Below are 53,651 nucleotides of genomic sequence, written 5' to 3' on the forward strand. Positions count from 1 at the left end.
GCAGCAGGCGTGCTGCGTGATGGACCGTAATGACGTGAACCTCTTCCTGCCGCAGACGATAGACGATGCGATAGGGTGGGCGAATGATCTCGCGCAGGGTCGGCTCCTGATATTCGGGCACGATGCGGCCCGACTCAGGAAAGGCCGGGAGTTGTTCGACGGCTGCGACGATGCGCTTGACGACCAGATCGGCGGCGTATGGCGAGTCTCGCTCGATGAAGGTTTTGATGGCTTGCGTGTCTTCGATGGCCCGGCGCGTCCAGATGATCCGTCTCATGCGGTCAAGCGCCGTGTTGCCTCCTCATGCGAGACGGTCTCGCCTCGGTCCGACTGTCGAAGGCCTTCTTCGACTTTGGCGAGAAAACACAGGCGTTCGATGGCCTCTTCAACAGTGGTCTCGTCGGGCAGTGGCCGGAGGGCTTGAAGGATTTTTTCTTTGGTGATGGCCGTGCTCATAGGAGACCTCACATGCCTCATCGGATGGTCGCACCGGCTCTCCTCAGAACGGCTCGACTCGCTCTAAGGGGAGAATCACCGGGTGGCTACGTGTGCCACATTGTAGGGGGGAACAGTTGAAAGAGCAAGCCGGTGCTGACTGGGGCGCCGGTCAAGTCTGACATTTCGAGTTCGTGACCGCGACAGGGCTCCCGGGACCGGAGTGACGGTTCGTGTGCTGCGTCTGCGCCACGGGCCTGGCGCTCAGGGCTCTCTGGTCAGGTCAATCGGGTCCACGCTGAACTCGTGCTCGTGCGCGAGGGCATAGGCGAGGGCCGGCGGGTAGAGATCGGTGATCCAGCCTCTCTGTCGCAACCAGAGCCGCACCGGATGTCGGTCGAAATAGGCCTGATAGGCGCGATACTGCCGAAAGGCGGAGTCCAGCTTGGCCTGGAGGCTGGCCCGATCGTCGGGCGTCAATTCCCGGAAGACGAGGCCGAGGGCATCGTCACCGAGCCTGCTTATCTGGAGCTTCACCGTCTGCTCCGCAGAATTCCATCCGGGTTCGTTGTACCGATTATGGCACCGAGCGGCTCAAATTTTGCCAGTACCTGGCCGGGACGACCTCGTCAGATGCTACAGCGCAAAGACTCTGCCGTCGCGCACAGGCCGATCGGTCTGAGTCTCCAACGCTAACCCACTTTCTCGACAAACATGCGCGCCGCCTTCAGCGCATCCTTCACGATGTTTGCGTTGTACAGCAGTCCGCGGTAGTAGCCGGCAGTGTGGAGGGTGTCGTAAAGGTTGTTGAACTCCCGGAGCAGCCTGCCGTTATGGATCGCCAGGTACTTTTGCAGGGCACGGCGGTAGCCATCCACGGATTGAGGGAGCGCCCGTTCGGGAACTCCTCGCTTCAAGAGTCCCTGATTAATGGCCTCCAGCACGGCGAGATACGCCGTGCCCAGCGCTTCACGAACTGGCTTCCGGTCAAGGTAGATGTCGTCCTCGATTGGTACCTGCTTGAGCAGATCTCTGGCGTTGTGAAGATAGCGAAGGGCCTCTTTCTGCATCTCGTACCCTCGTCTGCGGGGAAGCGGTCCCGGTGAAGCTTCTACCATGCCTGAGCCGGCTGAAGCAATGTTATCCCCGCGTGGCAGAGTCTGCGAGAATAGAGCCGGGCTTGTCGGAGGGATGCTCATCTGCTACAGTCCACCCATGGCGCGCTTCGTCGGCAAAGGCTTCCTCGCGGCGGGATTCCTGCTGGGGATCTACGGGCTGACCGAGGCCCAGCCGTCGCTGCTCCGGTCAGGACTGGCGCTGGTGGTCGCGGGCATCGCCGCAATGAGCTATGGGCTCTACCAGGCGCTGGCTCCACGGAACAAATAACGAGTGACGGGTGACGAGTGACGAGCGTGTGACAGCCCTCGAGCCCCGGGACATGGCCTGGCTGGACAAGGGCCTGCTCGGGATCGAGTGGTCGGACGGACACAAGGGCATCTATCCGGTCCGCTACCTGCGGCAACATTGTCCCTGCGCCGCCTGCACCGATGAGTGGACCGGGGAGCTGCGCCTCAAGCCGGATGACGTTCCGATGTTCATCGCCGTGCAGGACATCGAGGCGGTCGGCCGGTACGCGCTCAAGTTCGCCTTCAGCGACGGGCACGATTCGGGCATCTACTCCTTCACCTTCCTCCGCCGCCACTGCCAGTGCGACTCGTGCGTGCCGGTGAAGCCGGAACAGCCCAGGAGCCGGCGGCTTCTGTGAGACGAATGGGCAGGCCAGTCGGACCGGCCCTCATCTTCCTTTCCCTGTTTGCCGTCTCGTGCCATCTGATTCCCCCTCATCTCAAGCCGCTCCCGTCCGCGGACGAGCAGAGGGCGATGGTCCAGCGGAACGATCTGCGCCTCCATCGGTTGAGCAGCCGCGCCTTTCTGGAAGCCTGGGGGCCTCCGACTTACGAGTATCGGGCCACGACCCAGTTCTTTGCGGTCGAGGACGGCAACTACATTCCGCGATTCCTGGTGCCGACCGGGGAGGCTCCGCCCAATTCGGAGGACGTGGCGATGGCGGGGGATGGGTACTTCCTGGCCTATGAGCAACGTGGCGAGGTCGTCGGGTTCCTCGACGACCGGCTGGTCTATCGCAGCAGGATGTCCGCGGAGAAGATCCGGGCTCTGGGAAAACAGTGGCAACGAGAGTCGCAATTTCATACGGATGTCGAGCGATCCCTCACGCCGCGTTAGCCCCACAACCTGCCCTTGATGATCCGTGCCTCAATGGCTGAACGGTCCTGCAAGGTCTTGATGGTCTCCTCGGAGGCCGTGCCCTTCGCCAAGACGGGCGGGCTGGCCGACGTAGCGGGGGCCCTGCCGCGCGAATTGGCCAACCTAGGCCATCAGGTCCGGTTGGTGATTCCACGGTATGGAACGATTGGAGACCGGTACGGCTTCCGGGAATGGAAGCGGATCGAGGTGCCCGGTCCGGCCGGTCCGGTTCCCGCCGTGATCGAGCGGAGCGTGATGCCGGGCTGCGACGTGCCGGTGCTGGCGATCCGCCATGACCACTATTTCAACCGGGCTGGGCTCTATGGGGAGGCCGGATCGGATTATCCCGACAACCTGGACCGTTTCGCCTTTTTCTGCCAGGCGGTGATGGAGCTGGTCCCTCTCTTGTCACGCGGGGAAGGCGAGGGGGGCGAGGCGGACGGGGGGGGATGGACGCCGGACCTCCTGCACGCGCACGACTGGCAGACGGCGCTCGTTCCCGTGTACCGGCGGACGCTCTACGCGGGCCAGCCGGCGCTCGCGAAGCTGCGCAGCCTGTTCACCGTCCACAACATGGGCTACCAGGGCCTCTTTCCCGCCTCGGCCTATCCCAAGACCGGGCTCGGCTGGGAGTGGTTCACGCCGCAATGGCTGGAGTTCTACGGACAGCTCAACCTGCTCAAGGGCGGGTTGGTCTCAGCCGACTGGCTCACGACCGTCAGCCCGACCTACAGCCGGGAGATCCAGACGGCGGAGCTCGGGTTCGGCCTGGAGGGGGTGGTGCTGGAGCGGAGGGACCGGGTGGTCGGCATCGTGAACGGGATCGACGTGGACCAGTGGAACCCGGCGACCGATCCGCACCTGCCGGCCCGCTACTCGCCGCGGGACCTCTCCGGTAAGCGGACCTGCAAGGAGGCGCTGCAGCGGGAGATGAGCCTGCCGGTCCGGGACGTGCCCCTCGTCGGGATCGTCTCCCGGCTTTCCTGGCAGAAGGGGCTCGACCTGCTGGCCGAGGCCCTGCCGGCCCTGATGAACCGGGATCTGCAGCTCGTGCTCCTGGGGACGGGCGAGCCGGCGCTGGAGGCACAATTCCGCGCCCTGCGCGACCGGTTCCCCAAGCAGCTCGGCCTGCGCATCGGGTTCGACGAGGGCCTGGCGCACCGGATCGAGGCGGGAGCCGACCTGTTCCTCATGCCGTCCCGCTACGAGCCCTGCGGGCTGACCCAGTTGGCCAGCCTCCGTTACGGGACCGTCCCCGTCGTCCGCCGCACCGGCGGGTTGGCCGATACGGTCGTGCCCTATGGAGCCGGGACCGGTTCGGAGGGGCCAGCCACCGGCTTCCAGTTTCAGGATGCGACTCCGGACTCGCTGCGGGAAGCGGTTGAGCTGGCCCTGCTCGTCTATGCGGACCGTGACCGGTGGCTGAAGTTGATACGGGCCGGGATGGAGACGGACGTCTCCTGGGCCAAATCGGCGCGGGCCTACGCCGGCCTCTACCGGCGGATGCTGGAGGGGAAGCCGCGTGATGGGTGAAGGGTGATGCGTGATGGGTTAAAGAGAACTGGGTTCCGATTACAGTCAGAACTCATCACCCATCACTGATCACCTATCACAGTTCTTCACCGGCTGGGGCGCAGCGTCTCTTCCTCGTACTGGGAAAACAGGCGCTTGGTTTCCGGGTGGAGCGGGAAGTGGGGACTGTGCGGAATCCCCACGGAGCGGAAGAGCGGGGCCAGCTTGCCGTTGGGGTGGAGATAGCCGGCGCGGAGCGGCACCGAGCGACGGTGGTGCCGGACCAGGTGGCAGGGCGTGGGTCTGATGCTGGTCAGCCAGTCGGCGATGTCCTGCGGGTTGCCGATGGACGCCGACAGCAACAGGAGCCGGGCCTGGGTCGGACAGAAGATGATCGTTTCCTCCCAGACGACTCCCCGCTCCGGATCGGCCAGGTACTGGGATTCGTCCATGATGACGAGGCCGAGCGTGTCCAGCCGCACGTCAATCTCGCCGCCCGCCGCGTCGTAGAGCAGGTTCCGCAGGATCTCCGTGGTCATGATCAGGAGTGGGGCCTGCTGGTTGTCCTTCCGATCGCCCGTGAGAATGCCCACCTGGTCGGCTCCGAACAGCCGCGAAAACTCCGTGTACTTGGTGTTCGAGAGGGCCTTGAGGGGCGAGGTGTAGATCACGGTCTCCTCCGCCTCGATGGCCCGTCGCGCGGCCTCGACCGCCACGTAGGTCTTGCCGCTGCCGGTCGGCACGCTGACGATCACGTCCGTCGTGGCCAAGTGGCCCAGGGCCTCCTCCTGCCAGGCGTCCGGTATGAAGGGGCGGGGAGGCGGGACCCCGATGCCTTCCAAAAAGGCCGAGAGGTCCGGCGCCGGCTCAGCCGGCTCCTTCTCCCCGTGGCCCCGGTGCTTCTCCGACTGATTGACATGCGAAGAGCCGGGGGCCGGAGGCCTGGGCTTGCCCTCTCGGGCGGCTGGCTGTGGCTTCTTGGCCCCTTCCTCGATCAGGGCCGTCAAATCCGACTCCAGGCCGGCCCGGTTCTCCGCCGTGTGTCGGAGCAGGGCCTCGATCAGCCGCCGCTTGCCCAAGCGGAAGTGCCGGTGTACCCGTCCGTGGGCCAGCCGATGCAGCCGGCTGACCGGCTGTTCGGCGAGCAGTTTTTCGAGTTCATCAGTGGTCATAACCCTCGTGACTCGTCACGCGTCACCGGGACCCATTGCTCTGAAGAATGCAAGGGGTGCCCCCGTCACGGCAGTTCTTCAAGGACTCCCCGGCGCAGGGCCTTCATGGCCCGGCTGGCCGTGTCGGCCAGGCCCGGGTGGGTGCCCTGCAGGGTGTGGACCTGCGAGAGGTACTCGAGCGTCCGCGCCAACAGGCGGTAGATGTCCCCCTCCGCCATCGTGGTCGTCCGGCAGAGGCCGATCCAGGTCACGGCGGGATCGCCCACCCAGCGTTCGGTCAGGGCCGCCACGTCCCCCCGCAGGAGCGGCGGATCCTCGTAGGGGGCCAGGGACTCGGCCAGCCTCCGCGCCTGTCCCATGAGCGAGGCCAGGCCGGGACTGCTCCGTGGGAACGAGCCGGGCCGGTCGTCGTCGTGGGCGATGCTGGCCAGGATGCCGGCCAGGACCTGGGGCTCGATGCCGCTGAAGGCGTCGGCGCGGATCAGCTCGGTGATCAGGAGCGAATGGTCAATGCGGATCAGCCGCGCCCATTCTCCCTCCTCGGTCAGATGGAAGGTCTGGGTGAGGTAGCCGAACTCCTGCAGGGCTTCGGCTTTCTCCTGGAACTGGTGCCAGAGGCCGGTGCGGAGCGAGTGGACCATTTTCGTGTGTCGCTGGATGTCCTGGCGCAAGCGCAGGGCCGCCGCATGGTCTTTCTGGCAGGCGGGCCGGGACGGACAGCTCGGGCAGGGAAACTCGTCGGTCAGCGTCTGTGCGATCTCGGTCGCCTCCGGCTCCGGCTGGATCACGGTGGGGAGCGCGGGCAGCCGGGCAGGCAGCTCCGCCGACTGCCGGAGAAGTTCGTCCAGACTCTCGGGCGTACACCAGGGATAGGCCGGCGCTTCGACCACGTCGAAGGTCCGGTCGAAGACCTGGGCGACCTGGCTGGCGGGGCATTCGGTGACCGCACCGGTCGGGCGCAGCACCGTGACCATGGGGCTCCGCTGTCCCCGGCTCCGGTACTGGCGGAGCACGATCCCTCGCCCCTTGGGCAGGCCCACGACGCGGCCCGGCGAGAGGAAAGGCAGGCGGGCCGCGACTTCCGGCGACTCCTTCGGCCGGGGTCCCGCGTGGCGGCTGTGCAGCCGGTGCGCCTTCTGCTTTCTGGCATGGTCGAAGACCTGCCACTGGGTGACCCAGTCGGTGCAGACCCGGGGTCCGTAGGGCTCCATCTGGACGTGCAGGGCGTCGAGCTTGCGCTCCAGCGCCTCCGCCCGGCGGTTGAGCTGGAACTGCGCAAAGCTTTTCGCCAGGATCGCCTGGATTTGGTCCAGCGGGTGGGCCTTCAGCAGGTTCAGGACCATCGGGTAGGTGATGACGAACTGGCTGTCGATGGGCTCGGGCTGACCGGTCAGCCCCTTCGTGATCACGGTCAGGTCGATGTAGGGGGACGGGGTCACCACCGCGAAGCCGACCAGGTCCTTCCCGCGCCGACCGGCCCGGCCTGCCAACTGCTGCACTTCGCTGACCGTGAGGTCCGTGAAGTCCCGGGTCTTGCGCACGCTTGACTGGGTGAGCACGACTGTCCGGGCGGGGAAGTCCACGCCGGCGGCCAGGGTCGTCGTGGCGAAGACCGCGTCCAGACAACCCTGTCGCATCAGTTCCTCGATCGCGATCTTCCAGGAAGGAAGGTGGCCCGCGTGGTGGGCGGCGACCCCGGTGCGCTGGACGGTGGCCTGGAGCGGGTGCTCCGCGATGCTGGGGAACTGCGCGGTCAGGTCCTTGAGCACCGAAGCGATGGCTTCCTGCCGCTCCGGCTGCAGCGCGACGTGGCTGCGCTGGAAGGCCTGGATGGCGTCGTCACAGGCGCGCCGCGACGTCAGGAACACGATGGCTGGGGTGAGGTTCTTGTGGCGGAGCGCACCGACCAGGTCAACCGGATGAATGGACGGAGGCATTCAGTTTCATTCCTTTAGAAATGACCACGAGACCGGACTCGGTGACCGTAAAGCGGCTTCGATCGGCCTCCAGGTCGTAGCCGATCTCGGTCTTGGGGGGGATGATCACTTCTTTGTCGATGATCGCGCGCCGGATGCGCGCGTGCTCGCCGATGTGGACGCTCTCCATGACGATCGACTCGCGGACCTCGGCGTGGTCCTCGACCCGGACGTTCGGGGACAGCACGGAGTTCTGCACGCGGCCGCCCGAGATGATGCAGCCGCCGCAGACGATCGAGTCCAGGGCCACGCCCATCCGCCCGCCCTGGAAATCCTGAGCGAAGACGAACTTGGCGGGCGGGAATTGGCCCTGGTAAGTACGGATCGGCCAGTTCTGGTCGTAGAGGTTGAAGAGCGGGTCCACCGCGACCAGATCCATGTTGGCCTCCCAATAGGCGTCCAGGGTCCCGATATCCCGCCAGTACTTCACCGCCTTCTTGTTTTCGTCCTGGAACTTGAAGGCGTAGACCCGGCTCTGCTGGATCATGCGCGGCACGATGTTCCGGCCGAAGTCGTGCAGGGTCTCCCGCTGCGCGTCCTCGACGAGGTGCTTGCGGATGACCTCGGTGCGGAACAGGTAGATGCCCATCGAGACGAACGCATGGGCCGGATCGCCGGGGAGCGGCATCGGAGCGGCCGGCTTCTCGTCGAACCGGACGATCCGGCAGTCCTCGTCCACCCCGAGCACGCCGAACCGGCTGGCCTCCTCCAGCGGAAACTCCAGGGCGCCCACCACCGCGTCGGCCTGCTTGGCGAGCAGGAAGTCGTACATGTCGGCGTAGTTCATCTTGTAGATGTGGTCGCCGGCCAGGACCAGGAGGAATTCCGGCGGCTCGTTCTCCAGCAGGAACAGGTTCTGGTAGACCGCGTCGGCGGTGCCCCTGTACCAGTCCTCGCTGATCCGCTGCTGGGGAGGGATCGAGGCGATGAACTCGCCGAGCTCGGGGTTCAGGATGTCCCAGCCGACGCGGATGTGCCGGTCCAGCGAGTGGGACTTGTACTGGATCAGCACCGCGATCTGCCGGAGCCCGGAGTTGATGCAGTTGCTGAGGGTGAAATCAATGATCCGGTACTTGCCCCCGAAAGGCACGGCCGGCTTGGCCCGGTGCTGTGTGAGCGGGTACAGCCGTTCGCCCTTGCCCCCGGCCAGGATCATCGTCAGGATGTTCCGCATGGCACCGAATTGTAACAGGGCCGCGGGGAAATGGGAAGGAAGAAGGGGGGAGCGCGCGGGCCTGATTGACAGCGAGAACGCGCCGGACAATACTACCGCGGTACCGGTGAGCGCTTCACGCAAAGGAGGTTGGGACTATGGCCGGTGGGCCGGTGATGAAGAAGCGGCGCGCGACGGCGGTCGCGCGCCGGGACGGGCTCGCCCCGTCGGTGGTCAAGAGCGTTTTGTGGCGATTGGATCGGCTTGAGCGTCAAGTGCGGACCCTGTCGGAGTTGGTCCGCAAACACGCGGAGGACGCCGACCGGCTGGTGCGGATCGTCGGCGAGGACCACGAGGCGCTGCGCAAGGAGTTGCTGCGCGAGCATCAGGCCCGGCTCCGTGTCCGCAAGCGCGCGCGGGCAACCGGGGCCGGGATCGGGCTGCTGCGATAGGGTCTCTTCCCCGGAGGCGAGTCGGTGGCCGAATCCAGCGTCGAAATTCGCGAGGTGGTCAAGCGACACGGTCAGACCGTGGCGGTGGACCGTTGCTCGCTGGAGGTCCGGCGGGGAGAGTTCTTTTCCATTCTGGGCCCCAGCGGGTCCGGCAAGACCACGATGTTGCGGCTCCTGGCTGGCTTCGAAGAGCCGGACGAGGGGGAGATCCTCATCGAGGGCCGGTCCATGCGCCACGTTCCGCCGAACCGGCGGCCGGTCAATCTGGTCTTTCAGCAGTACGCCCTGTTCCCCCACCTGAGCGTGTTCCGCAACGTGGCCTTCGGGCTCGAAATGCGGGGGACCGGCCGGGCCGAAATCCACGCACGGGTCTCCGCCGCGCTGGACACGGTCAGGCTGGCCGGCAAGCTGGACCGTCTGCCGGCCCAGCTCTCGGGAGGGGAACAGCAGCGGGTGGCCCTGGCCCGCGCCCTGGTCAACCGCCCCTCCGTGCTCCTGCTGGACGAGCCGCTCGGCGCCCTGGATCAGCAGCTCCGTCAGGAGATGCAGGTCGAGTTGAAGACGATCCAGGAACAGGTGGGCATCACCTTCGTCTGCGTCACCCATCACCAGGAAGAAGCGCTCACGATGTCGGATCGGGTCGCGGTCATGCACCACGGTCGCCTCGTGCAGGTCGGGGCTCCCCGGGAGATCTACGAGGCTCCGGCCACGTCGTTCGTGGCGGGTTTCATCGGGGAGTCCAATTGTCTCGCCGGACGGCTGGCTGGCGAGTCCGGCCCCTGGTGCCGGATGACGGTGCCGGAGCTTCCGAGCGTGACGGTCCTGGCGCAGCCGCCCGACGGCCTCGGAGCCGGGGCCGGAGTGACGCTCCTGCTCCGCCCCGAGCGCGTGCACCTGTCCCGCGAGATCAACGTTGGGGGGTTCGAGAACGTCGTTCCCGCCAGGGTCGGCAAAGCGATCTACAACGGGAGCGAAATCCAGTACCTGGTGAGCCTCGCCGAGTCCGTCGTGTGGAAGGTCAAGGTGCCGAACGCGGGCGGAGATCAGAAACAGTTCCTGCCGGGCGAGGCGGTCTTCGTCCGCTGGAGGGCGGGAGAGGGAGTGGTCCTGACCGAGTGACGCGTTTCAGGCGGCGAATGATGGATGCAGGCGAGGGGGAGACGGTGGCATGACGGACGCGGCGAAGGGGCGAGGGGGGGACGGGGCGATCGCCCCGTCCCCGCGTCTCCGCGTTGGGCTCTTCGCCCGTCACCCGTCACGCGTCACCGGGACGTGGCTTCTAGCCCCGGCCCTGGCCTGGATGGGAGCCTTTTTCTTCTTCCCCGTTTTGCTGGTGCTGGCGATCAGCTTTGCGTCGCGCGGGACCTACGGAGGGGTGGAATGGACCTTCAGCCTGGCCAACTATGCGGAGACGGCGCATCCGCTCTATCTGAAGATCTTCGCCCGCTCGCTGGCCCTGGCCGCAGCCACGACGGTCCTGTGCCTCGTCCTGGGATTTCCCTTGGCTTACTACATCGCCAGACTTCCGCCGCGCCGGCAGCAGGTCTGGCTGCTCCTGGTCATGATCCCCTTCTGGACCAATTTTCTGGTCCGCACCTACGCCTGGATGTTCCTGCTCCGGACCGAGGGGCTGCTGAACACCGTCCTGCTGAGCCTGGGGCTCGTCAGCAGCCCGCTTGAAATCCTTTACACGGACGCGGCCGTGCTGATCGGGCTGGTCTACGGCTACCTCCCGTTCATGGTTCTTCCGCTCTACGCGGCCGTCGAGCGGCTGTCCCCTTCGATGGTGGAAGCGGCGTGGGACCTCTACGCCACGGCCTGGGCCGTCTTCTGGCGGGTGATCCTGCCCCTCACCAGGCCGGGCGTGGTCGCCGGCTGTATCCTGGTCTTCATCCCGTCCCTGGGCTCGTTCCTGACACCGGACCTGCTGGGCGGGGCGCGGAACATGATGGTCGGGAACCTGATCCAGCACGAATATCTGGTCGTGCGCGACTGGCCGCTCGGTTCGGCCATCTCGCTGGTCCTGATGGGGCTGGTCCTGCTGGGCGTGCTGGCCTATTTCAGGATGGATGGGGGCCGGACCAGCCTGGAGGCGCAGCGATGAGCCGGCGACACCGGTGGCTGTTGGCGGCCAGCGCGGCCGACCTCCTGTTCCTCTACGCGCCGATCGCGGTCCTCATCGTGTTCTCGTTCAACGGGTCCCGCCTCTCCGCCGTCTGGCAGGGAGCCACGCTGGAGTGGTACCGGCTGCTGGTCCAGGACGAGGCCCTGCTCGCGGCCGTGCGAAACAGCTTGGCGGTGGGGACGGTCTCCACGGTCGTCGCGACGCTGCTGGGCCTGTCCGCAGCCGTGGGGCTGGAGCGGCTGCCGCTCCGGGGACAGCGGCTCGTGGAGGGCGCGATGCTGTTCCCACTGGTCGTCCCGGAGATCATGATGGGCGTGGCCCTGATGCTCTTCTTCATCCTGGTCAAGCTGCCGCTCGGGCTGGCCACCGTGATGATCGGCCACGCCGCCTTCAACGTGCCGGTCGTGATGGTCATCGTCCGGGCCAGGCTGCGGAAGCTGGACCCGGCGCTCGAAGAGGCGGCGCGCGACCTCGGCGCGACCCCGTGGCAGGCGTTCCGGCGCGTCACGCTCCCGCTCCTCGCGCCGGCCGTCCTTGGAGCAGTCCTGATGGCCTTCACGGTCTCGCTGGACGACTTCATCGTGACGTTCTTCACGGCCGGCCCCGGCTCCACGACGCTGCCCTTGAAGGTCTACTCGATGGTGAAGTCCGGGGTGTCTCCGGAGATCAACGCCCTGTCGGCCGTGCTGGTGCTCCTCTCCATGGGGCTGATCGGCGTCTCGCTGGCGCTCCAGCGTCGCTGATGGCACAAGTCGGGCTGAGCCCCACGGCGCCTCCGGATGGAACGGAAACGTTGACAGGGCCTGATGAGTGTGATAGCAAGCAACCATTCTCCCTTCCTCAAGCCGATGGCTATGGACGACCGGCAGGCAACCAGGCTGATGCTGCACCGGGCCTTCTGTTGCTTCTTCGCCCTGTTCGTCCTCTTCTACTTCGTTGACAGCCTCCCCGGGCAGGATCTGGAGGCCTCCCCATGGCAGGCCGTGTTCTTGGACGTGGACGAAGCTGACGGGACAGGGGATCGGTCCTGCCCGTCTCTCTCCCACGACCAGCCGGCTGTTTCCTGTTTTTCCGGTCCGATCGCGCAGTTCTTCGACCGGGGGCTTCTCTTCGAAGCCGTGGGCGCCGGTGCCTCCCGGTCGGTACCGATCTCCTCGGCGACGACCCGTGCCCCCCCGGCGGCCTGACCTCACGCGGCGATCTTCCCTCGCACAATCCGATTGTCTCGTGCCGGCTGAGCTTGCGCAGCCCGTGGCGGCGTCGTGGGGGACGAGGGTGTGGAAACTTCGGGCAACTCACCCGGTTGAAGGCGTCGGCAGAAAGCGGTTCCGTGCATGACGCGAAAACCGATCGTCTGCCTGTGGCTCTGCTCGCTCCTGCTGCTCTCCTGCCAGCCTGGCCAGGAGGACGGGACGGAGGGCGGGGCCAAGACGGGGACGGCCACGCTCCACTACTTTACCTGGTCGGACTATGTGGACCGGGAGCTGATCGAGGAGTTCGAGCGGACCGCGGGCGCCAAGGTCGTGGTGGACACCTTCGGCAGCAACGAAGAGCTGCTGGCCAAGCTCCAGAGCGGCGCGGACGGGTACGACGTGGTCGTGCCCTCGGATTTCATGGTGTCGATCATGATCAAACAGGGGCTCTTGGCCGAGCTGGATTTGACCAGGATTCCGAACGCGAGCCTGTTGTTAGAGCGGCTGCAGCGCCTGCCGTTCGATCCGGACCACCGCTATTCGATCCCCTACCTGTGGGGCACCGTGGGGATCGGCTACGATTCGGCCGTGGTGACGGCTCCGCCGGACAGTTGGGAAGCTCTCTGGGATTCACGCTACCGGGGGAAAATCAGCATGCTGAACGACCAGCGGGAGGTGTTCGCCGTCGCCCTGCGTTCCACGGGGGAGTCCATCAACGCCAGGAATCCCGCGGCGATCGAGCGGGCCAAGGCCAAGCTGATGCGCCAGAAGCCGCTGGTCAAGAGCTACAACAGCGAGAACTACGACCAGTTGCTGGCCTCCGGCGAGGTCGTCCTGGCCCACGGTTGGGGCGGAGCCGTGGCCCGCGCGATGGCGGAGCGTCCGAGCATCCGATACGCGATTCCCAAAGAGGGAGGCACAATTTGGGCCGACTGCCTCACGGTGCTCAAGACCTCTCCCAGGAAGGACCTGGCCATGCGCTTCGTCAACTATCTGCTGGACGCGAACGTCGCGGCGCGGACGACCGACCGGATTCTGTTCGCCTCCTCCAACCGGAAGGCCAAAGCCCTCGTGCGGGCCGGCCTCAGGGACAATCCGGCGGTGTACCCGCCGGACTCGAGTCTGGACCGGCTTGAATGGATGAGCGACGTCGGAGAAGCCGTCCGGCTGTACGACCGGGCATGGACCGAATTGAAGCTCCTGTGAGCGAGCCCGACGTTTCCGTCTGCGGGCCGAGGAAATACTTGTTTTATCGGTCTGCGGAAAATCTGTATAATGGCTCGATTCGCTCGGTTCTTTGCGCCAAAAGCTGCATAGGCCGGCGGGTCTGATGCCGAGAGGCCGGGCAACGATGAGCGGACGCGGGAGAGTGATGAGTCGAAGACGAGCCTCCGATCGTGGCATGGTCCGATCGGCATGGCTCGCCGGCGTGGGGCTCATGCTGGCCGGCGGAATCCTGGTTCCAGCGGCCCCGTCGAGCGCTGAGTCGCCCGCAGTCCCGGAGGACAAGCCCGCTCTCAAGTCGGACGCCAAGCCGGAGGCCAAGGCCGAGGGCAAACCCGACGTGGCCCCGGCGCCCGTGCTGCGCCTCAGCCTGGACGAAGCCGTCGCGCTCTTTCTCCGGCAGAACCTGGACCTGCTCATCACGAAGTTCGGGATCGACTATACGAAGGGCCAGGAAATCACCGCGAGGCTCTTTCCGAACCCCAACCTCTACGTCGGCACGATCGGGTCGTTCATCGGGACTCAGTTCGGCCGGCCGTCGAACATCACCAGGAGCGGACAGGTCGTCACGATGGTGCAGCAGCTCTTCGAGATGGCCGGCAAGCGCGGCTATCGGATCGAGAGCGCCGGGTTCGGGACCATGTCGGCGGAGGCGGCGTTCGAGGACGCGATCCGGCAGCTCTCCTTCACGGTCAAGGACACCTACTATCGGGTCCAGTTGGCGCAGCGGCGGCTGGCGCTGGCGGAGGAGAACCGTGACCGGTTCGCGCGCATCCTGGAGGTCAACACGATCCGGTTCAAGAAGGGCTACATCGCCGAGGTGGACCTGATCCGCATCCGGCTCCAGGTCGTGGACTTCCAGTCCCAGGTCATCCAGTCCATCCAGGAGGCGGACACAGCCCGCGCCGACCTCCGGGTGCTGTTGGGCCTGTCGGCCTTGACCGAGCTGGTTCTGACCACGGAACTGGAGTATAAGCGGGTGGAGCCCGACGTCGTGGCGTTGCGGCTCGTCGCGCTGGAAGCCAGGCCGGACATCCGGGTCAAGCGCCTGACGCAATCCCAGCGTCTCGCCGACCTCAAGCTGGCCAAGGCTTACCGCTATCCCGACGTGACGATTGGGGCCGGGTACGGCGTCCAGGGAGCCTTGGGCCCGGACCTCCAAAACCAGGCCATGCTGAACTTCGGCGTCCCGCTTCCGCTGTTCAATCGGAACCAGGGCGGGATCATGCAGGCCGAGGTGGCCATCCAACAGGCGGAGGCGGACCTCCGGAAGACGCTGATTCAGGTGGAGAGCCAGGTGGACGTGGCGTATCGCAACCTGATCCAGAGCCGGCGGCTGGTGGAGGCCTATCGGGCCGGCGTCCTGGACGACGCCCGCGCGACCCTGACGATCGTGGAGCGGGCCTACGAGCGCGGCGGGGCGACGATCCTGGACCTGCTGGATGCGGCCAGGACCTCCCGCACGATCCAGCAGAACTACATCGAGGCCCTCTTCGGCTACCAGCGCAACGTGTATCTGCTGGAGAGCGCGGTGGGGCGGGAGATTGCGTCATGAAGGGACAAGGGGCGAGAGGCGAGAGGCAAGGGGTCGTGATGCTCGCCGTCTTGTGCGTGCTCCTCGCGGCCTGCGGCCGCCCCGAGGAGCCCAGCCCGTCCAACGCGGCGACGCCGGCGGCCAAGCCGGCACAGGGGGCGCCGAAAGACCTGCGGTCCCGCATCGAGACGGCGGTCGTCGCGCCCAGCCAGGTGAAGCCCGTGCTCGCCCTGGCCGGCAAGATCGCCTACGGCGAGGACCGCTACTCCAAGATCTCCTCGCCCCTCCAGGGCCGGGTCATCGAGGTGCGGGCGAAGCTGGGGGATCGGGTGAAAGCCGGGGATATCCTCCTGGTGATCGACAGCCCGGACATCACCGCGGCCTATTCGGATTTCGTCAAGGAAGCGTCGGACCTGGAGTTCGCCACCCGGGCCTATGAGCTGGCCAAGGATCTGTACGAGACGAAGGCCCTGCCGTTCAAGGATTACAAACAGGCGGAGAACGACCTCGTCAAGGCTCGTGCGGAGTTCCGCCGCGCCAAGGAACGGCTGCTCTCGCTGCGGGTGTCGGCGGCGGAATTGGACAAGCCGCTGGCCGAGCAGAAGATCACCTCCAAGTTCGACATGAAGAGCCCCCTCACGGGCACCGTGGTGGAACGGACCGTCACGCCCGGCCAGTCGGTGGGCGGCGATGCAACCCAAGTCCTGTTCACGGTCGCCGACCTGGACAAGCTGCAGATGGTCGCGGACGTCTACGAGCGCGACCTGGGCCTGGTCAAGGTCGGGCAAGTGGCCACCGTCAGCGTGGAGGCCTATCCGGGCATCGCGTTCCCGGCCGCGATCGCCGCCGTGGGCGACGTGGTGGATCCCAGCACGAGGACGATCAAGGTCCGAGCCTGGGTGAGCAACGACGGGCAGCGGCTCAAGCCCGAGATGTTCGCCCGGCTGCACATCCAGGTCAGCGACGAGTCCACCTTCCTGGCCGTTCCGCGAGAGGCCGTGCTGGAGGCCGACGGCAAGGAGTTCGTCTACGTGGTGGAAGACTCGGGCCGGTACGCCAAGCGGGAGGTCAAAACTGCGGTGGCCTCCGCGGACCAGGTACGGATTCTGGAAGGGCTGCAGTCGGGAGAACGGATCGTCACCAAGGGCGCGGTGCTGATCAAGGCGCAGGAAAGCAAGGGATGAGACAGACCGGAACCGGACCCTCGGCGCGCTCTGGGAACCCCTCGCCAGAATGATTCCCCGCATCGTCGAGTTCGCCCTCGAACAACGGGTTTTCGTCTGCGCGCTCGGGCTGATGCTGTTGTTCGGCGGGCTGTACGCCTTCCACATTCTCGACATCGTCGCCTATCCCGACCCGTCTCCGCCGATGGTCGAGATCATCACCCAGTCTCCGGGGATCTCGGCGGAGGAAATCGAGCGGCTGATCACGATCCCCACCGAATTGGGCCTGGCCGGCATGCCGGGTCTGACCGACATCCGGTCCCTGTCCATCTTCGGGCTCAGCGACATCAAGGTCTACTTCGATTTCCGGACCGACTATGTGCGGGACCGGCAGGAAGTCCTGAACCGTCTCGCCATGCTGGATCTTCCGGCTGAAGTGCATCCGACGATCTCGCCCTGGTGGACCATCGCCGAAATCTACCGATACGAGCTGACCGGAAACGGCGTGTCACTCACCGACCTGAAGACGATCCAGGACTGGGACGTGCGACGGCAGCTCAAACGGGTGCCCGGGGTTATTGACGTCACCACGTTCGGCGGCACGACGAAGGAATACCACGTGGAGTTGAATCCCGGCGCCCTGATCAGCTACGGCGTGACCCTGCCGCAGGTGATGACCGCATTGGCCAACAGCAACGCGAACGTGGGCGGCAACTATCTTTCGGTTGGCGCCCAGAGCTACAACGTCCGCGGGGTCGGGCTGATTGGCAGCCTGGACGACATCGAGAACATCCAGGTGGCCGAGAAGGAAGGGACGCCGGTCTTCGTCAGGAACCTTGGCCGGGTCAGTGTGGGCCACAGGGTTCGGCTCGGCAAGGTTGGTCTCGACGATCGGGACGACGTCGTGGAGGGCGTGGTCCTGCTCCAGCGTGGCGCCAAGGCGCTGCCGGTGCTGGAGCGGGTCAAGCAGAAGGTCGAGGAACTCAACACCTGGAGGCTCCCCAAGGGCGTCCAGATCAAGACCTTCTACGACCGGACCGTGCTCATCCACACCACGATCGAGACGGTCGTGGACATTCTGATCAGCGGAGTCCTCCTGGTCTTCGTGATCCTCTACGTGTTTCTGGGGCACTTCCGGTCGGCCGTGATCGTCGCGCTCACGGTGCCGATGGCGCTCCTGTTCACGTTCAGCATGATGGTCATGCTCGGGGAGTCGGCCAACCTGATCTCGCTGGGGGCGATCGACTTCGGCATCATCGTGGACTCGACTCTTCTCATGGTCGAGAGCGTTTTTTTTCACTTATCTCGCAGACCCAGCCCTGCGCTCACCGTGCCGATGCACGTCATGCGCGCGGTGCGCGAGGTCGGCCAGCCGATTTTTTTCGCCACGACGATCATCGTCGTGGCGTTCATCCCCCTGTTCACGATGACCGGCGTGCCGGGCAAGATCTTCGCGCCGATGTCGCTGACCTACGGACTCGCTCTGGCCGGCGCGCTCCTCATGACCTTTACGCTCGCTCCGGCCCTCTGCTCTCTGCTCCTGACGGGACCGGTGCACGAAACGGAAATGCCGGTGGTGCGCTGGATTCGACTGGTGTATCGGCACGCGCTGACATGGGCGCTGGACCACGAAGTTGTGGTCATCGCCTTGGCCGTCGGCCTGTTCGCGGTTACGATGGTGACGGTCCCGCTCCTGGGCGGAGAGTTCATGCCGCACTTGGAAGAAGGGAACCTATGGGTCCGGGCCACGATGCCGGTGGACATCTCGTTCGAGCAGGCCGACCGGCTGGCGGACGAGATTCGCGGCGTCTTCCGGCGGACGCCGGAGGCCACGGGCGTCGTCTCTCAGCTCGGCCGACCGGACGACGGGACCGACCCGACGAGCTTCTTCAACGCCGAATTTCTGGTGAACTTGAAGCCGAAGAAGGAATGGCGGCCGGAGATCGTCTCGAAGGACAAGCTGGTCGAGGAGATCGAAGCAGAGCTGGCCAAGATTCCTGGCATCACCTTCAACTTCTCGCAGGTGATCCAGGACAATGTGCAAGAGGCGATGTCCGGCGTGAAGGGGGAAAACTCTATCAAGCTCTTTGGCACAGACTTGAAGCTCATGGAAGACAGGGCTGCCGAAATCGAGAAGGTCATGAAACGGGTGCACGGGGTGCGGGACCTTGGGGTTTTCCGCCTCTTGGGGCAGCCTAACCTCCTGATCCACGTGGACCGGCAGGCCTGCGCCCGGTACGGGCTGCTCGTGTCGGACGTGAACGCGGTGGTGCAGGCGGCGATCGGCGGCCAGGCGGTGACCAAGGTCTTCGAAGGGGAGCGCTGGTTCGATCTTGTCGTCCGTTTCCTCCCCGAGTTCAGACAGGACAGGGAAGCGATCGAGAACATCCAGGTCAGCACGCCGGAAGGGGCCAGGATTCCGCTCAAGCAGGTGGCGACGATCTCGGTGCAGACCGGGGCCTTCATCATCTATCGGGAGAACAACGAACGGTACATCCCGATCAAATTCAGCGTCCGCGGCCGGGATCTGGAGAGCACGGTGCGCGAGGCGGCCGCTCGGATCAAAGCACAGGTCTCCCTTCCCGAACGGTACCGAGTCGAGTGGCACGGCGAGTACGACCAGCTTCAGGACGAGAAGCGCCGGCTGACGACGATCGTTCCGATCACTCTGGTCGTCATCCTGTTTCTGGTCTACCTGACTGTGCGGTCGTTCCTGGATGCGTCTTTGGTGCTGGTATCGGTGCCGTTTGCTTTGATCGGCGGGATCTTTTCGTTGATGCTGACCGGCACTGGCTTCAGCATCTCTGCGGCTGTCGGGTTTATATCCTTGTTCGGTGTGGCGGTCCAGGGAGCCCTCATTCTCGTTGTTCGGATTCGCAATCTCATGGTTGAGGGGCACGACCTGCGGAGCGCGATCTTGACGAGCACGGAAGTGGGGATGCGCCCCGTGTTGATGGCTACGCTCGCACCCGCGATCGGGCTCCTGCCCGCGGCGGTTGCGACCGGCATCGGCGCCCAATCCCAGCAACCGCTGGCCCGCGTCGTGGTCGGGGGCATGCTCACGGCAGCCGTTCTGATCCTGATGGTCCTGCCGGTCCTTTACCAGTTCGTCCACCGTATGCGTAGGGAGGGAAGTGAGGCGGAGGACGACGGGCCTACGAGCCAACCGACGGCCTAGCGCCGGGCGGGCGTTTCTGGCATGATAAGTTCAGGAAGCAAACGATAAGGGACAAGCAGAGGGGCTGAAACGTGCGGGGCATCGTCGGGGTCATCGTTGGACTGGCGGTCTGGGTCGGAATGATCCAACCTGCGCCGGCCCAGGTGCCGTACGAGGCGCCGCCCAAGGCGCAGGAAGCGCCCGACACCGCGGTGCCCCCGCTGAACAAGCCGCTGGGCCCCGAGGAGGTCAAGCGGGCGGAGGCGCTGCTGCCCCTGCTGGAGGGCAAGCAGGAGTTCTGGGCGATGGGCGAGTTCGTGCACCTCGGCACGCCGGCGGTGCCGGTGCTGCTCAAGGCCCTCTCGATGCCGGCGCCGAGGATCCGCTACAACGCGATCGAGACCCTGTTGATGATCAAGGATCCCAGCGCGGTTCCCGGCCTGCTGGAGTCGGCGACGCAGCCGGAAGAACTGCCGCGGATCCGCGAGCATGCGCTGCGCGTGGCCGTCCGGCTGAATCCGGCCCTGACTCCTCCGGCCATCGAAGTCATGGCCAAGGATCCGGACTCCACGATCAGGAAAACGGCCGCCTTCGAGGCCCGCTATGTGCGGCAGAAAGCCGTCGTGCCGGTGCTGATCGGGCTGATCTCGGACGACGAACAATTCGTGGCGGTCACGGCGGTCCATTCCCTGTGGCTGCTGACCAGACACGAGACCGAGATGCACAACTGGGAGGCCTCGACGAAGCAGGATCGGGCGGAGTGGGCGCAGGAATGGACCGACTGGTGGAAGGACGCACAGGCGACCTTCGAATTGCCTGAGCCGCGACGCCCGCGAAAGCCCCTCTGACCGGGACGGGCCGCCTTGCCGGTCCGCGACGGCCTGTGTTATAAAACCTCCTCATCATTCCACGGACCGACCAAAGCAAACCGATGGCGTTGCTCACGATTGCAAAGCTCGGCAATCCCGTCCTCCGGAGGGTCGCGCAGTCGGTTGCCCCGGCCGAGATCAAGACCCCGGCGATGCAGCAGTTCATCGACGACATGTTCGAGACGATGGCCGAGGCGGAGGGGATCGGGCTCGCGGCCCCGCAGGTCTCCCGCTCCCAGCAGATCGTCGTGATGGAGTGCCGTGGAGAGGGAGGCTTTCCCGCCACCGTGCTCATCAATCCGGAGATCCTGTATTACGGTCCCAACCAGATCGAAATGTGGGAGGGCTGCCTGAGCGTCGACGGGCTGCGGGGCAAGGTCGTCCGTCCCTCGATGGTCCGGGTTCGGGCTCTGGACCGCCACGGGGCTCCGTTCGAGCTGGACGCCACCGGCCTCTATGCAGTCTGCGTCCAGCACGAGATGGATCACCTGATCGGCAAGGTCTTCCTCGACCGGATGACCGACCTCTCGACCCTCACCCAACTCGAGGAGTTCGACCAGTATTGGCGGAAGGAGCACGCCGCGGTCATTTAGCGTTGTGAGCGTTGAGTTTTGAATTTTGAGTTGTGGGTCGTGAAGCAGAAACTCAAAACTTAACGTCCAACACTCAAAATTCTCCGTGAAATCTTTACTCCGCATCCTCCGCTATCTCGCGCCCTACCGTCCGCTCGCTCTGACCACGCTGCTGTGCGCGGCCCTGACCACCGGCCTGGAGCTCGTGCCGCCGTGGCTCGTCAAGATCGTCATTGACGACGTGATTGCGGCCGGCCGGTTCGACTGGCTCCCCTGGGTCGTCGCCGGCCTCTTGCTGGCCTACGGGCTCAGAAATCTGGCCGGTTCCCTCCGCATCCGGTTCAACAACCTGTTGGAGCAGCGGGTCGTGCACGACCTGCGCGAGGAGGTCTTCGCCGCCTTGCAGCGGCTGTCGCTCAGCTACTTCGAGAACCGCTCGACCGGTGAGATCATGTCGCGGGTCGCCAGCGACACGGAGCACGTCGAGCGGATCTTCATTGACGGGCTCGAGGGCATCCTCACCGCTTCGCTGACCCTGGCCGGGATCACGGCCATGCTGTTCGTCCTGAACTGGAGGCTGGCGCTCTTGTCCCTGCTGCCCATCCCGATCCTCGTCCTGGGCGCGATGCTCTTCACCAGGCGGGTCCACCGGTACTACCAGACCATCAGACGGAACGCGGCCGAGTTGAACGCCTACCTCCAGGACGCCCTCTCCGGGATCAGGGAGACGATGGGGTTCAATCGGCAGGCCCACGAGCGCCAACGGTTCGGCGCCCTGAGCCGTCGGTACAGCGACAGCAACCTGAAGGCCATGTTCCTCTGGTCCTACTATTCGCCCGGCATGATGTTCGTCGGCAGCCTGGGAACCGTGCTGATCCTGTGGTACGGAGCGGGGGAGGTCCGGCAGGGGGCGCTCACCGTGGGCGAGCTGGTGATGTTCCTGTCGTACCTGGCCCTCTTCTACGTGCCGATCAACCAGATCCACTCGGTCAACCACATGCTCCAGCACGCGCTGGCGGCCAGCGAGCGGGTCTTCGAGATCCTCGATATGCCGCCGGAGGTGGCGGATCGGGTTGGGGCCGTACCGCCGGCGGACCGGCTGCTGGGGGCGGTGCGGTTCGACGACGTGTCCTTCCACTATCGGCTGGACGTGCCCATCTTGCGGCGTCTCACGTTGGACGTGAAACCGGGGGAACGGATCGCGCTGGTCGGCCCCAGCGGAGCCGGCAAGAGCACGATGCTCAAGCTGCTGATGCGGTTCTACGACGTGCAAGCCGGCGCGGTCACGATCGACGGGCATGACGTGCGGGACCTGCCCCTGGCCTTTCTCCGCAGCCAGATCGGCTTGGTGCAGCAGGAGCCGTTCCTGTTCAACGGCACCGTCCGCGAGAACCTCGCCTACGGAGACCTGACGGCCGATCAAGCCCGGATCGAGGAGGCCGCCCGGGCCGCCCGGGCGCACGAGTTCATCACGGAGCTGCCTGACGGCTACGACACCTGGATCGGCGAACGCGGCGTCAAGCTCTCGGTCGGCCAGAAGCAGCGGGTGTCCATCGCGCGTGTGCTGCTGAAGAATCCTCCCATCGTGATCTTCGACGAAGCGACCTCCAACATCGACACCGAAACCGAAGTCAGGATCCGGGAGGCGCTGCACGAGCTCACCAGGGGACGCACGACTTTCATCATCGCGCACCGGCTTTCGACGTTGCATGACGTGGACCGGATCGTCGTCATCGCGCGCGGACGGATCGTCGAGGAGGGTGCCCACGAGGAGCTGCTGGCCAGCGGCGGGCTCTATATGAGCCTGTACGAGGCCCAATTCCAGTTGTGACCCGCGGCTCCCGTGGTTGCGAGCCGGCGGCCCGGCTGAATATACTGGCTGTCAGGGGGGGAACGGCCGATGGTCCTGATCTTCGAGCACGAACCGCTGGATCACGAGGAGGCCCGTGGCCGGTTCTACCACGTCTGCCGCGGCCGAATCCTCGATGCGGAGCTGGCGGTGCCCCCGCCGGACAAGCCGTATGAGTGCCCGGCCTGCGGGATCGAGTTGGAAGCCGAGGATTTCTGGGTGGCGCGGCTGAAGGGGTCGGTCTAGGCGAAAGCGGGACGATGCCGAGCAGCTCGGGACGAAAGACGGTCGGGGTGGCACGTGGGCTCGTGATGCTCTGCGAGACCTGCTATGACCACGTCGTCGCCGACAGCCTCGTGGACGGGCGGAACTATGTGGCCGATCATGAGGCGCTGTTCGACGCGATCTGCCCCGGCTGCACGGACATCAACCGGCCGCTCATCGACGACATGCTCGGCAGCTCCGAGTAGCCAAGCGCGTCCTGTCTCCGACGGCTGCCCGCGCTTACTTGCAAGTCTTCCCGTCGAAAACCTTACACGCCGATTCCCCGGAGGCTACCTTCCAGGATTTGAGCAGGGGCGCGTTGCCGGGCCTGATCTCCACCACGATGTCGATCATGCTCATGCCTCCGACCGGCAGCTTGTCCAGATGCGGTTTGGCCGCCTCCGGCACTTCCACGGCAAACACCTTGGCGTCGGCCGAGACCACGATGTAGCCCTTTTCCTTGTTGATGAGAATGATGGGGCTGAAGATGCTCTTGTCTTCGGCCAGGACGGGACCGGCGACGAGCGACCAGGAGAAGGCCAAGGAGAGGAAGAAACCCAAGGGAATTCGCGCAGGTGTCATGACGACGTTCCTCCAGCGGACGATAGAGAAGGATTATGGCATCGTTTGAAGACTCGGTCTATACAAATTTTCCCGGCGTGGACGAGGTCATGATGCGGGCGTCAGACCGCCTGAACCTCGGCTGGAAGCACCTGGCCGTTCCTGATCCAGTAGGCGCGGACGTCGGGCTTGGCCTTGTCTTCGAGCGAGACGATCACGTACGCCGCGTCCGGATAGTAAGCCAGGCCAACGTCGGTCATGGACGGGTAGGCGGGGGAGTGGGTATGGGAGTGGTAGATGACAGCCAACTCGAGGCCCCGCTCCCGCATGTCCTTGAAGGCCGCCAGCATCTCCTTGGGATCCATGAAGTAGGCCACCTCGGCGCGGGTCGTCGCGGAGAGGTCACCCAGTCGCTTCACGTTGGCCTCGTCGAACACTGTGACCGCCCGAACGTCCCTAGCCACCGTGTTGGCGATCCGGTAGTGGCGGGTGACCGATCCGCCTTTGCCGGCGAGGAGCCCGCAGCACTCGAACGGGTCCAGCTCTCGCGCGTGCGCGACCATCTCGTCGAGGATCTGCCGGGGGATCTTCAGCGCGGCCACGTTCAGAGGGAGCACGCTACCGTGTAGTCGCGTCCCAGGTCGGTGATCGTAGGATGCTGACCGCAGAGCGGGCAAGCCGGATCTTTGGGGCGGGAGACCTTGCGGAACTTCATCTCCAGCGCGTCGTAGATCAGGAGCTTGTCGGCCAGAGTCTCGCCGATGCCCAGGATCTCCTTGATGGCTTCGGCCGCCTGGAGCACGCCGATGGTTCCGGCCAGCACGCCCAGCACGCCGGCCTCCTGGCAGTTCGGCACGAGCCCGGCCGGAGGCGGCTCCGGATAGAGGCAGCGATAGCAGGGGTAACCTTCGTGAGGTTTGATCGTGGTGAGCTGGCCTTCGAAGCGGAAGATGCTGCCAGAGATCAGCGTCTTCTTGGCGAAGAAGCAGGCGTCGTTGATCAGGAAGCGGGTGGAGAAGTTGTCAGATCCGTCCAGAATGACGTCGTAGTCCGGCAGGAACCGCATGACGTTGTCGGCCGAGACGTTCTCCTGGTAGGTCTTGACCGTGACGTCGGGATTCAGGGCCGCCAGCATCCTCCGGCCCGACTCGACCTTGGGGGCTCCGAGCGTCGCGGTCGTGTGCAGGATCTGCCGCTGGAGGTTCGAGAGGTCCACGACGTCGCCGTCCACCAGCCCGATCGTGCCCACGCCGGCGGCGGCCAGGTACAGGGCCGACGGGGAGCCCAGCCCTCCGGCGCCGATGACCAGCACCTTGGCGCGGGCCAGCTTCTTCTGTCCCTTGCCGCCGACCTCGGGGAGGATGATGTGGCGGCTGTACCGCTGGACCTGTTCGTCGGTGAATTCCATAAGCTCTCGTGATGCGTGATCGGTGACGCGTGACGGGTTAGAAGAAATTAAGAAGCGACACCTATTCGACCACGTTCAATTCGATCGGGTCGACCAGGACGCCCTTCTTCCTGAGCCCTTCGACCGCCCGCTCGATCTCGGCGGTTTCGCCCGTCAGCTCCACGTCCATCCAGCCGGTCGTCTCGCGGACGTCCGCCCGGCGCACGTTGGTCACGACCTTGTACTCGTGGCCGATCTGGTAGATGATCGGCTCCTTGATCTTGTCCTCGGGGAACCGGATGTGAAACCGGAGGCTGGGCATCAACGGCCTCCCGCGATGGCCGGCACGATGGAGATCTCGTCTCCGTCCTTCAGCGCCGTGTCCTTGCCCTTCAGGAAGCGGATGTCCTCTTCGTTCACGTAGATGTTCACGAAGCGGCGGAGTTCCCCCTTCTCGTCGCAGAGCCGGTTCTTCAAACCCGGATGCTGGGCCTCCAGATGGTTGATCATCTCCTCGATGCTCGCTCCCTTGGCCTCGACTTCCCCCTGGCCTTTCGTCAAAGGCCGCAGGGGGGTCGGAATCCGTACCTTGATCATGCGTCTCCCTGCCCCTGTTTGTCCATCTTGAAGGTCCGCTGGAAGCTCACCAGGCTCGGTTGGATGCGGACGGGCCGTCCCACCGCGTCGATCACGGCTTCCTGGGTCTTGAGCCCGTTGCCGGTGATATAGGCCACCGTGACGTCGCCTTTCTTGATGGCCCCCTGCTTGACCAGCTTCCGAAGCACGCCGACCGTGACCCCGCCGGCGGTCTCGGCGAAGATGCCCTCGGTCTGGGCGAGCAGCTTGATCCCCTCGACCACTTCCTCGTCCGACACGGCGTCCATCGCCCCGCCGCTCTCGGCGGCGGTCTTCAGCGCGTAGTAGCCGTCCGCCGGGTTGCCGATGGCCAGGGATTTGGCGATGGTCTTGGGCTTGACCGGCCTGAAGAAGTCCCGCCCCTCCTTGTAGGCGGTTGCGATCGGGGAACAGCCGTCAGCCTGGGCGCCGTTGACCTTCGTCCGCACCTTGTCCACCAGCCCGATCGCCTGCATCTCCTTGAGGCCCTTCCAGATCTTGGTCAGCAGCGAGCCGGAGGCCATGGGGACCACCACCTGGTCGGGGGGCCGCCACCCCAATTGCTCGACCGTCTCGAACGCGAGCGTCTTGGAGCCTTCCGCGTAGTAGGGCCGGATGTTGATGTTCACGAAGGCCCATCGGTGCTCCGCCGCGATCTCGCTGCAGAGCCGGTTCACGTCGTCATAGTTGCCCTCCACCTCGACCACATTGGGCCGGTAGATGAGGTTCCCGAGCACCTTGGCCGCCTCCAGGTCTCCGGGGATGAACACGTAGCACTGCATGCCGGCCGCCGCCGCGTGGGCCGCCACCGAATTGGCCAGGTTGCCGGTCGAGGCGCAGGCCACGGTCTCGTACCCCAACTCTCGGGCCCGCGAGAGGGCGACCGCCACGACCCGGTCCTTGAACGAGAGGGTCGGGTGGTTGACCGTGTCGTTCTTGATGTAGAGCTCGTCCAAGCCGAGGTAGGCGCCCAGGTTGCGCGCCCGCACCATCGGCGTGAAGCCCGCGTGCGGCCCCACGGTCGCGGGCCCTTCGATCGGGAGCAGGTCGATGTACCGCCACATGCTGTGGGGACCGGCCTCGACGCTCCGGCGCGAGACCTTCTGCTTGATCTCGTCGTAGTTGTACTTGACTTCCAGGGGACCGAAGCAGAGCTCGCAGACGTGGAGCGCGGCGGTCGGGTATTCCTTCCCGCACTCCCGGCAAACCAGCGCTTTCATCTTGCTCATGGCGCCACCACTGCAGAAAGGCTCAGGTTGAGGTTCAGGTCGAGTCTCCTCCTCAGCCTCGGCCTAAGCCTCAACCTGAGCCTGCTTCAGCTCGCAGACCTCCGGCTCGTGATCGATCAGCTCCGTGATCGTCGGCTGCTCCCCGCACAGCGGACACTTGGGGTTCCGCCTCGTCCTGATCTCCCGGAACGAGGTCCGGCGCGCGTCGAAGTCCAGCATCCGGTCCGTCAGCGGCCGGCCGATCCCCAGCACCAGCTTCAAGGCCTCGGTCGCCTGGATCGTGCCGACGATGCCGGCCAGGACTCCGATCACGCCCGCCTCCTGGCAGGAGGCAACGAGGCCGGGCGGCGGGGGATTCTTGAACACGCAACGGTAGCAAGCCGACTTTCCCGGCATGATCGTCATCACCCGCCCGTCGAACCGGAGGATGCCCCCGTGCACCAGCGGCTTGCCGGCGAAGACGCAGGCGTCGTTGATCAGAAACTTGGCGGGAAAGTTGTCCACGCCGTCGAGCACCACGTCGTACTGTCGGACCAACTCCAGGGCGTTCTTCGCCATGAACCGGTCCTCGTAGGCTGCCACGTTCACGTCGGGGTTGAGGGCGAGGATCTTCTCCTTCGCCGATTGCACCTTGGGGCGGCCCAAGTCCGGCGTGTGGTGGATCACCTGGCGCTGGAGGTTCGAAAGGTCCACCGCGTCGCTGTCGATCAGCCCGAGCGTGCCCACGCCCGCGGCGGCCAGGTACAGGGCGGCGGGGGAGCCGAGCCCGCCGGCTCCCACGATCAGGATGCGGGACTTGGCGATCTTCTTCTGGCCCTTCCCGCCCACCTCCGGCAGCAGGATGTGCCGGCTGTATCGGGTTACTTGTTCGTCGGTGAATTCCATCACTTCGCTTCGGGCTCGGGGCACGGGGCTCTAGGCTAGGGGAGAAAAAAGGAATATTCTACCTCTCGCCACGCGCCCCATGCCTCGCGCCTTTTAGATGTTAAAGTATTTCTCGATGCTGATGTACCGCTCCCCTGTGTCGGGGAGGATCGTGACCACGGCCTTGCCCGGTCCCAGCTCGTCGGCCACCTTCTGCGCCGCGAAGACGTTGGCGCCGGCGGAGATGCCGACCAACAGCCCCTCCTTCTTGGCCAGGAGCTTGGCCGTCTGGTAGGCCTCGTCGTCCGTGACGGTGATGACCTGGTCCAGGATCTTCCGGTTCAGCACCTTCGGGACGAAGCCGGCCCCGATCCCTTGGATCTTGTGGGGACCCGGGTCTCCGCCGGAGAGGACCGGAGAGCCGGCCGGCTCGACGGCGATGACCTTGATGGCGGGGTTGCGCTCCTTGAACACTTCTCCGCAGCCGGTGATGGTCCCGCCCGTGCCCACCGCAGCCACGAAGGCGTCGAACTTGCCGCCCAGGGCGTCCCAGATCTCCACCGCGGTCGTCTGCCGGTGCATCGCGGGATTGGCCGGATTCGAGAACTGGTCCGGCATGAAGTAGGACGGATTCTGCGCCACGATGCTCTCGGCTTCCTTGATCGAGCCCTTCATTCCCTCCCAGGCGGCGGTCAGGATGAGCTGCGCCCCGTAGGAAGAAAGCAGGCTGGCCCGCTCCATGCTCATGCTCTCCGGCATGACCAGGATCAGCTTGTATCCGCGGACGGCGCTGACCAGCGCAAGCCCGATTCCCGTGTTCCCGCTCGTGGGCTCGACGATCGTGGAGCCGGCCTTGAGCCGGCCCTGACGCTCCGCCTCGTTGATCATGTTGAGGCAGATCCGATCCTTGACGCTGCCGCCGGGGTTGAACGACTCGACCTTGGCGTAGATCGTCGCCGAGCCTTCGCGGGAGAGGCGGTTCAGCCGGACGAGCGGCGTGCCGCCGATGAGCTCGGTGATCTCCTTCCGGAACGCGGGCGTCACAGACCGCCACCCATGTAAAACAGGAATTCCACCTGGTCACCTTCCTTCACGGGGGTGGTCGCGAGATGTTCCCGTTCGATCATCGCGCTGTTCAACTCGACGGCCACCATGTGCGGATCGATGTTCTTGGCCTTCAGCAGGTCCAGGACGGTCGCCCCCTGGACTTCTTCCGCTTTTCCGTTGATCTTGACGAGCATTGAACGCTCCGAAGTGTGCTTGAAGTCACGAGAATTTCAACACGCTAACAAACTGTCCGCGCCCTTGTCAAGGCGAGCGTCTTGACTTTCGCCCGGTTTCACCTACAGTATCACCGCTTTTTGCCGGCACTGGGCGGTGTCGGCAGGCCGCAATGCCAAGCGAAGGTGAGCGGACGCATGTGGAAGCAGAATTTCCTGTTCAGGGACCAGGAGGCCACGCCGCTTCCCCAATCCGAGAACGAGCTGTTTCACGACACGGAGCCGGCTTTGGACAGTGCCGGACTGAAGCTCCAGCGGTTCATTTCCGTCTGGGTCCAGGGCGAAGGGGAAGAACGGACCCCGACCGCCTACACCAGCCTGTACGTGCGTACGGCCGCCCTCGATTCCGACAAACGAGCCGGCTTCCTCCAGCCGTTGCAGGGACGGTCCCACCAGATCAAGCAGATGCTGACGCCCGCCCAGAAGGCCTATCTCAAAGATTGGCTCATCAAGACGTCCCCTCGGGCGTGGGAGGCGGCGGAAGACCACTTCCGGGACCTTTTCGACGCCGACTGACCTCCATGGACCACAAGCCGAGTGGCGGCAGCCCATCACGATCCGTCCGCCCGCGTCCGTCACGCGCGACCTCGTTGGTCATGGTCGCCAGCCTGACGGTGCCGTGCCTGTCGTGGAACTGGTCTGGGCCGGCGGTGGGGGAGGCGGCCACCGTCGAGATCTACTATGCGCCGGAAGACCTGCCGGGTGACCGGCTCGTGTCCCTCTATCAGAAGGCCCGGCGCTACATCTACGTGGCCGTCTACGGCCTGACCTATCCGCCGGCGGTCAAGGCGCTGGTCTCGGCCAAGAAGCGGGGAGTGGACGTGCGGGTGCTCACGGACCGGGGGAAGCTCGACGATCCGAAGCAGCGGGCCGCCCTGGAGACGCTCCGTCTGGCCGGTATCCCCATCAAGGTGAATCAACACGACGGGCTGATGCACCTGAAGCAGGTCGTGGCGGACGACGAGGTGAACACCTCCGGCTCGATGAACCAGACGACGAGCGGCCACCGGTACAACGACGAGCGGCTGGACGTGATCACCGATCCGGTCACCAGTGCCAAGGCGCGTGACAAGTTCCTCTCCATGTGGGACGATGCCGCTCGCTACCAGGCTTGGCGGTGAGGCGGGAAGGACCGATGGGCGGGCAGGACGTGAAGATCGAGACCGATGTGGCAGTGGTCGGGGCCGGGGGCGGGGGCGCGATCCTGGGCCTCGCGCTCGCGCAGAAGGGCGTGCGCACGCTGGTGCTGGAGCAGGCGCCAGGCCCGCCCGGCGGCCTGCGCGGCGAGATTCTCCAGCCCAACGGCCAGCAGGTGCTGGACCGTCTCGGGCTGCTCGGCGAGCTGCCGGCCGAGGCGACGAGAGCCGTGCGCCGGTTCCACTTCTGCGAGGTAGGGGGCGAACGGCTGTGCACGGTGGATTACGGCATGCTGCCACCGCCGTACAACCGCGCCGTCGTCACGCTCCCGAACGTCGTGCACCACGCGATCCTGAAGGCGTTGGAAACCAGGGCGCCCGGCGCACTTCGTTACGGGACCACCTTCAGGGCCCTGATCCGGGAAAGCCGGCGGGTGGTCGGGTTGACGGCCGGCTGTGCGGGAACGACCGTGACGGTGTCGGCCAAGCTCGTGGTCGGGGCCGACGGGGCCCTGTCGCGGGTGCGGGAGGCGCTGGGGATCCGGGCCGAACTGCACCGCTACCCGGAGGGGTACCTCATCGCCGTTCTGGAGAATCCCGAAGGGCTGGAGGAGGCCCGCTACTTCGTGGGCCGGAAGACGATCCTGGGGCTGTTTCCCGCCGGTGGGCGGAAGGTGTACCTGTTTTACATGATTCCCGCCGATTCGATGGACCGGGTCAAGGCCGCCGGGCTCCAGGCCCTGCGCGAGCGCTGGCTGGCGATTGACCCCGGCCTGGAAGGAGTCGTGTCCAGCTTGAAAGGATGGGAACAGACCGCCTACATGCCGACCGGGCGGGTTCGCGCCAGGACGTGGGTGGCCGACGGGGCGGCTCTGATCGGGGACGCGGCGCACGCGATGAATCCCCATGCTTCCCAGGGACGGATGCAGGCGATGGTGGATGCGATGACCCTGGCCGACCTCGTTCCCTCCTGTCTGGAGCGGGGGGACTGGTCCGCCCAGGCTCTGCGCGCCTATGAGGGCCTGCGCCGGCCTCAGGTGGAGATGTTGCAGCGGATGGCCGACGAGCAGGTTATGTTCTGGAATACGGGGAATCCATTCCTCGCCTTTCTTCGGGATCGCGTGTTCCAAACGCTGGACCGCAACCGGCGGCTCCGCTACCAGGTGCTGGCGACCACGGCCGGGCTGAAGGCCGAGCCTCCCTTTGGCTGGACGGACCGGCTGATCGCGGCGGGCCTGCTGCCTGATCCGAAGGCCGACCGTCTTCCGGCCGAGGCGGTGGTGCCGGAGGCCTGAGCATGGGATCTGATCCCCTGATCGCTGCACAGTTGACCGCCGAGTCCCTCCCCTCGGTGCCGGATGAGGTTCGGCAGACGCTCAGGGCCTATCTGAAAGAGGTGCTGCCGCTGTTCAGTCCCACCCTGGAAGCGGCGGTCCTTTACGGGAGCGCCGCGCGCGGGGAGTTCCTGGCAGGGCGCTCCAATCTCAACCTCCTGTTCGTCCTGTCGCGCCACGACCTGACGGTCCTGCAACGGTATGCCGCGGCCCACCGGCGCTGGAGCAAGGAGCAGATCGTGGCCCCGCTGCTGCTGACCCAGGGCGAGCTACGCGCCTCCTCCCGTCTGTTCCCGCTGGAGTATCTGGAGATCAAAGAGTGCCACCTGCTGCTGGCCGGCCGCGACCCGTTTCCTGATCTGTCGGTCGATCCCAAGGCGCTGTTGCTGTCGTGCGAGCAGGAACTCAGCGGCAACCTGTTGAGGCTCAGGCAGCGGCTCGCGGAGGGAAACGGGAGGCCGGATGCGATGTTGCTCCTGCTGCCCCTGTCGCTCACGTCGCTGGTGCCGTGCCTCCGGGGCTTCCTCAGCTTGCTAGGCTGCCAGCCCAAGGGGACGACAGAGGAGCTTCTCCAAGAGATCAAGCCCGCGTTGGATCTGGATTCGGCCGTGTTCCTGGATGTCTTCCATCTCAAGCGGGGTGAGATCAGTCCCGGTCCGGTGGAAATTCCCCGCCTGTTCGAACGGTACCTAGTCGGTTTGCAAGCGCTGCGCGAGCGGGTCGAGACGCTGAAGGAGCAGGGACGGCTTTCGACGTGAGGCGTGAAGCGTGAGACGCGAAACGTAAGACGTGAGACGCCAGACGAAAAAAGATGGAGGGCAAAAGAACGGACCGGTCTGCCGGTTCTTCAGTCTGCTCTTGATCGGTTGCGCCGTCTTCGCCCCTGGGACCGTCCTGGGACGGGCTGCGGACAAGCCGCCGCTCCCGGAGCCTCTGGGCTACGTGAGCGACCATGCCGGCGTCGTGGATCAGGACTGGAAGGCCCGCATCCGGTCGGTCTGTCAGGATCTGGAGCGGAAGACCGGGGTGGAGATGGTCGTCGTGACGGTCCGTACGGTCGAGCCCTATGCCACGGTCAACGACTATGCCTCGGCCTTGTACGAGCGCTGGGGGATCGGGACTGCGCAGCGGGACCATGGGGTGCTCGTGCTGGCGGCGATCGAAGAGCGGCAGGCGGCCATCACCCTGGGCCGCAGCCTGATTCCGGTCCTGAAGCCCCAACTCCTGGAGCAGGTCCGGACCCGCAATATCACGCCGGCGTTCCGCGAGACCCAGTACGGGGAAGGGCTTTACCGGACGGCCGTAGCCCTGGCTTCCGCCATGCAGGACCTCCGCGCGGGCGAGCCGCCCCGGGCCCACAAAAAAGGAGTGGGGGGCGCGATCACGCTGTTCACGAGCGTCGGCGCGCTGTTCTTTCTCTGGTGGATCAGTCGGCCGGACCTGCGCCATCCCTACGGACGGATCAGGCGGGGCGAGTATTGGGGGAGCGGGCTTGGCGGCTTCGGCGGCAACTTCGGCGGCTTCGGAGGAGGAACGAGCGGGGACGGGCTTAGGTAACGGCGTCCCCCGGCAATCGTCGCTCGTGAAGACGGCGGACAAGCAAAGGTGACACGTCCCGCTTGTTCTGTCAGTGCCCTCCAGTTATTGGGGCCTTTCCAAGGGCACTGCCCGTCCTTCCTCCAAGTCCAGCAGGTCGGCCCAGCTCGTGATGTCGGTGCGGGTCGGGTCCACCCGGTCCCGAATGGACTTGAAGTAAGCCCACTTCTCTTCCGTATCCGGTCCCCGCGTCAGCATCATCCGGTTCCAGGCCTCCCGCTCCGCGTCGGTGTGCGGCTTGGCGCGGTGACCGATCCAGTCGGCGATCGCCTCGTCGGGCCGGTCTCGCACGGCCTCCAGAAACTCCTCGGTCGAGATCCCGGCAAATTCGAGGAACCGTTTGTCCATCGGGCAGGGATAGATGTACTCCCCGAGCGTGCCGGCCAGCGCGGCCCGCGCCTTGTCAACCATGCGCGCCAGGTGCACGTAGCCGGCCAGCTTGATTCGGACGCTCCGGGGATAGGAGGTGCGGAGATCCATGCGAGACCCCTCACCCGCCCCTCTCCCGCGAAGGGGAGAGGGTGGGAAGGGCGGAGTTCAGAGCATTTTGTGGTTCGCGAAGGTGAGGGATCTCACGACCACGTCGTTGTTCTCGTAGGAGATGATCCGCCTCGTGGCCGGCAGGTCCGAGGCTCCCACCCGGACGTGCGAGTCGCTGAAGCTCTCCACGTTGGTCAGCTTGCCGTCCTGCGGCGAGTAGTAATAGACCGTGTAGCGGGTGGTGAGGAACTTGCCATCCTGCGTGACGGCGCTGTCCTCGACGTTGATCGTGAAAGCCATGTGGGGCATCTTCCGGTTGATCTGGGTGATCCGTTCGCCCTTGACCCGGTAGAACGAATGCATGCCGTCCCCGTGGATGTGCAGCCGTGGCCCCAACGGGTGCTCCGCATCGTCGCCGACTGTCAGGGCGTACTTTCCGTCGGATTCTTCGAAGCTCCTCGGTCCCCGGTGCACGGCGATCATCGCGATCTGCCCCTCCGCCCATTTCTGCATGTCCGGATCGGGGAGCGACACGTTCACGTCCCTCGGCCCCTTGACGGTGACGCTGCCCCGCGTTTCCTTGCCGTTGACGTTCACGGTCAAGTCGGCCGTGAAGCCCTTGAAGTCCGCCTGCCAGCGGGCGGTCTTGTCGAAGGCCTGGCGCAGGAGGGCCCTGGCCTTGGGATCGTCCTTGACGTCGGTCTTGCCTTCTTCGCGCTTATACATCTCCATGGAATGGACTCCTTTGCATCATGCAGGGGTTGGAAGAATGGGCCTGCTGGCGATTATAAGGCGGCAATCTTCCGGGGCACAACCTCGGTTCAGGTCCAGACGCCGGGGATGGTCATTCCACAGCGGCGGCAGGAGTTTCCGTCCAGAGCAACCTCCAACACCCGATAGCCCATGCGCCTGACGACCGCCTGGCCGCAACCGGGACAGAAGGTATGTTCATAGGGCCCGACCCGGCCGGGGAGGTTGCCGGCATAGACGTAGCGGAGGCCCCTTTTCTGGCCGATCTCGGCTGCTTGGACGAGCGAGCGGGCGGTCGTGTTGTCCGGCTCGAGCATCCGGTAGTCCTTGTGGAAGGCGGTCACGTGCCAGGGAATGTCCGTGGAGACGGAGGCCAGGAACTCGGTCATCGCCCCCAACTCCTGTTCGCTGTCGTTGAAGCCCGGGACGATCAGGGTCACGACCTCCAGCCAGAACCCCATCTGGAACAGCCGCCGGATCGTGTCCAGCACTCCGGCCAACTGGCCGCCCAGCTTCCGATATTCCTCCTGGGAGAACCCCTTCAAGTCCACCTTGTAGAAATCCACCCAGGGCCTGAGATAGGCCAGAACTTCCGGCGTACCGTTCCCATTGGAAATGTAGGCTGTCCTGAGTCCGGTCTGCTTCGCCAGACGGAAAACCTCCACGGCCCATTCACTCGTGATCAATGGCTCGTTGTAGGTGCTGGCGAGCACCGGGGCCCCCTGTTCCTTGGCGAGGGCAACGAGCCGGGCTGGCGAGACGGGCAAGATGGAGCTGACCGCGTCCGGATCGCGCAATGCCTGCGATGTCAGCCAGTTCTGACAATAGCCGCAGTGGTAGTCGCAGCCCAGCATGCCGAAGCTCAAGGCAGAAGAGCCGGGCAGGGCATGGAAGAAGGGTTTCTTCTCGATCGGATCACATTGCAGCGCCGCCACATAGCCGAAGGGGACTCTCAGGGTGCCCTGCTCATTGAACCGGACCTTGCAGATGCCCACGCGTCCGTCACGGATCAGACACCGGTGGCCGCAGGCGTAACAGACCACCTCGTTCCCGGGGCGGACTTGGCAGAGGTCCGGCGCGGCGGGCCTCGTGTAGCCTGTCAGAGTCTTGGCCAGAGGGTGGTCTTGTACCGCTTGCTTGGTCATTGACTTGGGGAAATTATACCGGCTCTCAGGGAAACATCAACACGAATATTTTCAATGGCTTGGGCTTGCTATTCACAGGATGAAATTCGTCAACTTACCTTGAAATCTAACGACTTAGCTCGTTTTTGCTGGAAAACGACAACCATTGAATGTATAATGATTTTTCCTCATAACTGTACCAAAAGAGAGACGCGGCCATCCCTTGTGACTGGATGGAGAAAGGACATGGGGAATGGAGCGACGAGTCGCTTCACATACGGAAGAGGAAGAACTCAATCAACGGCGACGGCTGTTGAATCTTGCCCGGAAAGGGGACCCCAAGGCGATCAACCGGCTGTTCGAGCTCTATCAAGTGCGGGTCTACAGCGGTGAATTGCTGAGCAAGGGGAAGATACCCAAGTGGCCCTCTGCCCACAAGCCGCTTGAGAAAGCTCACCGAAAACCCCATAAGACAGGCGCTCGACAGAGGGCTTCGCTCGCGAGGGTTCGTAGGAGAGACAGGTCCCTCCGGCAGGCCAGTCGCGCGGCGGCCAGGAAAACCCGTCGGCGGACCAACCGGTAGCGGTTCGGCTCGTTAAAGTTCTGTGCAGGGGCCCGAAGAGGGCCCCTGCGCGTTTTCGGTCACTGCAAGGCCACTCGCAGCCCGCCCCCGGCCAAGTGCTTGGCAATCCCCTCCGCGGTTTTGCGATCCCCTTCGTACACGGTGGCGCTTCCTTCGTGGTCAATGCGCCAGGCCAACTCGAAGGCCTTGGTGGGATTCATACCGGGGATGGCCTCGCAAAGCAGACGAATGACCTGCTGGTAGGTGTGGCAGTTGCAGTTATAGACGACCACCCGGGCTTCCAGCCCGTCGCCCGAGCCAGTACTCCGGTCTTCGATGGTTTCCGGAACCGCCAGGGTGGTGCCCGATTCTTCCATAAACCAACATTCTAGCAACCGTTCAACATGGTGCCAAGTCCCCCCGGTTCACTCCTCTTCTTCTCGGGGGACCAGGCGGTGGACGAGTGGAAGCCGGTCCCTGATCCTGGTCCGGTCCAGCAATCGGAAATGGACGGCTGAGTCGGTCACCGCTTCCAACTGGTGCCGACGGCAGAGGCGAATGGTATACGCAAGCGAGGCCGCTGTCTTGACCAGGGCCAGCCCGTACTCGTACCGGTAGCCCTCTTCGCCCGAGAGTCGGTGCCCGCTCGAGGCTTTCAGGTCCTGCACGGTGAACGGGTGATGCGCTCTTGATCCCTCAACCAGGCGGAGCAGGGCAGCCGGGCCTGGCACCATCGCGTCTCCGATCCTCATCCCGTGCGAAAAGTCGAACAGCCCCCGCTGGAAGCGCCGGTCCTCCTTCAGCCCCTCGTGGAACAGCGAGCGCCAGACCGGATCGGCCAGGTCCCGGTCAATCGAAGCGGCCGTCTCCGCATCCAGCGGGCCGCTGACCCGGTGTCCCTGCACGATGCGGCCGCTGCGCACCAGGTCGGGAAACTGGTCCCCCATCCGGTCTTCATAGGCGGTCAGCCCGCTCGTAGCCGTCACCTGCAGGGCCATGTAGTCCCGGAAGTGCACGGCCGCATAGTCCTTCAAAAGACGGTGCAGGGTGCGCTCGTGGCAGAGGTGAAAGGGATAGTAGAGGGCGTGACGCGACGCGGCTTCGGCCATCGAGATTCCTCAACCGGGATTGTTCACGGCGGTTCGTCCCGTTCGCCCCGTGCTCAGGGCTAGGCTGGAACTCGCGGCTATGGTATACCCTGCCGCAATGCTCGCGCGCCTAGGCCTCCATCGCGGACTGAATCTCCTGCTCCTGTTCGTGCCGCTGGCCGCGGCGCTGGAGTTCCTCCACGCGGACCCGATCCTCGTCTTCCTCGCCTCGGCTCTGGCCATCGTGCCGCTCGCAGGCCTGATGGGGAAGGCGACCGAGCACCTGACGAGGCACGTGGGGGCGGGGCTCGGCGGGCTGTTGAACGCGTCGCTCGGGAACGCGGCTGAACTGATCATCGCCCTGGTCGCATTGCGGGAAGGGCTGCACGACGTGGTCAAGGCTTCCCTCACCGGGTCCATCCTCGGCAACATCCTGCTGGTGCTCGGCTTCGCGATGATGGCGGGAGGGCTGCGTTACGAGCGCCAGCGCTTCAACCAGACGGCGGCGGGAATGGGGGCCAGCCTGTTGCTGCTCTCCGCCGTCGGGCTGGTCGTTCCGGCTCTGTTCCATCTGACCGCGTCCGCTCGGGGCGCGGCCGTGGAGCGGGAACTCAGCCTCGTGATCGCCGTCGTTCTCTTCACCATTTACCTGCTCAGCCTGCTGTTCTCCTTGAAGACGCACCGCCATCTCTACGCGGGGGATGCGGCGGCTTCGGACGAGGCGGGGCACAAGCCCTGGAGTCTTCGGAAGGCTGCCTGGGTGCTGACGGTGGTGACCGTGGCGGTCGCCGTCATGAGCGAGTTCCTGGTCGGGGCCCTGGAGCCGGCGGCGGCCAGCCTGGGTATGACGCAGGTCTTCGTCGGGGTGATTCTGGTCGCGCTGGTGGGGAATGCGGCCGAGCATTCGACGGCCGTGCTCGTGGCGATGAAGAACAAGATGGACCTGGCGGTGGGCATCGCGCTGGGCTCCAGCCTCCAGATCGCGCTCTTCGTGGCGCCGGTCCTGGTGTTTGCCAGTTACGTCCTCGGCGCCCCGCTGGATTTGATCTTTACGCCGTTCGAAGTGGCGGCGGTCACGATCTCGGTGCTGGCGGTCGGATTCGCGGCGATGGACGGGGAGTCCCACTGGATGGAAGGGGCGATGCTCGTCGGAGTCTATCTGATCCTGGCGGTCGCCTTCTACTTTCTGCCCGTGTGAGGCGCGCCGGATTCACCACCGATCCATGTCAATGACCTCGGTGGCGTCCCAGAGGTTCTTCCATTCCGCGTCCGCGAGAGCCTTCTCCCGATCCGCTTCCGTTTCCTCGAACAGGTTCTCCCGCTTGGCCTCGGGCTGGCCGGCGCCCGACTTCTGGCCGGCCTGGCCGCCTTGAGCGGACTTGCGACGCTTCTTGGGGTCCATATTGACCGGCATGGCACGCTCCCTACTACCCAATGTCCTATAAGCGATCCCCGGGGTTTGTCAAGGGCTCCCTGGTTGACTCGCCTGGGGACCGCTGCTAGAGTGCCGCCGTTTGCCGAATTCCCCGCCGCGGCCGGTCGGTCGGAAACGGGTAACGTCGAGACAGTCAATCGTGGTCCTCAGCGCCAAGGTCCTCTGGCCCCTCTTTCCGCTCCTGCTGCTGGTGGTCGTGGTGTGCCTCACCTGGGCCCTGGTCCACGTCGTACGGCGCGCCAGCGGAACCACCGCCGTCTGGCTCCAGGCCGGGGCGCTGGGCGGGTACCTGCTGGCGGCCGTCGCGGCGATCGCCAGCGAGCGCGGCGCGGTCTCGGCCAACCTGCACCGGCCCTTTTCGCTCCTCACCCAGTTGGCCATTGCCCTGGCCCTCTTCCACGTCTGGGGCAAGGATCGCTCCCTCGTCGTGCTGAATGTCTCCGCCTGGGCGGCCATCCTGGCCGACACGGCGCTGCACTACTTGCTGACGAAGTAGCGCCTCCGAGCGCTAAAGCAACTCGACCGCGACCGAGTCGGCGAACCGGCGGCCCAGATCGGTCAGTCTGAGCCGGCCTTCCCGCTCTTCCAGCAACCCCTCATCGGTCAGCCGCCGCACGGTCTCTTGCCCATTGTTCTTCAGCTCGTCCGGCAGCCTCTCCAAGGCCACGCCGTCCGTCAGTCTCAGGCCGAACACGAGGGCCTCGCGCTGCCGCTGTGCCCGGCTCAGGTGTTCGGTCCCCTCGGCGGGCAGGCGGTTCTCGCGCAGCATGGCGAGATAGCGGTCCAGTCGCTCCACATTCCCGAACCGGGTTCCATTCAGGTAGGACTGGGCGCTGGGGCCCAGGCCGAGGTAGTCGTCGCCGGCCCAGTAGTGGAGGTTGTGGCGGCTCGCATAGCCGGGGAGGCAGTAGTTGGAAATCTCGTAACGGGTGAACCCTGCCCGAACCAGCCGGGCCGCAGCCAAGTCCTCCAGCTCGTTCTGCAACGTCTGGTCCGGCTCGTGCCGGTCGCCCCGCCGGATGTCGGTCGCCAGCCTCGTGCGCTCCTCCACCGTCAGGGCATAGCAGGAGAGGTGGGTGGGTTGCAGGGCCAGGGCCTCATCCAGCGTCGTGAGCCAGGTCTCGATCGTTTGCCCCGGCAGCCCGTAGATCAGGTCCAAGTTGAGGTTTGCGAACCCGGCCGACCGGGCCGTCTGAACCGCGCTGCGAACGGCTGCGGTCTGATTCGGTCGGCCGATCCGGAGCAATTCGTCCTGATCCAGCGATTGAATGCCGAAGCTGATCCGATTGAACCCGCTTCCGACGAGGGCGGCCAGCCCTCGCTCGGTCACCGTGCCCGGATGCGCTTCCAGCGTGATCTCCGCCCGGTCGGTCAGGCCCAATTCCGTCCGGACGAGCGCGACGAGGCCGGCGAGCTGTTCGGCCGGAAGTAGCGAGGGCGTCCCGCCGCCGAAGTAGAGGCTGTCCGGAGTCCGGCCGTCGAGGGTCTTGGCTTCCGCGCGCAGCTCGATCTCGCGACGGAGTGCCTCCAAGTAGGCCTGAGCCCGGTCCGGCCGATGGACTTCCAGAGAAAAGGAGCAGAAATGGCACCGGCTCAGGCAAAACGGCACGTGGATATAGAGCCCGACTGCCATGATGGCCTTTGATCTCAGCTCAATCGGATCGGTTTTTGGGACCAGTCCTTCACCATCGCGATTTCGATCTCGTCCAGGGGGGAGACGCCGCGGTTGCGGACGTGGACCTTCCAGGACGGATGCCGGCGAAGCGAATCGAACAGGAGCTTCAGCAATTCCGGCTTCACGAGCCGCTCCCATTCCTCCAGCCAATGGTAGTTGTCCTCGTCGCCGTCGTAGTCGTCCGGGAAACGGGCTTCCAGGCTGAAGCGGAACGTGAAGGCTTTTTCTTCCTGAACCATGCGGCCTCCTGTCTCGTGCCAGCCGATGCGTTGCGATCACCGGCGCGCCCGATTATAATACACCCGTCAGGAACCGGAGGGGAGAGAACCCGATGCCGATCTACGAATACGTTTGTCAGGAATGTCGCCATCGCTTCGAGGCCATCGTGCGCGGCTCGGCGACGCCGGCCTGTCCGTCCTGCAAGGCCACCAGGCTGGAGAAGCAGTGGTCGGCCTTCGCCGTGGGAGCCACGGGCGGCTGGTCGCCGTCCGGCGCTCCGGGAGCCTGCGGGACCTGCGGCGATCCGCGCGGACCCGGCGCCTGCTCGATGAATTAATGAAGAGCGTCACTCGTGAAGCGTGCAGCGTAAAAAAACTTCTCGGCGCTGCCGCTCACGAACGGCGCTGCACGCTTCACGAGCGGCGTTTACGAAGCTTCATGACCGTTGATCTGGCCATCCACACGCTGTCCCAGTCTGATCCGATCCCGAAGCTGCTTCAGGAGGTGAGGCTCGGCCGCATGAAGGCGACCGACGCCGGTTTGCGCGCCGTGACCGAGGCCTGGCTGGGCACGTATCGTCAGGTGTTGCAGTCGGCCAACGGCCTTGATCGGACGGCGCTGCACCGCCTCGACCCATCGCCGCGCCTGGAGGTGTTGATCACCGCCGGCGTGATGTCCGCCGACCATCCGGCGATCCTGTCGCTCCGCACGGCCTACGAACAGGCGCTCGCCGGGGCACGATAGGCGTCACCCATGCGCGCGTTCGCCGCCCTTGCGATCCTTGGTCTGGTCGCGGCTGCTCCGTCGGGCGTCGCCGGCCAGGACTCGATCGGCGTGCGACCGCTCCTGGCGCTCAAGCTCGACGAACTGCGGACGATTCTCCCGTCGGAGACCCACCTGCTCGCCGAACCAGCCGCCATCGAGCGGTTTCTGGAAGGGTTGGACGGGGCTCCCCCCGACTGGGTCGCCGTCTACGGGCACGGACACCATGACCCCGGCCACGATGAGCGGCTGTTCAGCTTGAACCGTGAACGTGACGGGAGGCGGGCGGGCAAGCCGGCACTTCAGTGGCTTGTGACCTTCCTGTGGCCGGGGGAGCTGTCAGGCTATGACCCGAAGGCCGGGGGATTCCGCGTGGCGGTCGGTCCGGCGTTCATCGAGACCCGATGGGGCGTCGTGCGGTTCAAGCCGGAGGATCTCCCCGCCAATCTGACGGCGATTCCAAATCCCGGCCTCAGGGAATCCCTGCGGCGGAAGGTTGAAAAGGGCCAGCGAGTGGAGATCGCCGTTGCCGCGACGGGACGGCTGATTCCCGAGGAGTCGCTCGTCTACGATTTTTCCCACGAAGAGGAGAGGCGGGGGCTGATCATGCCGGTCGTGCGAATCGAACGCATGGACTATGTCCTTGCCCGGTGAGCCTCACCGGTCGTCCTTCGCGCAGCGGAATCCGGTCCCGCTCTGACGGTCGTCTGGATATCCATAGTCGCGATCGGAGGTCCGGAGGCTTTTCGCGGGCTTGAGCCACGAGCCTCCCCGCACGACTTTGAGGAGCACGCCCGCCGGCCCCGCCGGATCGGCGGGCGGCGCGTTGAGATAGTAATAGGGCTCGTACCAGTCGTTGACCCACTCGGAGACGTTCCCCGCCATGTCGAAGAGGCCGTAGGGGCTCGCGCCGCCGGGAAAGCTGCCGACGGGCAGGGTCAGGACTTCGCCCTTCAGCCCCCGTTCCTTCGAAAGACGGGCGCCTTCTCCCTCCACCCAGAAGGCTTTCCACTCCGCTCGATCTTTGAACTCCACCGTGCGTCCGGCCCAGTAGCTGGCGCTGTTGGCTCGAGCGAGATCCCAGTCGTTGCCCCAGGGATAGATCCGGGCGTTTGTGCCGCGCGCGGCCTTCTCCCACTCGGCCTCGGTCGGCAGCCGTTTGCCGGCCCACGCACAATAGGCGGCCGCGTCGTGCCAACTGACATTGACCACCGGATGGTCGGCGGAGCCGGGCAGGTAGGTGCCGTGCTCCCAGAGCGTGGCCGACTGGTTGGGATTGGCGGGGGCCCGATGGCCCGAGGCCTTCACGAACCGGTCGTACTGGTCATTGGTGACTTCGGACCGGTCGATCCAGAAGGCGCTCACGAGGACCAGGCGCTGGGGACGCTCGTCCGAAAACCCCTCGGTGCCCTCCGGACTGCCCATCAGGAACTCGCCCGCCGGGACGAAGACCATGGGCGCGGAGGAAGTCGCCGAGGCGGGGGCGGAGCCGGTGAGCGGTAGGAGGAGCAGAATCGAGAGCCAGGCGCGGCGGAGCGGGCGGAGGGGCGGCCGGCAGGCGCCCCGCGTCACGTTTCCTTCAAGCCGCAGGCGCGGGCGATGCCGTCGCGAAAGTGCAGCCAATGCTTCAACGCCTGCTCCAGACCGTCGAGCACGGCCTGCTGCTGCTCCGCCTCGAGGGCGTGGGTGAGCACGATGTTGTAGGCCGCGTGCCTGTGTCCCGGCTCCACCATGTGGTGGGCCCGAACCAGGTCCAGATATTTCGGCGGGAGCCCCTGATACTGGACGAGCGGATGCTTCACGATGAGCTCTTCGATCTCGGAAGGGGTCTTGGGAACGGAGGGATGGAGGATCTCCTGACGGTCGTTGATGCTGCCTTCCACGAAGATCGTGAGGACCGCGACTCCGACGAGCCAGTCCCGTTCGCAGGTGACCAGATCCAGCCATTCCCGATAGACGCGGGAGCTGGCCAGCAGCTCCACGTCGCGGAACTCGCTCCGCTCGAACCCCAACCCCAGCATCATCGTCAGGAACAGGTCCGGATGGGGACGGCCCAGGGAGAGCCCGCCCGTGTCCTCCTCATAGATGTTCGTGGCCAGGATGCTCCGGACTTCGCGCGGCGGGTTCTTTCCGTACACCCTGGCCATCAGGACGGGAAAGTCCCGGACGTAGACGGCGTACTCCTGCCGGAAGTGGACCTTCAGTTGGGCCTTGGTGATGCGGTTCCCGGCAAAGTGGGGCCAGGCCCAGTGGTGCTTCCGATCCATGATGCTCAGCAACCGCTCGCGGAGCTGCTCGCTGGATAGTTTCTTGATCATCGCGCCTTGCCTTCTCCCGCCCGCGCCGCTAGAATGCCGCCCCGATGCAACCGGTCACGCTCGCGAACCCGCAGGACATCCTGGCCTTTCTGGCTGACGTGTCTCTGCGCGGCAAAGGGTTTACCACCGACTGTTTGCTGGATTACGTCCTGGACGAAGGGTTTACCGAGCCGATCTACCTCAACGCGGCCGGGGAGGACCCCGACGCCTTCTACAAGAACCGGCCCAACGCCTGGGCCACCTATCAAGTGAGGGAGTGGAAGCGGGTCTTGACGATCTCCGGCGGTTCCGGCAAGGAGCGCCGCGTCCAGATCACCGAGACTCCCTAACGCGAAGCTCCGGCCCCTTTCCCGCCTGAATCCCAATGACCCGGGCGCGCCTCCTCATCCGGTTGCGCTAGTGTAATGGGGGCGACCGAGAAAAATCAACGAGCCGACGGTTGCAGTCACTCCGGCCCATTCGTAGAATGGGAGTGACGCGGGCGGGCGCTCTCCACAGACGGGGCTCGTGCGAAGCTGGATGGCGGCGATGGTCAAACTCATTGAACCTCGGGACGAAGGCGAGCTGGCCCTGATCAAGAGCCTGCTGGACGGAAACGGCATCCAGTTCTTCGTCCAGAACGAGCATTTCGGGAGCCTGTATCCGGGCCTGCCCCTTCCCTTCAACCGTCGAGTCGTGATGGTGCACGAAGCGGATCTGGATCGGGCGGAGACGTTGATGGGGAATCTGTCCGTGACCAGACGGACGGAAGAGGCGGGCTGAGGGCTACTGGTAGTACCAGCCGCCGACCAGGACGTCTTCCTCGAAATAGAGGTACCGGTGCTTGACGGTGGCCGGGTCCTTCCAGTCCTCGTAGATCCACTCCTCCCGCCGGATCCCATCTTTCGTATAGCTCACGTTGATCGTGTAGGGAGAGCCCCAGGCTTTCAGCACCTGCTGGCGGGACATGCCGACCATGACTTGCTTGTTCTGGATGTGCTTTTCGAAGGTGGGGTCCAGCAGGCCGGGCAGGAACCGCCAACCCAGCATCAGCAGGAGCACGAGGACGAGGAAGGCATAGATGATGAGCCGGACCGGCCTCCGGCACAGGAACGGTTTCGTCGTCCCCGGCTTGGCGGCTGGAGCCTCGCCCGCGGCGGCTTCGGGCATCTCCGCCGTCGGCAGGCGGGTCTGCGTCTGGGCGTGGAGTTTCATCGCAAGGACCGCAGTCTAACAGCGGCTTGAAATGGCCGTCAAGACGGGGGGCAGGTGGCGATGCTCGCTGTGAGCCCTTGCCACACCATGGGTTAGAGAAGGGCGAGCGGAGAAAATGATCGTCGAGGTGGAGAGCAATCCCAACTGCGAGGCGACGATCTTCGCCCGGTTCAAGGAGACCGGTCCGCCACGACGAGTCGTCCAGGTCCGGAGTTTCGAGCGGAATCCGCAGGGGGAATGGTGCTGGGTCACGGGCTGGACCGATCAGCCGGGGCAGCCGCTCTGTCCCGCCTACGCCCAGGTTGTGGAGGACTCAGGGGCCGGCCTGACCACCCTGGTCTATGGAGGTTTGTGGGGGATCAGGCTGAAGCCGGTCGCGTTGGCGGAGGACTGGAGTCTGGAGAGCCCCAACCAATGGGGCGAGCCCTACCTGTCCATGGCCGACTCAAGGGACATCATATTCGCTGGCCCCGGTCAGTGACGCGCGACGGGTCGGAATCGGACCCTCCGATGTTCCTCCACCCCGTCACTCGTCACCTGTCACGGTCCTGTTGCTAATCTGCGTACTTGGGCACCGGGACCGTTTTGGTCTTCGGGGGCGGAGGCGGCTGGCGCGCGAATTCCGTGGAAAAGGGGTTCAGGATCGGCTCGTGCGTATGGCGCTGCCGCTGCTTGACCAGTTGGACGCTCTGGACGCCGATCTCCATCCGGTCTATCGGCACCTTCAGGGTCAGAAACTCCGGCAATCCCTGTAAGGCAAACATCTGAAAGGCCAGCGTCCAATCGAGCCGGTCCTTGTCGCGCTCCCTCACGATGAACCGGGCGTCGGTGGAAGGGGGACCCTTGAACAGCAGCACCATGATGTTCGAGCGGAAGGCGGGCGCGGTCGGCTCGATCGGCGGCTTGAATTCCGGGACCAGCGAAGGAATCCGCTCGATCGGCACCGGCGGCGAGAACTCGACGTCCACCAGATTGACGTGGAGGGTCGGAAACTCCGATTCGTCGTTCGGGTCCACGACGTAACCGAACGAGTAGCGCACGTCCACCCCGTCCCGCTTGTACTTGTACACGTCCTCGCCGTTCTGCGGCGCGATGACCTTCTTGTAATAGTTCTCCCAGTCCGCAAACGAATAGTAATTGAAGGCGCGGAGCGCGGCCTTCCGGTCGCGCACCGCCTGCGGCGGGCCCAGCTTGGCGCGCAGCTCGGCCTGAGTCAGGCCCAGGTAGCCGTCTTCGAAGTAGGGACCGGCGAGGGCGGAGTTGGCGAGCGAGGTCCAGGCGGCGACGGAGAAGAAGGCCCACGCGAAGGCGAGCATCGAGCGAAGCGTGCGCGGGATCAAGAACGTCTCCAAGCGAGTGCGGTCATCGTAATGGCGGCTCTGGGCAAAGTCAAGGCGGGGTTCGCGGCTTGCCTGGGTGCATCGTTCACGTTATAGTGCAGCGGGTTGCGATTCGAAGCGCCGGCGGCAGTTGGAGCGGGACACCATGAGTCAGTCGGTCGGTAAGGGGGCGGAGATCGAGGCGATCCTGCGCCGCCGCATCGTGATCATCGACGGAGCGATGGGCACGATGATCCAGGCGCACAAGCTGGATGAGGCGACCTTCCGCGGGAGGGCGTTCGCGGGCCATTCCTGCGACCTGAAGGGGTGCAACGATCTGCTCTGCCTCACCCAGCCGCACATCGTCGAGGGAATCCACCGGCAGTTCCTGGAGGCAGGGGCCGACATCATCGAGACCAACACGTTCAACTCCACCTCGATCTCGCTGGCGGACTACCGCCTGGAGCGTCACGTCTACGACCTGAACCTGGCCGGGGCCAGGGTCGCGCGCAAAGCCGCGGACGAGGCTTCGGCCAGGGACCCGAAACGCCCCCGGTTCGTGGCCGGGGCGATCGGACCGACGAACCGCACCGCCTCCCTCTCCCCCGACGTGAACAATCCGGCCTTCCGGGCGGTCACGTTCGACCAGCTCGTCGAGGCCTACGCCGAACAGGTGCGGGGCCTGCTGGACGGGGGGGCGGACCTGCTCCTGGTCGAGACGGTCTTCGACACGCTCAACGCCAAGGCCGCCCTCTTCGCGATCGACCGGCATTTCGAGGGGCAGGGCTGGCGGGTGCCGGTGATGGTCTCGTTCACGATTACGGACCGGAGCGGGCGCACCCTGTCCGGGCAGACCGTGGAGGCCTTCTGGATTTCCGTCTCGCACGTGCCTTTGCTGAGCGTGGGGATCAACTGCGCGCTGGGGGCCAAGCAGATGCGGCCCTACATCGAGGAGCTGGCCGGTCTCGCGCCGGTGTACCTGAGCTGCTATCCGAACGCGGGGCTGCCCAACGCCTTCGGAGGGTTCGACGAGACCCCGGCGATCATGTCCGCGGACCTCCGGGACTTCGCCGCCAACGGGTGGCTGAACCTCGTGGGCGGCTGCTGCGGCACCACGCCGGCCCACATCAAGGCCATTGCGGAGGCCGTGCGGGACTTGCCCCCGCGGGTCCCGAGCCGGCCTGAGCCGTTCACGCGCCTGAGCGGGCTGGAGGCCCTCACGATCCGTCCGGAGTCCAACTTCGTCAACGTCGGGGAGCGGACCAACGTGACCGGCTCGCCCGCCTTCGCCAAGCTGATCAAGGCGGGCGACTTCGAGGCGGCCCTGGGCGTCGCGCGCCAGCAGGTGGAGGGCGGGGCCCAGGTGATCGACGTGAACATGGACGAGGGGCTGCTGGACTCCAAGGGCTCCATGGAGCAGTTCCTGCACCTGGTCGCCTCCGAGCCGGACATCGCCCGGGTCCCGGTCATGATTGACAGCTCCGACTGGGAGGTCATCGAGGCGGGGCTCAAGTGCGTGCAGGGCAAGCCCGTCGTGAACTCGATCAGCCTGAAGGAGGGAGAGGAGGCGTTCACGCGCCACGCGAAGCTGATCCGGCGCTACGGCGCGGCGGTCGTGGTCATGGCCTTCGACGAGGCCGGGCAGGCCGACACGGTGGAGCGCAAGGTCGAGATCTGCACGAGGGCCTACCGGATCCTGACCGAGCGGGTCGGCTTTCCGCCGCAGGACATCGTCTTCGATCCCAACGTCCTGACCGTGGCGACCGGCATCGAGGAGCACAACGCCTACGCGGTCAACTTCATCGAGGCCACGCGACGGATCAAGGCGACGCTGCCGCACTGCAAGGTCAGCGGCGGGATCAGCAACATCTCGTTCTCGTTCCGCGGGAACAACGTGGTGCGGGAGGCCATGCACTCGGCTTTCCTCTACCACGCGATCAAGGCCGGGCTCGACATGGGCATCGTCAACGCCGGCCAGTTGGCCGTGTACGAGGAGATCCCGAAGGACCTGCTGGAGCTGGTGGAGGACGTGCTCCTGAACCGGAAGCCCGACGCGACCGAGCGGCTGGTGGCCTTCGCGGAGACCGTCAAGCGGAAGGACAAGGCGGCGGTCCAGGACGACGCCTGGCGGCACGCCACGGTGGAGGAGCGGCTCTCCCACGCGCTGGTCAAGGGCGTCGTGGACCATATTGAACAGGACGTGGAGGAGGCCCGGCTCAAGTACGGGAAGCCGCTCGCGGTGATCGAGGGGCCCCTGATGGCCGGCATGAACGTGGTCGGCGACCTCTTCGGCTCGGGGAAGATGTTCCTGCCCCAGGTCGTCAAGAGCGCCAGGGTCATGAAGAAGGCGGTGGCCTATCTGCTGCCGTTCCTGGAGGAGGAGAAGCGGGCGCTGGGCGACAGCCGGCCGCAGGGGCGGATCCTGCTCGCGACCGTCAAGGGGGACGTGCACGACATCGGCAAGAACATCGTCGGGGTCGTGCTCGGCTGCAACAACTACGAGGTCACCGATCTGGGCGTGATGGTGCCCAGCGAGAAGATCCTCCAGACGGCACGGGAGAAGCAGGTGGACTTGATCGGGTTGAGCGGGCTCATCACCCCGTCGCTCGACGAGATGGTGCACGTGGCGCGCGAGATGGCGCGCGAGGGCTTCCGGGTGCCGCTGCTGATCGGGGGGGCGACGACCAGCAAGGCCCACACGGCGGTCAAGATCGCGCCGGCCTACGACCGGCCGGTCGTGCACGTGCTGGACGCCTCCCGCGCGGTGGGGGTGGTCGGAAGCCTCGTCAGCCAGGAGCGGCGGGTGGCCTTTGCCGAGAAGAACCGGAAGGAGCAGGACGAGATCAGATCAGCCCACCAGGGGAAAAAGGGGCCGACGCTCCTGCCTCTGGAGCAGGCGCGGGCCAGGAAACTGTCCGTGGACTGGCAGGAGGCCGATTTGCCCAAGCCGGCCTTCCTCGGACGCCGCCGGCTCGAGTCGATTCCGCTTGAGCGGCTCGTACCGTTCATTGACTGGTCACCTTTCTTCCACACCTGGGAGCTGAGGGGCCACTATCCCCAGATTCTGGAGGACGCCCGCATCGGGGCCAGGGCCAAGGAGCTGCTCGGGGACGCCCAGGCCCTGCTCAAGGAGATTGCGGACAAGCGGTTGCTCACCGCCCGGGCAGTCTACGGGTTCTTCCCGGCCAACAGCGTCGGGGACGACATCGAGCTCTACACGGACGAGTCGCGGAGCAGGATCCTGACGACGATCCACACGCTCCGCCAACAGACCGAGAAACCGGAAGGCCAGCCCAACCTGGCCCTGGCCGATTTCATTGCGCCCCGGTCAACCGGGCGGGCCGATTACCTGGGCGCCTTCGCGGTGACGGCCGGGATCGGCCTCGAGGCCCTGTGCGCGCGGTTCGAGCGGGAGCACGACGACTACAACTCGATCATGGCCAAGGCCCTGGCCGATCGCCTGGCCGAGGCCTCGGCCGAGTGGCTGCACGGGCAGGCGCGGGCCGATTGGGGGTACGGGATCGGGGAGACCCTGTCCAACGAGGACCTGATCCGGGAACGGTATCGCGGAATCAGGCCGGCGCCCGGCTATCCCGCCTGCCCGGACCATACGGAGAAGAGGCTCCTGTTCGACCTCCTCCAGGCGGAGAAGGAGGCCGACATCTCCCTCACCGAGACCTTCGCGATGCAGCCGGCCAGCTCGGTCTGCGGGTTCTACTTCGCCCATCCCCAAGCCAAGTACTTCGCCGTCGGCAAAATCGGCCGTGACCAGGCGGCGGACTATGCGAAGCGCAAGGGCATGGCGCTCAAGGAAGTCGAACGGTGGCTGGGACCGAATCTGGGCTACGATCCTGCGTGAAACGAGAAAGGTGAGAAGTAAGACGTGGAATGGCGGTGAGACGTGAGGGGATGTCAGCCCCCCACGTCTCGCGCTCGTCTATGAACGGCAGACTGTCAATTGCTCGGTCTGCTGGATTTTCGCCGCAGCGCTCTCCAGGGCCGTCCTGATCCACCCGTACCGTTCCTCAGCCCAGGCATTGAAGGCCGTCGCGTCGGGGAAGACCAGGTCCCAGGCCCGGGCCGCGTCGAGCAGCAGCAGCTCGTGAGGCCGGTTCTGGCCCGGGAAGAAGACCACGAGCACGGCCGAGTTGCCGATCAGGCTGATGTCGGTGAAGATGTGGATCATGGCCGAAGGCGGCAGCTCGGCGTCCCGTACGGCTGCCTCCACGATCGGGCTGTAGAGCCGGTGCAGGAACTGGGAGATCGCTTCGTAGGGGGCCTTGGATTCGTGCAGCCTCGGATTCGGAGAGTCCCCGAACAGGTGGTCGGTGAAGTAGGCGGCGGCTTCCCACGTGGGCATGGCTCCGGTGGAAACCAGGGCTTCGCACACATAGGCCAGCCAGTTGCGTGTTACGGCGCAGGACGGCATGATGGATTCCTCCCTCGGTGGTGCGACACGGTGCGTTGACTGGGTGAAAGACCGGATTCAGTGCCTGGCAGGAAGATCCTGAGGACTCACCGGTGCGAACCGGGACGCATCATACCGGAGCAAAGGTCCGTTGTCAACGAGGATGGCGGTTCGCGGCTAGAGGTCGGCGTAGCGAGTCCGGATCGCCAGGGCCTCATCCAGGGATGCGAGGAAGAGGTCGAGCAGGCCCGGGTCGAACTGCTTTTCCCGCCGCTCGCGCATGATGGAAACCGCCTGGTCAATGGAAAAGGCGGGCTTGTACGGGCGGGGGCTGGTGAGCGCGTCGAACACGTCGGCGATGGTGGCGATGCGCCCGGGGAGCGGGATCGCTTCGCCGGCGAGGCCGCGAGGATACCCGCTGCCGTCGAACTGTTCGTGATGCGTCCAGGCGATGGTCGCGGCCAGGCGCAGCAGCTCGGACTCGGAGCCGGCCAGGATGCGGTAGCCGATCTCCGAATGTTGCCGGATGATCGAGAACTCGTTGGTCGTGATCTTGTCGGGCTTGAGCAGGATGTGGTCCGGGGTGCCGATCTTGCCGATATCGTGCATCGGGCTGGCGATGCGGATCAACTCGCAGGTCGCGTCGTCCAGCCCGCATTTTCTGGCCAGCAGCTCGCAGTAGTGGCTCATCCGGCGGATGTGCTGGGCCGTCGCGTCGTCCCGGAATTCGGCCGCGATGGCCAGCCGCTGGATCGTTTCCTCGCGGGACAGGCGCAGGTCCCGTTGCGTCTGCTCGAGCCGCTCGATGGCGTGGCGGAGCGCGGCGGTGCGGTCCAGCACGGTCTGCTCCAGCCGCTCCCGATGAGCCCGGTTCTCGATCTCCAGGCGGCGCCGTCGGAGCGCGTTGGCGACGTTGATCAGGACTTCGTTGGACTCGAACGGCTTGATGATGTAGCCGTAGGCCCCGATTTCCAGCGCCAGGTTGGCCAGTTGCGGGTCGTCCAGGCCGGTCACCATGACCGCCGCCGTGTCCGGATGCTCGCGGAGCACGTGGCGGATCAGGCCGAGCCCGGACTCGCCGGGCATGTTCATGTCGCACAGGATCAACGCGAATTCCTGTTCGGCCAGACACCGGCGAGCCTCCTGCGCATCGGCTGCCGTCACGCACGCGTAGCCGTACCGCTCCAAGAGCCGACCCAGCATCCGCCGGATCGCTTCCTCATCGTCCACGATGAGAAGCCTGGCGCTCCCGGTTGGGGGAAGGTTGTCGCCCATGGGGTCCAGGACATTTAATCAGAAAACCTGCGGGATTGAAAGCAGAGACCGCCCCGGGTAAAACCCTGAAACGGGCGGGCGGCATCGCTCGAACCGGTCGCGGAGCGCTCCATGCCCTACGTCTTTCCGTACGAGGAGGCCTTTGTCGTCGGAGTCGGCGCCCTGATTGCCGGACTTTTGCTGTTCAGAATCGCGGTGGCGCGGAAGCGTGCCCGCGAATCCGCACGGTCTGACCGGACCGAGTGACCGGCCGTTTCGTTGATCTTCGATCTCCCCTCCTTTATAATCCGCTCCGTTATGGATCGCGGACTCTCGCTGCTGCGCCTGGACGGTCGCCGGCCGGACCAGCTCCGCCCCGTCAAGATCACGCGGGACTTCATCAAGTACGCCGAGGGGTCCGTGCTGATCGAGATGGGCGGCACGAAGGTGATTTGCACCGCGTCCGTCGAGGAGAAGGTGCCGCCCTTCCTCAAGGACAAGGGGCGGGGATGGGTGACGGCCGAGTACGCCATGCTTCCCCGCGCGACCCAGGAGCGGACCCAGCGCGAGGCGACTCGGGGCAAGCAAGGGGGGCGGACTCTGGAGATTCAACGGCTGGTCGGGCGCGCCCTGCGCGCGGTGACCGATACGGCGGAGATGGGGGAGCGCACCGTCTGGATCGACTGCGACGTGATCCAGGCCGACGGGGGCACGAGGACGGCCTCCATCACCGGTTCGTTCATCGCCCTGGCTGACGCGTTCGCGGTGCTGAAGAAAAAGGACCTCATCAAGAAGCGGCCCCTCACCGATTACCTGGCTGCCGTCAGCGTGGGCAAGGTCGGCGGGGAAGTCCTCGTGGACCTGGCCTACAACGAGGACTCCATGGCCGACGTGGACATGAACCTGGTCATGACCGGGCGGGGACGGTTCGTCGAGGTGCAGGGCACGGCGGAGCGGACGCCCTTCGAGAAGAAGGACTTCGACGAGTTCATGCGGGTCGGGTGGGCCGCCATCCAGAGCCTGGTCATGCTTCAGAAGGAGCTGATCGGCGGCCTGGAATGAGAAAGAGGGGCGTCACTCGTCATTGGTCATTCGTCAATCGGGAAGAACAGGCGTTCGGCTCCCTTACGAATGACGGATGACGGATGGCGGATGACGGGAGTTGAGAGAACTGGTGCTTGCGACCAGGAATCCTCACAAGGGCGCTGAACTGGCCGCGCTGCTGCGCGACGCGGGGGTCAGGATCAGGACGTTGGCCGAGTTCCCTGACGCGCCCGAAGTCGAGGAGGACGGGGAGACCTGCCAAGCCAACGCGACCAAGAAGGCGACCGCGATTGCCGGGTACACAGGGCTCCCGGCCGTGGCCGACGACACGGGCCTGATGGTGGACGCGCTCAATGGGCGGCCCGGCGTCCATGCGGCCCGCTATGCGGGGGCGGACGCGACCTACGAGGACAACTGGCGCAAGCTGCTTGCGGAGTTGAAGGGCGTTCCGGGGGAGCGGCGACGGGCCCGCTTCGTGACGGTGGCGGTCATCGCCTGGCCGTCCACCGGCAAGGTGGAAGTCGTCGAGGGGGTGTTAGAGGGGCTGATTGCGGAAGAGCCGGCCGGGACACAGGGATTCGGGTATGATCCGGTGTTTTTAGTCCCGGAGATCGGGAAGACGCTCGCACAACTCAGCGCGGATGAGAAAAACCGGATCAGCCACCGGGCCAGGGCCTTCTTGAAAGTGCGGGAGATCCTGCAAACGATGAATGCTGAACGATGAGCGCTGAATTGGGAGACTGGAAGACGCGCGGCTTTTGTCCGGCCTTTATACTTCAGCGTTCATCATTGTCGGTGCAAGTCGGGGCGTAGCGCAGCCTGGTAGCGCGTCTGGTTTGGGACCAGAAAGTCCCCGGTTCAAATCCGGGCGCCCCGACCAAGAAAAAGGTGACGCGTGATGGGTGACGGGTGACAGGCAAACATGGACAGAGGACCTCTCCTCCCATTCTTCTCCAACACTTCGCACGTCACGCATCACTTGTCACGTTCCCAGCCGCGCCCGTAGCTCAGTTGGATAGAGCACCGGCCTTCTAAGCCGGTTGTCGCAGGTTCGATTCCTGCCGGGCGCGCCAGCTCCTTCCCTTACACTTCCTGCTTGTGT

General features: G+C 65.3%; 66 protein-coding genes and 2 tRNA genes (1 of these 68 running past the window's edge). 37 read left to right on the forward strand and 31 right to left on the reverse strand.

Translation table 11 applies throughout. The features are described 5' to 3' along the window. The 4 genes from AB1411_06290 to AB1411_06305 form a co-directional block, all read right to left on the reverse strand. Positions 1-277, reverse strand: a 277-nt coding sequence (locus tag AB1411_06290) for a type II toxin-antitoxin system RelE/ParE family toxin (GenBank protein MEW6543205.1), incomplete at its 3' end; no start/stop codon positions are given. Beyond that, positions 274-456 (reverse strand): hypothetical protein, encoded by a 183-nt coding sequence (locus AB1411_06295; GenBank protein ID MEW6543206.1) that lies wholly within the window; start codon positions 454-456, stop codon positions 274-276. The genes AB1411_06295 and AB1411_06290, both read right to left, overlap by 4 nt. Positions 457-699: 243 nt before the next feature. Next, entirely contained in the window at positions 700-972 is a 273-nt protein-coding gene (locus AB1411_06300) for a hypothetical protein (GenBank protein ID MEW6543207.1), read from the reverse strand. 155 nt (positions 973-1,127) lie between these two features. After that, complete coding sequence (locus AB1411_06305; GenBank protein MEW6543208.1) at positions 1,128-1,505, reverse strand: DUF5618 family protein; 378 nt, start codon at positions 1,503-1,505, stop codon at positions 1,128-1,130. 145 nt (positions 1,506-1,650) lie between these two features. On the opposite strand from AB1411_06305, the gene AB1411_06310 reads away from it, so the two are divergent. Genes AB1411_06310 through glgA form a run of 4 tightly spaced genes read left to right on the forward strand, consistent with a single transcriptional unit; the run spans position 1,651 to position 4,233 of the window. Then, entirely contained in the window at positions 1,651-1,821 is a 171-nt protein-coding gene (locus tag AB1411_06310) for a hypothetical protein (protein ID MEW6543209.1), read from the forward strand. Positions 1,822-1,849: 28 nt separating this feature from the next. Further along, positions 1,850-2,200 carry a DUF971 domain-containing protein gene (locus AB1411_06315; GenBank protein MEW6543210.1) on the forward strand — a complete coding sequence of 117 codons (351 nt, stop codon included), beginning with the start codon at positions 1,850-1,852 and terminating at the stop codon, positions 2,198-2,200. A 5-nt stretch (positions 2,201-2,205) separates the two neighbouring features. Beyond that, the gene (locus tag AB1411_06320; protein ID MEW6543211.1) at positions 2,206-2,679 is read left to right on the forward strand and encodes a hypothetical protein; all 474 of its coding nucleotides are present in this window, start codon (positions 2,206-2,208) and stop codon (positions 2,677-2,679) included. A 33-nt stretch (positions 2,680-2,712) separates the two neighbouring features. After that, entirely contained in the window at positions 2,713-4,233 is a 1,521-nt protein-coding gene (gene glgA, locus AB1411_06325) for a glycogen synthase GlgA (protein MEW6543212.1), read from the forward strand. 86 nt (positions 4,234-4,319) lie between these two features. Here glgA and AB1411_06330 read toward each other — a convergent pair whose 3' ends face one another. The 3 genes from AB1411_06330 to glgC all read right to left on the reverse strand — a co-directional run bounded on the left by AB1411_06330 (position 4,320) and on the right by glgC (position 8,534). Then, a complete protein-coding gene (locus AB1411_06330; protein MEW6543213.1) occupies positions 4,320-5,384 on the reverse strand; it encodes a DEAD/DEAH box helicase in 1,065 nt (354 codons plus the stop codon). Between the two features lie 65 nt (positions 5,385-5,449). Further along, positions 5,450-7,321 carry a hypothetical protein gene (locus AB1411_06335; GenBank protein ID MEW6543214.1) on the reverse strand — a complete coding sequence of 624 codons (1,872 nt, stop codon included), beginning with the start codon at positions 7,319-7,321 and terminating at the stop codon, positions 5,450-5,452. Then, on the reverse strand, positions 7,296-8,534 hold the full coding sequence (gene glgC / locus AB1411_06340; GenBank protein ID MEW6543215.1) for a glucose-1-phosphate adenylyltransferase: 1,239 nt from the start codon (positions 8,532-8,534) through the stop codon (positions 7,296-7,298). Before glgC ends, AB1411_06335 begins: the two co-directional genes overlap by 26 nt. A gap of 137 nt (positions 8,535-8,671) precedes the next feature. Here glgC and AB1411_06345 point away from each other — a divergent pair, with 137 nt between their 5' ends. From AB1411_06345 to AB1411_06410, 14 genes are all read left to right on the forward strand, one after another. Beyond that, positions 8,672-8,965, forward strand: coding sequence for a hypothetical protein (locus AB1411_06345; protein MEW6543216.1), 294 nt, complete (start codon positions 8,672-8,674; stop codon positions 8,963-8,965). 24 nt (positions 8,966-8,989) lie between these two features. Further along, the gene (locus AB1411_06350) at positions 8,990-10,084 is read left to right on the forward strand and encodes an ABC transporter ATP-binding protein (protein ID MEW6543217.1); all 1,095 of its coding nucleotides are present in this window, start codon (positions 8,990-8,992) and stop codon (positions 10,082-10,084) included. A 49-nt stretch (positions 10,085-10,133) separates the two neighbouring features. Then, complete coding sequence (locus AB1411_06355; protein MEW6543218.1) at positions 10,134-11,069, forward strand: ABC transporter permease; 936 nt, start codon at positions 10,134-10,136, stop codon at positions 11,067-11,069. Further along, positions 11,066-11,833 (forward strand): ABC transporter permease, encoded by a 768-nt coding sequence (locus AB1411_06360; GenBank protein MEW6543219.1) that lies wholly within the window; start codon positions 11,066-11,068, stop codon positions 11,831-11,833. Before AB1411_06355 ends, AB1411_06360 begins: the two co-directional genes overlap by 4 nt. A 63-nt stretch (positions 11,834-11,896) precedes the next feature. Further along, complete coding sequence (locus AB1411_06365) at positions 11,897-12,277, forward strand: hypothetical protein (GenBank protein MEW6543220.1); 381 nt, start codon at positions 11,897-11,899, stop codon at positions 12,275-12,277. A gap of 147 nt (positions 12,278-12,424) precedes the next feature. Then, on the forward strand, positions 12,425-13,489 hold the full coding sequence (locus AB1411_06370) for a spermidine/putrescine ABC transporter substrate-binding protein (protein ID MEW6543221.1): 1,065 nt from the start codon (positions 12,425-12,427) through the stop codon (positions 13,487-13,489). 196 nt (positions 13,490-13,685) lie between these two features. Further along, positions 13,686-15,062: a TolC family protein gene (locus tag AB1411_06375; protein ID MEW6543222.1), complete on the forward strand. Its 1,377-nt coding sequence runs from the start codon at positions 13,686-13,688 to the stop codon at positions 15,060-15,062. Between the two features lie 38 nt (positions 15,063-15,100). Next, a complete protein-coding gene (locus AB1411_06380) occupies positions 15,101-16,225 on the forward strand; it encodes an efflux RND transporter periplasmic adaptor subunit (GenBank protein ID MEW6543223.1) in 1,125 nt (374 codons plus the stop codon). Positions 16,226-16,274: 49 nt separating this feature from the next. Further along, positions 16,275-19,382 (forward strand): CusA/CzcA family heavy metal efflux RND transporter, encoded by a 3,108-nt coding sequence (locus AB1411_06385; protein ID MEW6543224.1) that lies wholly within the window; start codon positions 16,275-16,277, stop codon positions 19,380-19,382. 71 nt (positions 19,383-19,453) lie between these two features. Continuing rightward, positions 19,454-20,209 carry a HEAT repeat domain-containing protein gene (locus AB1411_06390; protein MEW6543225.1) on the forward strand — a complete coding sequence of 252 codons (756 nt, stop codon included), beginning with the start codon at positions 19,454-19,456 and terminating at the stop codon, positions 20,207-20,209. Positions 20,210-20,292: 83 nt separating this feature from the next. Then, positions 20,293-20,823 carry a peptide deformylase gene (gene def / locus AB1411_06395; protein MEW6543226.1) on the forward strand — a complete coding sequence of 177 codons (531 nt, stop codon included), beginning with the start codon at positions 20,293-20,295 and terminating at the stop codon, positions 20,821-20,823. Positions 20,824-20,908: 85 nt separating this feature from the next. Continuing rightward, complete coding sequence (locus tag AB1411_06400; protein ID MEW6543227.1) at positions 20,909-22,633, forward strand: ABC transporter ATP-binding protein; 1,725 nt, start codon at positions 20,909-20,911, stop codon at positions 22,631-22,633. Between the two features lie 69 nt (positions 22,634-22,702). Further along, positions 22,703-22,897, forward strand: a complete 195-nt coding sequence (locus AB1411_06405; protein ID MEW6543228.1) for a hypothetical protein — start codon at positions 22,703-22,705, stop codon at positions 22,895-22,897. 47 nt (positions 22,898-22,944) lie between these two features. Further along, the gene (locus AB1411_06410; protein ID MEW6543229.1) at positions 22,945-23,121 is read left to right on the forward strand and encodes a hypothetical protein; all 177 of its coding nucleotides are present in this window, start codon (positions 22,945-22,947) and stop codon (positions 23,119-23,121) included. Between the two features lie 34 nt (positions 23,122-23,155). On the opposite strand, the gene AB1411_06415 is transcribed toward AB1411_06410, so the two are convergent. From AB1411_06415 to thiS, 9 genes are all read right to left on the reverse strand, one after another. After that, a complete protein-coding gene (locus AB1411_06415) occupies positions 23,156-23,497 on the reverse strand; it encodes a hypothetical protein (GenBank protein ID MEW6543230.1) in 342 nt (113 codons plus the stop codon). 101 nt (positions 23,498-23,598) lie between these two features. After that, complete coding sequence (locus AB1411_06420) at positions 23,599-24,093, reverse strand: M67 family metallopeptidase (protein MEW6543231.1); 495 nt, start codon at positions 24,091-24,093, stop codon at positions 23,599-23,601. After that, a complete protein-coding gene (gene moeB, locus AB1411_06425) occupies positions 24,081-24,884 on the reverse strand; it encodes a molybdopterin-synthase adenylyltransferase MoeB (protein ID MEW6543232.1) in 804 nt (267 codons plus the stop codon). Before moeB (AB1411_06425) ends, AB1411_06420 begins: the two co-directional genes overlap by 13 nt. A gap of 61 nt (positions 24,885-24,945) precedes the next feature. Then, positions 24,946-25,185 (reverse strand): NIL domain-containing protein, encoded by a 240-nt coding sequence (locus tag AB1411_06430; protein ID MEW6543233.1) that lies wholly within the window; start codon positions 25,183-25,185, stop codon positions 24,946-24,948. Beyond that, on the reverse strand, positions 25,185-25,460 hold the full coding sequence (locus tag AB1411_06435; GenBank protein ID MEW6543234.1) for a ubiquitin-like small modifier protein 1: 276 nt from the start codon (positions 25,458-25,460) through the stop codon (positions 25,185-25,187). Before AB1411_06435 ends, AB1411_06430 begins: the two co-directional genes overlap by 1 nt. After that, complete coding sequence (gene thrC, locus AB1411_06440) at positions 25,457-26,707, reverse strand: threonine synthase (GenBank protein ID MEW6543235.1); 1,251 nt, start codon at positions 26,705-26,707, stop codon at positions 25,457-25,459. The genes AB1411_06435 and thrC overlap by 4 nt, the downstream gene beginning before the upstream one ends. A gap of 63 nt (positions 26,708-26,770) precedes the next feature. Beyond that, positions 26,771-27,592: a molybdopterin-synthase adenylyltransferase MoeB gene (gene moeB / locus AB1411_06445; GenBank protein ID MEW6543236.1), complete on the reverse strand. Its 822-nt coding sequence runs from the start codon at positions 27,590-27,592 to the stop codon at positions 26,771-26,773. A gap of 93 nt (positions 27,593-27,685) precedes the next feature. Then, on the reverse strand, positions 27,686-28,615 hold the full coding sequence (gene cysK / locus AB1411_06450; protein ID MEW6543237.1) for a cysteine synthase A: 930 nt from the start codon (positions 28,613-28,615) through the stop codon (positions 27,686-27,688). Continuing rightward, a complete protein-coding gene (thiS, locus tag AB1411_06455) occupies positions 28,612-28,812 on the reverse strand; it encodes a sulfur carrier protein ThiS (GenBank protein MEW6543238.1) in 201 nt (66 codons plus the stop codon). The genes cysK and thiS overlap by 4 nt, the downstream gene beginning before the upstream one ends. A 177-nt stretch (positions 28,813-28,989) precedes the next feature. Here thiS and AB1411_06460 point away from each other — a divergent pair, with 177 nt between their 5' ends. From AB1411_06460 to AB1411_06480, 5 genes are all read left to right on the forward strand, one after another. Then, positions 28,990-29,367 (forward strand): hypothetical protein, encoded by a 378-nt coding sequence (locus AB1411_06460; GenBank protein MEW6543239.1) that lies wholly within the window; start codon positions 28,990-28,992, stop codon positions 29,365-29,367. Between the two features lie 80 nt (positions 29,368-29,447). After that, positions 29,448-29,972, forward strand: a complete 525-nt coding sequence (locus AB1411_06465) for a phospholipase D-like domain-containing protein (protein ID MEW6543240.1) — start codon at positions 29,448-29,450, stop codon at positions 29,970-29,972. 14 nt (positions 29,973-29,986) lie between these two features. Beyond that, positions 29,987-31,282: an NAD(P)/FAD-dependent oxidoreductase gene (locus tag AB1411_06470; GenBank protein ID MEW6543241.1), complete on the forward strand. Its 1,296-nt coding sequence runs from the start codon at positions 29,987-29,989 to the stop codon at positions 31,280-31,282. 2 nt (positions 31,283-31,284) lie between these two features. Next, positions 31,285-32,079 carry a hypothetical protein gene (locus tag AB1411_06475; protein ID MEW6543242.1) on the forward strand — a complete coding sequence of 265 codons (795 nt, stop codon included), beginning with the start codon at positions 31,285-31,287 and terminating at the stop codon, positions 32,077-32,079. Between the two features lie 31 nt (positions 32,080-32,110). Then, positions 32,111-32,878 (forward strand): TPM domain-containing protein, encoded by a 768-nt coding sequence (locus AB1411_06480; protein MEW6543243.1) that lies wholly within the window; start codon positions 32,111-32,113, stop codon positions 32,876-32,878. A gap of 84 nt (positions 32,879-32,962) precedes the next feature. Here the strand turns inward: AB1411_06480 and AB1411_06485 are convergent, their stop codons facing one another. The 5 genes from AB1411_06485 to AB1411_06505 all read right to left on the reverse strand — a co-directional run bounded on the left by AB1411_06485 (position 32,963) and on the right by AB1411_06505 (position 36,942). Further along, positions 32,963-33,397, reverse strand: coding sequence for a DUF5069 domain-containing protein (locus AB1411_06485; protein MEW6543244.1), 435 nt, complete (start codon positions 33,395-33,397; stop codon positions 32,963-32,965). Positions 33,398-33,454: 57 nt separating this feature from the next. Continuing rightward, the gene (locus AB1411_06490) at positions 33,455-34,129 is read right to left on the reverse strand and encodes a DUF3386 family protein (GenBank protein MEW6543245.1); all 675 of its coding nucleotides are present in this window, start codon (positions 34,127-34,129) and stop codon (positions 33,455-33,457) included. Positions 34,130-34,218: 89 nt separating this feature from the next. Further along, the gene (gene amrS / locus AB1411_06495; GenBank protein MEW6543246.1) at positions 34,219-35,292 is read right to left on the reverse strand and encodes an AmmeMemoRadiSam system radical SAM enzyme; all 1,074 of its coding nucleotides are present in this window, start codon (positions 35,290-35,292) and stop codon (positions 34,219-34,221) included. A gap of 621 nt (positions 35,293-35,913) precedes the next feature. Further along, positions 35,914-36,210, reverse strand: coding sequence for an ATP-dependent Clp protease adaptor ClpS (locus AB1411_06500; GenBank protein MEW6543247.1), 297 nt, complete (start codon positions 36,208-36,210; stop codon positions 35,914-35,916). 48 nt (positions 36,211-36,258) lie between these two features. Beyond that, positions 36,259-36,942, reverse strand: coding sequence for a hypothetical protein (locus tag AB1411_06505; GenBank protein ID MEW6543248.1), 684 nt, complete (start codon positions 36,940-36,942; stop codon positions 36,259-36,261). 97 nt (positions 36,943-37,039) lie between these two features. On the opposite strand from AB1411_06505, the gene cax reads away from it, so the two are divergent. Then, positions 37,040-38,119: a calcium/proton exchanger gene (gene cax, locus AB1411_06510; GenBank protein MEW6543249.1), complete on the forward strand. Its 1,080-nt coding sequence runs from the start codon at positions 37,040-37,042 to the stop codon at positions 38,117-38,119. A gap of 12 nt (positions 38,120-38,131) precedes the next feature. On the opposite strand, the gene AB1411_06515 is transcribed toward cax, so the two are convergent. Further along, on the reverse strand, positions 38,132-38,335 hold the full coding sequence (locus AB1411_06515) for a hypothetical protein (GenBank protein ID MEW6543250.1): 204 nt from the start codon (positions 38,333-38,335) through the stop codon (positions 38,132-38,134). Between the two features lie 160 nt (positions 38,336-38,495). Here AB1411_06515 and AB1411_06520 point away from each other — a divergent pair, with 160 nt between their 5' ends. Then, positions 38,496-38,852: a hypothetical protein gene (locus AB1411_06520; GenBank protein ID MEW6543251.1), complete on the forward strand. Its 357-nt coding sequence runs from the start codon at positions 38,496-38,498 to the stop codon at positions 38,850-38,852. Between the two features lie 12 nt (positions 38,853-38,864). Here the strand turns inward: AB1411_06520 and hemW are convergent, their stop codons facing one another. Continuing rightward, on the reverse strand, positions 38,865-39,989 hold the full coding sequence (gene hemW / locus AB1411_06525; protein MEW6543252.1) for a radical SAM family heme chaperone HemW: 1,125 nt from the start codon (positions 39,987-39,989) through the stop codon (positions 38,865-38,867). Between the two features lie 14 nt (positions 39,990-40,003). Continuing rightward, entirely contained in the window at positions 40,004-40,270 is a 267-nt protein-coding gene (locus AB1411_06530; protein ID MEW6543253.1) for a hypothetical protein, read from the reverse strand. 92 nt (positions 40,271-40,362) lie between these two features. Here AB1411_06530 and AB1411_06535 point away from each other — a divergent pair, with 92 nt between their 5' ends. The 3 genes from AB1411_06535 to AB1411_06545 all read left to right on the forward strand — a co-directional run bounded on the left by AB1411_06535 (position 40,363) and on the right by AB1411_06545 (position 41,666). Then, on the forward strand, positions 40,363-40,587 hold the full coding sequence (locus tag AB1411_06535; protein MEW6543254.1) for a zinc ribbon domain-containing protein: 225 nt from the start codon (positions 40,363-40,365) through the stop codon (positions 40,585-40,587). A 101-nt stretch (positions 40,588-40,688) separates the two neighbouring features. Next, the gene (locus AB1411_06540; protein MEW6543255.1) at positions 40,689-40,994 is read left to right on the forward strand and encodes a hypothetical protein; all 306 of its coding nucleotides are present in this window, start codon (positions 40,689-40,691) and stop codon (positions 40,992-40,994) included. A 9-nt stretch (positions 40,995-41,003) separates the two neighbouring features. Beyond that, a complete protein-coding gene (locus AB1411_06545) occupies positions 41,004-41,666 on the forward strand; it encodes a hypothetical protein (GenBank protein ID MEW6543256.1) in 663 nt (220 codons plus the stop codon). Between the two features lie 3 nt (positions 41,667-41,669). Here AB1411_06545 and AB1411_06550 read toward each other — a convergent pair whose 3' ends face one another. Both AB1411_06550 and AB1411_06555 read right to left on the reverse strand, forming a co-directional pair. Further along, a complete protein-coding gene (locus tag AB1411_06550; protein ID MEW6543257.1) occupies positions 41,670-42,584 on the reverse strand; it encodes a formylglycine-generating enzyme family protein in 915 nt (304 codons plus the stop codon). Then, positions 42,581-43,330 carry an iron-containing redox enzyme family protein gene (locus tag AB1411_06555; protein MEW6543258.1) on the reverse strand — a complete coding sequence of 250 codons (750 nt, stop codon included), beginning with the start codon at positions 43,328-43,330 and terminating at the stop codon, positions 42,581-42,583. The genes AB1411_06550 and AB1411_06555 overlap by 4 nt, the downstream gene beginning before the upstream one ends. A gap of 44 nt (positions 43,331-43,374) precedes the next feature. Here AB1411_06555 and AB1411_06560 point away from each other — a divergent pair, with 44 nt between their 5' ends. After that, on the forward strand, positions 43,375-43,659 hold the full coding sequence (locus AB1411_06560; protein ID MEW6543259.1) for a hypothetical protein: 285 nt from the start codon (positions 43,375-43,377) through the stop codon (positions 43,657-43,659). Between the two features lie 199 nt (positions 43,660-43,858). After that, positions 43,859-44,092 carry a DUF2007 domain-containing protein gene (locus AB1411_06565; protein ID MEW6543260.1) on the forward strand — a complete coding sequence of 78 codons (234 nt, stop codon included), beginning with the start codon at positions 43,859-43,861 and terminating at the stop codon, positions 44,090-44,092. A 3-nt stretch (positions 44,093-44,095) separates the two neighbouring features. Here AB1411_06565 and AB1411_06570 read toward each other — a convergent pair whose 3' ends face one another. Then, a complete protein-coding gene (locus tag AB1411_06570; protein ID MEW6543261.1) occupies positions 44,096-44,524 on the reverse strand; it encodes a hypothetical protein in 429 nt (142 codons plus the stop codon). Positions 44,525-44,639: 115 nt separating this feature from the next. On the opposite strand from AB1411_06570, the gene AB1411_06575 reads away from it, so the two are divergent. Continuing rightward, positions 44,640-45,005 carry a hypothetical protein gene (locus tag AB1411_06575; protein MEW6543262.1) on the forward strand — a complete coding sequence of 122 codons (366 nt, stop codon included), beginning with the start codon at positions 44,640-44,642 and terminating at the stop codon, positions 45,003-45,005. Between the two features lie 73 nt (positions 45,006-45,078). Here the strand turns inward: AB1411_06575 and AB1411_06580 are convergent, their stop codons facing one another. Beyond that, a complete protein-coding gene (locus AB1411_06580; GenBank protein MEW6543263.1) occupies positions 45,079-45,840 on the reverse strand; it encodes a hypothetical protein in 762 nt (253 codons plus the stop codon). 169 nt (positions 45,841-46,009) lie between these two features. Between AB1411_06580 and metH the strand changes: the two genes are divergently transcribed. Then, positions 46,010-49,702 (forward strand): methionine synthase, encoded by a 3,693-nt coding sequence (gene metH, locus AB1411_06585; protein MEW6543264.1) that lies wholly within the window; start codon positions 46,010-46,012, stop codon positions 49,700-49,702. Positions 49,703-49,780: 78 nt separating this feature from the next. Here metH and AB1411_06590 read toward each other — a convergent pair whose 3' ends face one another. After that, on the reverse strand, positions 49,781-50,272 hold the full coding sequence (locus AB1411_06590) for a hypothetical protein (protein MEW6543265.1): 492 nt from the start codon (positions 50,270-50,272) through the stop codon (positions 49,781-49,783). Between the two features lie 156 nt (positions 50,273-50,428). Beyond that, positions 50,429-51,481, reverse strand: coding sequence for an HD domain-containing phosphohydrolase (locus AB1411_06595; protein MEW6543266.1), 1,053 nt, complete (start codon positions 51,479-51,481; stop codon positions 50,429-50,431). A 156-nt stretch (positions 51,482-51,637) separates the two neighbouring features. Here AB1411_06595 and AB1411_06600 point away from each other — a divergent pair, with 156 nt between their 5' ends. The 5 genes from AB1411_06600 to AB1411_06620 all read left to right on the forward strand — a co-directional run bounded on the left by AB1411_06600 (position 51,638) and on the right by AB1411_06620 (position 53,622). After that, positions 51,638-51,772 (forward strand): hypothetical protein, encoded by a 135-nt coding sequence (locus AB1411_06600; GenBank protein MEW6543267.1) that lies wholly within the window; start codon positions 51,638-51,640, stop codon positions 51,770-51,772. 69 nt (positions 51,773-51,841) lie between these two features. Beyond that, complete coding sequence (gene rph, locus AB1411_06605; protein MEW6543268.1) at positions 51,842-52,567, forward strand: ribonuclease PH; 726 nt, start codon at positions 51,842-51,844, stop codon at positions 52,565-52,567. A gap of 100 nt (positions 52,568-52,667) precedes the next feature. Next, complete coding sequence (locus tag AB1411_06610) at positions 52,668-53,273, forward strand: XTP/dITP diphosphatase (protein ID MEW6543269.1); 606 nt, start codon at positions 52,668-52,670, stop codon at positions 53,271-53,273. Between the two features lie 79 nt (positions 53,274-53,352). Continuing rightward, positions 53,353-53,429 (forward strand) — tRNA-Pro (locus tag AB1411_06615). 116 nt (positions 53,430-53,545) lie between these two features. Continuing rightward, positions 53,546-53,622: transfer RNA gene (locus AB1411_06620), tRNA-Arg, on the forward strand. A gap of 10 nt (positions 53,623-53,632) precedes the next feature. Here the strand turns inward: AB1411_06620 and AB1411_06625 are convergent. Next, a protein-coding gene (locus tag AB1411_06625) for a sigma-54 dependent transcriptional regulator (protein MEW6543270.1) crosses the window boundary here: on the reverse strand, positions 53,633-53,651 show its 3' portion. Its footprint extends 1,382 nt past the window's final position; 19 of the gene's 1,401 nt are visible here — the last part of the coding sequence; its start codon lies beyond the right edge, outside the window — the gene reads right to left on this strand; its stop codon occupies positions 53,633-53,635.

Source organism: Nitrospirota bacterium (genome assembly GCA_040757595.1).
GTDB lineage: Bacteria > Nitrospirota > Nitrospiria > Nitrospirales > Nitrospiraceae > JBFLWP01.

What these genes read in the sequence shown, in the direction of transcription:
- metH (MEW6543264.1), top strand. Translation starts at nt 46,010, where the DNA reads ATGAGTCAGTCGGTCGGTAAGGGGGCGGAGATCGAGGCGATCCTGCGC.
- AB1411_06535 (MEW6543254.1), top strand. Translation starts at nt 40,363, where the DNA reads ATGCCGATCTACGAATACGTTTGTCAGGAATGTCGCCATCGCTTCGAG.
- AB1411_06360 (MEW6543219.1), top strand. Translation starts at nt 11,066, where the DNA reads ATGAGCCGGCGACACCGGTGGCTGTTGGCGGCCAGCGCGGCCGACCTC.
- AB1411_06355 (MEW6543218.1), top strand. Translation starts at nt 10,134, where the DNA reads ATGACGGACGCGGCGAAGGGGCGAGGGGGGGACGGGGCGATCGCCCCG.
- AB1411_06430 (MEW6543233.1), bottom strand. Translation starts at nt 25,185, where the DNA reads ATGCCCAGCCTCCGGTTTCACATCCGGTTCCCCGAGGACAAGATCAAG.
- AB1411_06330 (MEW6543213.1), bottom strand. Translation starts at nt 5,384, where the DNA reads ATGACCACTGATGAACTCGAAAAACTGCTCGCCGAACAGCCGGTCAGC.
- AB1411_06370 (MEW6543221.1), top strand. Translation starts at nt 12,425, where the DNA reads ATGACGCGAAAACCGATCGTCTGCCTGTGGCTCTGCTCGCTCCTGCTG.
- AB1411_06575 (MEW6543262.1), top strand. Translation starts at nt 44,640, where the DNA reads ATGATCGTCGAGGTGGAGAGCAATCCCAACTGCGAGGCGACGATCTTC.
- AB1411_06580 (MEW6543263.1), bottom strand. Translation starts at nt 45,840, where the DNA reads ATGCTCGCCTTCGCGTGGGCCTTCTTCTCCGTCGCCGCCTGGACCTCG.
- AB1411_06365 (MEW6543220.1), top strand. Translation starts at nt 11,897, where the DNA reads ATGAGTGTGATAGCAAGCAACCATTCTCCCTTCCTCAAGCCGATGGCT.
- moeB (MEW6543232.1), bottom strand. Translation starts at nt 24,884, where the DNA reads ATGGAATTCACCGACGAACAGGTCCAGCGGTACAGCCGCCACATCATC.
- cax (MEW6543249.1), top strand. Translation starts at nt 37,040, where the DNA reads ATGCTCGCGCGCCTAGGCCTCCATCGCGGACTGAATCTCCTGCTCCTG.
- AB1411_06540 (MEW6543255.1), top strand. Translation starts at nt 40,689, where the DNA reads ATGACCGTTGATCTGGCCATCCACACGCTGTCCCAGTCTGATCCGATC.
- AB1411_06565 (MEW6543260.1), top strand. Translation starts at nt 43,859, where the DNA reads ATGGTCAAACTCATTGAACCTCGGGACGAAGGCGAGCTGGCCCTGATC.
- AB1411_06555 (MEW6543258.1), bottom strand. Translation starts at nt 43,330, where the DNA reads ATGATCAAGAAACTATCCAGCGAGCAGCTCCGCGAGCGGTTGCTGAGC.
- def (MEW6543226.1), top strand. Translation starts at nt 20,293, where the DNA reads ATGGCGTTGCTCACGATTGCAAAGCTCGGCAATCCCGTCCTCCGGAGG.
- thrC (MEW6543235.1), bottom strand. Translation starts at nt 26,707, where the DNA reads ATGAGCAAGATGAAAGCGCTGGTTTGCCGGGAGTGCGGGAAGGAATAC.
- hemW (MEW6543252.1), bottom strand. Translation starts at nt 39,989, where the DNA reads ATGGCAGTCGGGCTCTATATCCACGTGCCGTTTTGCCTGAGCCGGTGC.
- AB1411_06475 (MEW6543242.1), top strand. Translation starts at nt 31,285, where the DNA reads ATGGGATCTGATCCCCTGATCGCTGCACAGTTGACCGCCGAGTCCCTC.
- AB1411_06470 (MEW6543241.1), top strand. Translation starts at nt 29,987, where the DNA reads ATGGGCGGGCAGGACGTGAAGATCGAGACCGATGTGGCAGTGGTCGGG.
- AB1411_06505 (MEW6543248.1), bottom strand. Translation starts at nt 36,942, where the DNA reads ATGGCCGAAGCCGCGTCGCGTCACGCCCTCTACTATCCCTTTCACCTC.
- AB1411_06600 (MEW6543267.1), top strand. Translation starts at nt 51,638, where the DNA reads ATGCCCTACGTCTTTCCGTACGAGGAGGCCTTTGTCGTCGGAGTCGGC.
- thiS (MEW6543238.1), bottom strand. Translation starts at nt 28,812, where the DNA reads ATGCTCGTCAAGATCAACGGAAAAGCGGAAGAAGTCCAGGGGGCGACC.
- AB1411_06530 (MEW6543253.1), bottom strand. Translation starts at nt 40,270, where the DNA reads ATGGTTCAGGAAGAAAAAGCCTTCACGTTCCGCTTCAGCCTGGAAGCC.
- amrS (MEW6543246.1), bottom strand. Translation starts at nt 35,292, where the DNA reads ATGACCAAGCAAGCGGTACAAGACCACCCTCTGGCCAAGACTCTGACA.
- AB1411_06490 (MEW6543245.1), bottom strand. Translation starts at nt 34,129, where the DNA reads ATGGAGATGTATAAGCGCGAAGAAGGCAAGACCGACGTCAAGGACGAT.
- AB1411_06380 (MEW6543223.1), top strand. Translation starts at nt 15,101, where the DNA reads ATGCTCGCCGTCTTGTGCGTGCTCCTCGCGGCCTGCGGCCGCCCCGAG.
- AB1411_06590 (MEW6543265.1), bottom strand. Translation starts at nt 50,272, where the DNA reads ATGCCGTCCTGCGCCGTAACACGCAACTGGCTGGCCTATGTGTGCGAA.
- moeB (MEW6543236.1), bottom strand. Translation starts at nt 27,592, where the DNA reads ATGGAATTCACCGACGAACAAGTAACCCGATACAGCCGGCACATCCTG.
- AB1411_06345 (MEW6543216.1), top strand. Translation starts at nt 8,672, where the DNA reads ATGGCCGGTGGGCCGGTGATGAAGAAGCGGCGCGCGACGGCGGTCGCG.
- AB1411_06385 (MEW6543224.1), top strand. Translation starts at nt 16,275, where the DNA reads ATGATTCCCCGCATCGTCGAGTTCGCCCTCGAACAACGGGTTTTCGTC.
- AB1411_06295 (MEW6543206.1), bottom strand. Translation starts at nt 456, where the DNA reads ATGAGCACGGCCATCACCAAAGAAAAAATCCTTCAAGCCCTCCGGCCA.
- AB1411_06545 (MEW6543256.1), top strand. Translation starts at nt 41,004, where the DNA reads ATGCGCGCGTTCGCCGCCCTTGCGATCCTTGGTCTGGTCGCGGCTGCT.
- AB1411_06415 (MEW6543230.1), bottom strand. Translation starts at nt 23,497, where the DNA reads ATGACACCTGCGCGAATTCCCTTGGGTTTCTTCCTCTCCTTGGCCTTC.
- AB1411_06320 (MEW6543211.1), top strand. Translation starts at nt 2,206, where the DNA reads ATGGGCAGGCCAGTCGGACCGGCCCTCATCTTCCTTTCCCTGTTTGCC.
- AB1411_06405 (MEW6543228.1), top strand. Translation starts at nt 22,703, where the DNA reads ATGGTCCTGATCTTCGAGCACGAACCGCTGGATCACGAGGAGGCCCGT.
- AB1411_06305 (MEW6543208.1), bottom strand. Translation starts at nt 1,505, where the DNA reads ATGCAGAAAGAGGCCCTTCGCTATCTTCACAACGCCAGAGATCTGCTC.
- AB1411_06435 (MEW6543234.1), bottom strand. Translation starts at nt 25,460, where the DNA reads ATGATCAAGGTACGGATTCCGACCCCCCTGCGGCCTTTGACGAAAGGC.
- AB1411_06375 (MEW6543222.1), top strand. Translation starts at nt 13,686, where the DNA reads ATGGTCCGATCGGCATGGCTCGCCGGCGTGGGGCTCATGCTGGCCGGC.
- AB1411_06460 (MEW6543239.1), top strand. Translation starts at nt 28,990, where the DNA reads ATGTGGAAGCAGAATTTCCTGTTCAGGGACCAGGAGGCCACGCCGCTT.
- AB1411_06335 (MEW6543214.1), bottom strand. Translation starts at nt 7,321, where the DNA reads ATGCCTCCGTCCATTCATCCGGTTGACCTGGTCGGTGCGCTCCGCCAC.
- AB1411_06570 (MEW6543261.1), bottom strand. Translation starts at nt 44,524, where the DNA reads ATGAAACTCCACGCCCAGACGCAGACCCGCCTGCCGACGGCGGAGATG.
- AB1411_06515 (MEW6543250.1), bottom strand. Translation starts at nt 38,335, where the DNA reads ATGCCGGTCAATATGGACCCCAAGAAGCGTCGCAAGTCCGCTCAAGGC.
- AB1411_06465 (MEW6543240.1), top strand. Translation starts at nt 29,448, where the DNA reads ATGGTCGCCAGCCTGACGGTGCCGTGCCTGTCGTGGAACTGGTCTGGG.
- glgC (MEW6543215.1), bottom strand. Translation starts at nt 8,534, where the DNA reads ATGCGGAACATCCTGACGATGATCCTGGCCGGGGGCAAGGGCGAACGG.
- AB1411_06485 (MEW6543244.1), bottom strand. Translation starts at nt 33,397, where the DNA reads ATGGATCTCCGCACCTCCTATCCCCGGAGCGTCCGAATCAAGCTGGCC.
- AB1411_06500 (MEW6543247.1), bottom strand. Translation starts at nt 36,210, where the DNA reads ATGGAAGAATCGGGCACCACCCTGGCGGTTCCGGAAACCATCGAAGAC.
- AB1411_06310 (MEW6543209.1), top strand. Translation starts at nt 1,651, where the DNA reads ATGGCGCGCTTCGTCGGCAAAGGCTTCCTCGCGGCGGGATTCCTGCTG.
- AB1411_06560 (MEW6543259.1), top strand. Translation starts at nt 43,375, where the DNA reads ATGCAACCGGTCACGCTCGCGAACCCGCAGGACATCCTGGCCTTTCTG.
- glgA (MEW6543212.1), top strand. Translation starts at nt 2,713, where the DNA reads ATGGCTGAACGGTCCTGCAAGGTCTTGATGGTCTCCTCGGAGGCCGTG.